Genomic DNA, 57671 nt, shown 5'->3' on the forward strand with positions numbered 1-57671 from the left:
TGCGCAGCTTTGATGCCGTATCGCAGGATCGCATCGAGGCGGCGCTGCGCGACACGGCCAATGGCATCGCGCTGGGCAGCGGCACGCAGGTGGCGGTGGATTACCGCCGCTATTACCCGGCCACCATCAACACGCCGGCCGAAGCGATGCTCGCATTGGACGCTGCACAAGCGATTGGCTTGCAGGCCGCGGAGGCACCACGCGCTGCGTTCACTTCCGAAGATTTCGCCTTCATGCTGCAGCGCAAGCCCGGTGCCTATCTCTGGCTCGGCCAAGGCCGTGCCGACGCGGGGCCCGAGGGCGAATACCCGCTGCACCACCCGTGTTATGACTTCAACGACGAGGCGTTGCCGGTGGGTGTGCGCTGGTTTTGCGAAGTCGCACATCGCGCGCTGGCCGCCGTTCCATCCGGTTCCTGAACTGCGGCCATCTTCGTCACCCTCCCGGTATTGCAGCGTTAGAAATCCGCCACCTTGCCCCAAGCCGAGTGCTTGAAGCGCGCCGGGTTGTAGGGAGCGGGGTCGAAGATCGGCTTTTCACCCGTCACCAGATCAGCGATCAGATGGCCGGCGCCGGGGCCGATACCGAACCCGTGACCCGAGAAGCCTGCGGCCAGGATGAACCCGGGGATTTCCGGGACTTCTCCGATGCCGGGCACGCCGTCCGGCGTGTTGTCGACGAAACCGGCCCAGGCGTTGGCGATGCCCGCTTGGCCCAGCACCGGCAGCAGTTCGACGGCGCGGCTGTAGGTTTGTCTGACGGCCGCGGCATCCGGCCGTGGGTCAAGTATGCGCATGCGCTCCATGGGCGTGGGCGCATCGAGCCGCCACCGCGCGAGAGTTTCGTGGCCCGCGCGAATGCCTTCCAAGCCGCCCGGGAACACATTGCGCCAGCGCTTCGCGAACATCGGCAGAAACTGCGGCGCGAAGCGCAGCAGCTGTGCCGTCGGGTCCACGCGTCCGCGCCCGCTGATGGCCAGGTTGTAGCTGCCATCGCTGCGGCGGGTGATGGACACGCGTGCGGTGTGCAAGGCGTCAGGCACTGGCTCGGTCACCCCCGTGACACGCACGATGGATTGGCGAACAGTCGCCTGCGGAAAACGAATGCCCAATTGGCGACAGAACGAGGAGGCCCAGGCACCGCCTGCAAATACCACGGTGCGGGTCTTGATGGTTCCTGCCTCTGTGACGACGCCGCTAACGCGACCGCCCTCGACTTCAATGCCTCGTGCAGCGCAGTTCTGGTGCACGGTGCCGCCGAGCTTCATGAGCGCAGCCGCTACGGACGGCGCCGCCTTGGCGGGGTCCGCCGTGCCGTCGCTCGGTGCGAACACGCCGCCCTTCCACGCGCGACCAGTGAGGCGGCCGCGCTCGGAGGCATCCCGGCTGCTCAGCATGTGTGTGGTAACGCCGGCCGTTCTCGCGAAATCGCGCCAGTTCGTCCAGCGAGCAAGTTCGTCTTCGTCGTTGCTGAGGTAGAGCAAGCCGCACCGGCGGAAACCTGTGTCTTCCCCCGTGTCTGCGGCAAACCGCTCCCATAGCTCGAGGCTTCGGGTGGCCATCGGCAGTTCACGCGCATCGCGGTTTTGCTGTCGGCACCAGCCCCAATTTCGGCTCGACTGTTCGGCCCCGATGCGGCCCTTTTCGACCACGGCCACCGAAACGCCGCGCCTGGCCAGGTAGTAGGCAGCAAAGACGCCAATGATGCCGCCGCCGATCACGACGACGTCGGCTTGCGCTGGAAGGGGAGAGGCGCTCTCGATGAGGCGCAACGGTTGAGACATGACTCGCTTTCCTCGTTCGTTCAGGCCTGGGCGTTTTGCACCACGTAGAACTTGGCGACGCGCTCCGTGCTGAGCCATCCGATGGCGGTGCCCTGCGGCACGAAGATGGCATCGCCCGCACTCACGGACAGCACGCTGCCATCCGGGCCAGCGAACTGCACACCGCCATCGAGCACGTACATGAACTCGTTGACCGGATGCGTGCGCACGATGCGGTGATAGGGCGTTGAGTCCCAGGTGCCGGCGCGGTATTGCGTTGGCTCGTCGGTGAAGACGTTGTCGCTGCGGCACTGCGGAACCGGCCCGATCAGGACTTCCGGCGCCGGGCCGCCCGAGGGTTTGAAGTCCGCATCCGCGTGCAGCGGGATGAGCGCCGGCGTGGTCGGTGTGTTGATGACAGCAGCGCAGAACACGAATCGAACGCCCGTGGCAGCCTCGATGCGCACGGCCGTGCCGGATGCGATGACCGCGCCCGCGCCCGGGCCGATCACGTGCGGTGCCGAGCCCGGCGCCGTGAGCGTCAACTCACCCTCCACGACGGTGAGCGTCTCGGTATGGGGAAAGCTCGCGACATCCCGTTCGCCGACAAAGCTCGCCCGGCCGGCGCTCATCGCGTTGGGCCCTTCCCAGGCAATCTCCCGTTCTTGCGCGAAGGGGTCGTCGGGGCCCAGGGCGGCAGGCCGGAACGCGGTTGAGATTGGGGCGCCGTCGGCGCGATGCAGCATCAGGGCGGTTGTCATGCAGGGTTGGTCCTCACCGCATCCAGCAGTGGACTCGGTTTCGAGGGCGTCAGCGTTGGTTGGGAAAGAGCCGTTCGATCGGACAGTGCGTTTTGATGAACGGCGATTTGATGACGATGTAGCTGAAATATTTGGCAATGCCGATGTTGCGCTCCAGCAGGTCTTCAATCACTTCCTGGTAGTGATTGACGCCGCGCGTGATGAAGCGCAACAGGTAGTCGTAGCCGCCGGACAGCAGGTGGCATTCGAGCACCTCGTCCACCTCACGGATGGCCGCTTCGAAACGCACGAAGGTTTCGCGGTGGTGGTCCGAGAGCGTGACCTCGGTGAAGACGGTCAGCGTATCGCCCAGCTTTTCGAGGCGGATGTGCGCGCCATAGCCAGAGATGTAACCCGCCTGCTCCAGGCGCTTGACACGGATCAGGCATGGGCTGGGCGACAAGCCCACGGCATCGGCCAGGTCCACGTTCGTCATGCGTCCGTTCTTCTGCAGTTGGGCGAGGATGCGCAGGTCCAGACGATCGATCTTGAGGGCTTCGGTCATGGCAGGGGCGAAGGCGTGGAAGATAGATCCGATTCTGCGGCAGCCAGCGTCTCTTGTGTCAGCTTGTTGCGGCGTGTTGCCACCAGTTGCATCAGGCGAGCGCGGCGCGCACGGCCGGAATGGCCAGCACGTCGTCGAGCGTCTTTTTCAGGCGCGTGAAGAGCTGCGCGAACTCGTCTTCGGTGTAGGTCAGCGCGGGCGCAAAGCCCAGGATGTTGTCGCCAAACGCCCGGAACACGAGGCCGTTGTCATAGGCAGCCGAGGCAATCAGATTGGGCAGGCCAAGCGCAGCGTCAAAGCCGCGCTTGGTGGCTTTGTCGCTTACGAGTTCCAGGGCGCCCAGCAGGCCGCGGTGGCGTGAGTCGCCCACCAGGGGGTGCGCAAGCAGTCCGTCCAGCCCCGCCGCAAAACTCGCCCCACCGCGCAGGCCATTGGCGAGGATGCCGCCTTCTTCGTACAGGCGCAGCACTTCCAGCGCCACCGCGGCGCAGACTGGGTGGGCCGAATATGTGGCACCGTGGCCGATGGGCACGCCGGCGGGCGCGCCGTCGGCAATGCCAGCGTAGATCTGGTCGGAAATCAGCGTCGCCCCCATCGGTACATAGCCCGCCGTGAGCCCCTTCGCCATCGTCATGATGTCGGGGTCGACGCCTTCGGCATCGCAGGCAAACATGGGGCCGGTGCGGCCAAAGCCGGTGATGACCTCATCGACCACGAACAGGATGTCCAGCTCGCGGGCGGCGTCGCGCATGGCTTTGAGCCAACCCTTGGGTGGCACGATCACGCCACCCGAGCCCTGGATCGGCTCGCAGAAGAAAGCCGCGACGTTGTCTGCGCCCAAGTCCCCCACCTTGGCGCGCAACGCCGCCACCGACGCCGCGATGATGCCCTGCGCATCCGCCGGGTTGGCCGCACGGTATGGGTTGGGCGAGGGGATGTAGTGCTGCGTCGGCAGCGGCAAGTCGAAATCGCGATGGAACGCCGGCAGTGCCGTCAGCCCCGCGCCCGTGGACGACGAGCCGTGGTATCCGCGCTCCAGCGAAATGAAATGCTTCTTCGTCGGCTTGCCGACAGCATTGAAGTACTGGACGATAAAACGCACCGCCGCGTCGACCGCCTCAGAGCCGCCGAGCGTGAGATAGACGTGATTGAGCGAGCGCGGCGTGATCTGCACGAGCTTGTCGGCCAGGCGGATGGCGGGCTCGCTGCTGAAATGGAAGTAGCCCGTGGCGTAGGGCAGGCGGCGCATCTGCTCGGCGGCAGCCTGTACCACGCTCTCCTGGCCATAGCCGACGTTGACGCACCAGAGGCCCGCAAAGGCATCGAGCAGTTCGTTGCCGTGCGCATCGGTCAGCCATGAACCGTGTCCGGATGTCAGCACGATCGGCCCGCGTTGCTCGTGGGTACGCCAGGATGCGACCGGGTGGATCAGGTGTGCGCGGTCGATGGCGTCAAGCGAGGCAAGCTGCGGCAGATCGGTGAGCTGGGTCATGGCAGAGTCCGTACGGGCAGTGAAGGCAATCAATGGACTCAAGAGTAGGCCGAGCACTCGCAGCCTTGGTGCTGCTTTGCAGGCAGGAAACGCAGTGTGCTGCTGTTGTTTGGGCAGCCGCAGCACATCGTGCCGAGCGTGGTTTGGAGCCTTATTTCGGCAGTCACGAACGCGATCTTGGTCTTCTCGGTGATTGAAATATCCGGGCGCTCGCTAAAAAAGAAAAGCTCGCAGACATTGCTGCCTGCGAGCCACGGCTCCCCGAGTCGGATGTGGAGCATCCTGCCTAGAAATCATGCCGGCCGGTATATATCGGCAAGGTCGGATAGATCCCAGTTTCCGCCACTCAATACAGCACACACTTTTTCATTCGCCCGGACTTTGACGGCGCCGGCCAACAAGGCTCCCACACCGATTGAGGCAGCCGGTTCGGCAATCAGTTTTGCGTCTTTGGCAAGAACACGCATGCCGGCAATGATGTGCTCGTCTTCCACCAGGACGATCTCGTCCACATATCTTTCAATAATGGGATACGGGTTTTCGCCTGGAACGCTGATCCTCAAACCATCGGCAACGGTATTTGCCAAAGGAAGCGATGTGCGTTGTTTGTTGAGCCTGCTGTGATGGTACTTGGGGGTCAAGGCAGGCTCAGCGCCCACGACACGGACCCACGGCTTCGTTTCCTTGATGGCGGTCGCGATTCCGGAAACAAGGCCGCCGCCGCCCATCGGGATGATCACAGTTTCCACGTCTTCCAGATCCTCCAGTATTTCGCAGCCGATCGTTCCCTGCCCCGCCATTACAAGAGGATCTTCAAATGCGTGGACTACCGCGTACTTCATTTCCTGGGCAATCTCATGCACTTTCTTCCACCTGGCAGCGGTGTCGCCATCGAAGAGGATGACCTCTGCGCCGAGGGCCTTCGTATTCTCGATCTTGATTTTTGGTGTGGTAACGGGAAGGACCAGAAATGCCTTCACGCCCAGCATTCTTGCGGCATAGGCGAGCCCTTGCGCATGATTGCCAGAAGATGTCGCGATGATGCCGTTGGTAATCTCTTCCCTTGACAGGGAAAAGGCCTTATTCAAGGCGCCTCGAATCTTGAACGCCCCAGTAATTTGGAGCATTTCAGGTTTGAGATAAAGCTCGCAGCCGACGGCCTTCTCAATCTTTTCCGCACGCAGTAAGGGCGTATGCCTGATGTGGGGTCTCAGCCGCTCTCGAGCTTCCAGAATGTCCTGAAGAGTAGGGTAGTTGCGCACGTGAAATGCCCTAGCCGATGAATTCAAAGAAAGTGCCGACGCTGCGTGCTATTGCGTTCTGATAGATCTTCGTCGAAGTCGTATTGTCTTGAATGGCCATGCCAGTGGAGTCGAAGATCGTTATTTCGTCATCGCGCTCCCTTCCTGGCTTCTTGCCGAGCACGATTTCGCCGATCTCTGCGCGGATGCGGTCTTTGGTCGTGATGTGTTGGCTGCTGTTGTGAGGGCACCGGTAGACATCGTGCCGCGCATGCTCTCCCGCCTCATTTCAATAGCCGCGCGAGCGATCCACCAGCCCGACCATGGGTTCACCGGCCGTGAAGCGGCGCAGGTTGTCGATGACCACTGCTGCTGCGGAAAGCGGCTGCGTCATGCTGGCAATGTGCGGCGTGATGTGGATGCGTGGGTGGTGCCAGAACGCATGGCCGGCGGGCAACGGCTCGGGGTCGGTCACGTCAAGCATGGCTTCGCTGAGCTGGCCACTATCGAGTGCTGCGATCAAGTCGTCGTTCACTAGCTGCGGACCGCGGCCAACATGCACCAGCGCGGCCCCTTGTGGGAGCTGCGCAAACAACGCTGCGTTGAGCACGCCGCGCGTGGCATCGGTCAACGGCATCAGGCAGATGAGGATGTCGGTGCGCGCCAGGAACGCCGCCAGTTCCTCCTGCCCGGCAAAGCACTGCACGCCGTCGACTGCATGGCGCGATCGGCTCCAGCCCGCGCAGTCGAAACCGAAATCCTGCAACTGCGCCAGCACGGCTTGCCCCAGCGAACCGAGCCCCAGCACACCAATGCGGCGTTCATTGGCGGGCCGCACCGGCAGCGGACGCCACTGCTCCGCCTGCTGCTGGCGGCGGTATGCAGGAATGTCGCGGTGCAGGCTCAGCACGGCATGCGTGACGTACTCGACCATGCCGCGCACGATGCCGGGCTCCACCATGCGCACCACGGGCAGCGTGGGGGGGAGCGCCGCAAAGTTGAATTGATCGACCCCGGCACCCGAGGAGAACAGCACCTCCAGGTGGGGGAAGTGCGTAGCGATATCGGCCGGCGGCTCCCAAGCCGCAAGAAAACGCACCCGCAGCGGATCACCAATGTCGGGCCAGATGCGAAAGTCGATGTCCGGTGCGCGCTGGCGGAATACCTCCGCCCATTGCCGGCCGCGAACAGGGTCGGACTTGTAGAGGAACGTGGTGGTCACGATGAGCGGTCGGCGCAATGTTCGAGGCTTAACCCATGGCCTGGGTCACGATGGCAAACAGCGCGGGCGCGCCGGGTGGTGTGGTCAGCGGCTCGCCGCGCACCATGGTAGTGGGCGCATCCACGCGCAGCAGGCCGATGCTTTCCAGCCATTCGGCCAGGCCGCTGTCGAAATCGATGTCGATGCGTGTGAAATGGCCGGCATTGACACCCGCCAGATGCGCGATCAGCGCTTTGGCGCTTTCGGCATCCGGGGCGATCACCGGGCCGATGACATGGCCGCGACCGAATCGGCGCAGCATGGCGAAGCCGCGCGCCTCGCCGTCGTCGTCCAGCACGACGCAGGCATCTGCGCTGGCGAGCAGATCGTCGATCAATGCGTCGCGCGGCATGCCCCGCGCCTGGGCGTCGAGCCGGCGCAAATCCTCAGATTCATTGAGCCCGGCGGGGCGCAGGCGCCAGCCGGCGGGCAGGGCGATCAACGGCGTGGGTTGCGCAATGCCCTGGTGCTGGCGGATCTCGCCGGTGCGCACGAAGCCCAGTCGTTCATACAAGCCACGCCCTTCGGCGGTGGCATGTAGCAGCACGGTGTGGTTGTCCAGGCCATCGAGCAGCGCGCTCATCAGCCGATGGCCGATGCGCCGGCCCTGGCATGCCGGCGTCACGATGACCAGCCCGATGCTGGCGTGCCGCGGCCCCCAGCGCCAACGTTGCGCAGTGGCGATGATCTCCCCGTCGCGCTCGGCGACGATGCCTTCGGCATGCACAAAACTCTGCGCCCAGTCGGCCGGGCGGTGCGGCCAGCGCTGCTCTTCCGACAGGGCATGTGCCTGGGGCAGATCGTCGGCAGTCATGGGGCGCAGTACCACACCGTCGTCGGCGGGAAGATTCTGGGCAGGTACGGACGAGGAAGACATGGGAGGTTCCTTCCGGCGAAGGATGAAGGTGGCACCGGCACTTATCTTGGACGACATCGCAGCGCGGAGCCAGAGCGAATTCGGGTTTGCCCGCAATTTGCAAGCATCGTCTGTCGAGGGTGTCGGTTTCGCAATTCGATGCGGTAGCGCCCGCGGTTACGAACACAAATGCCGAGCCTTCCTGCCTAGCATCAATGACCTCATCTCGATATGGGTGCCGGGCTCCGGCGCCCCCAAATTCGTGGCCACTTTCGACCCTCAGACCATCCGTGTGCCCGCTGGCCATTTCATCGGCGGCAGGCTCGTCACAGATACAGGTCGCATCACCGTGCGGCGCCCCTCCGATAACGCAGTGCATGCAGAACTGCCGCTGGCTGACGCATCCACCGTGGATGCTGCCGTGCAAGACGCCTGGCGCGCCTGGCGCACGACGGACTGGGCGCGCCGCGCCCCACGCGATCGGGCGCGTGTGCTGCGCCGCTGGGCCGATCTGATCGACGCCGACGTGGCGCACATGGCGCCGCTTGAAGCGGTGTGCTCCACCCGCCCGCTGCGCGATGCGGCGGCGTGGGACGTGCCATTCACCGCCGAAGGACTGCGTTTCTTTGCCGAATACGCCGACAAGCTCGGCGGCGACGTGGCGGCCACCCGGCACGACAACCTGGGGATGGTGGTGGCCGAACCCTATGGCGTGGTCGGCGCAATCACACCGTGGAATTTCCCGCTGGTGATGGTCTCGTGGAAGGTCGGTGCGGCGCTGGCAGCCGGCAACGCTGTCGTGCTCAAACCATCCGAGCTGACGCCGTATTCCGCCATCCGACTTGCAGAACTGGCCATCGAAGCCGGCGTGCCGCCGGGCCTGTTCAACGTGGTGCAGGGCGATGGCCGCACCACCGGCGACGCACTCACGCGCCACCCGTTGATCTCCAAGATGACCTTTACCGGCTCAACGCGCACGGGCTCCGCCATCATGGCGACCTGTGCGTCGCATGGTCCGAAGCCCGTCACGCTGGAGTTGGGCGGCAAGAGCCCGCAGCTCGTGTTTGACGATGCGCCCGATATCGACCGGCTGGCAGGCATTGTCGCGGGCGCCATCACCGGCAACGCTGGGCAAGTGTGCGTGGCTGGCTCGCGCCTGATCGTGCAGCGGCACATTGCCCAGGCATTGATCGAGCGCATTACCGCACGCTTTGCCGCTCTGCGGCCTGGCGCCACCTGGGATGACACGGCCACGCTGCCGCCGATCATCTCGCAAGCCCAGGCGGGGCGCATTCTCGACATCGTGGAGCGTGCGCGCGATGCCGGCGCGCAAGTGCGCTGCGGCGGCGGCCTGTTTGGCGACGGGCCTGGCGGGGCGTATTTCCAGCCCACGCTGCTCGAAGGCGTGCGCGCCGACAGCCCGGCCGTGCAGGAAGAAATCTTCGGCCCCGTGCTGACAGTGCAGACCTTCGACGATGAAGAGGAAGGTCTGGCACTCGCGGCGCACGAACACTACGGCCTGGCCGCCGGGGTACACACCGCAGACATCGGACGCGCGCTGCGAGCCATGCGTGGCATCGCGGCGGGCACGGTCTGGATCAACCGCTATGGGCGCAGCGCAGATTTCGTGATTCCCACGGGCGGCTATCACCAATCGGGTATCGGCAAGGATCTGGGCCGGCAAGCCGTGGAGGCCAACCTGCGCTTCAAAAGTGTGCTGATCGATTTTGCTGCGACGCACTAGCGTGCCTCGGCGGTGCGTGCGGCACGCCGGCGGTGCAGACCGCATGGCATGCCGCGAGTGCCATCGGAAACAGCAGCTTTCTCACGTGAGACGGCGCATTTCCCTACAACCGTTGCGAGTCTGCGTGCTTCAATGATTTCGTCATAACCGTGCTGCAAAGACTGCATAAATGCAGCGACCTTCAGGACCTTAGGACTTCAGACCATGACTTTCCGCCCCAAGTACATCACCTTTGACTGCTATGGCACGCTCACGCGGTTTCGCATGGGCGAGATGACGCGCGAGCTGTTTGCCGATCGCATTCCGGCCGAGCAGATGGAACAGTTCATTGCCGACTTCACGGCCTACCGCTTCGATGAGGTGCTGGGCGCCTGGCAACCATACGAGGTGGTACTGAAGAACGCCGTGCGCCGCCTGTGCAAGAAATGGAAGATCCAGTACTTCGACACCGACGGTCAGGCCTATTACGATGCCGTGCCGACTTGGGACCCGCATGCTGACGTGCCGGCAGGTCTTGCCAAGGTCGCCAAGGAAATCCCGCTGGTGATCCTGTCCAACGCAGACGACGCGCAGATCCAGAAGAACGTGGCGATGCTCGGTGCGCCGTTCCACCGCGTGTACACCGCGCAGCAGGCCCAGGCCTACAAGCCGCGCCTGAAGGCCTTTGAATACATGTTCGATTCTTTGGGCTGCAACCCGGAAGACGTGCTGCACGTGTCGTCCAGCCTGCGCTACGACCTGATGTCGGCCGATGACCTCGGCATCGTCAACAAGGTGTTCGTCAACCGCGGCCACGGCCCGGGCAATCCGGCGTACCGTTACACCGAGATTCAGGACATCAGCGGTCTACCCGGTGTTGTCGGCCTTTAAGCAGAGTCTCTATCGCCCCCACATGACCTCCATGAAACTCGACTCCTACTGGAACGACTCGGTGCCGCCGCTGGTGCTGCAGGCACACGATCTGCCGGCGCAGGCGGACGTGGTCATCGTTGGCGGAGGGTTCACGGGGTTGTCGGCGGCGCTGGCGTGGGCCCGGCGCGGCGCCAGCGTGGTCGTGCTGGAAGCGGGCGAGATGGTGGCGCCGGAGGCGTCGGGGCGCAACGGCGGCCACGTGAACAACGGCTTGGCTGTGGATTATGCGGACTTGGCCGCCAAGGTGGGCGTAGACCGCGCCCGCGCCTGGTATCACGCCTACGACGCCGCAGTCGATACGGTTGAGCGCATTGTGCGCGACGAGGGCATTGCCTGCGATTTTCAACGCAACGGCAAATTGAAACTCGCCACCAGGCCGCATCAGATGGAGGCGCTGCAGCGTAGTGCCGATCGCCTGATCGCAGACGGTGTGGATGCGGACGTGGAGGTTCTCGATGCCGCCCGCGTGCGAGACGAAGTGCAAAGCGAGCGCTTTCATGGCGGCCTGCTCTACAAGCGCAGCGGACAGATGCACATGGGCCGCTTTGCGCAAGGCGTGGCCATTGCGGCACAACGCCAGGGTGCACAAGTCCATACGCGCACCTGTGTGCAGCGTATCGAGCGCGTGCAGGGCCAGGTGCATCGCCTCCACACCACGCGCGGCACGGTCGAAGCCAAGCAGGTGTTGCTCGCGACCGGCGCGTCGCGCCATGGCGGTTATGGCACGTTCGGCTGGTTGCGCCGGCGCATCGTCCCGATTGGCAGCTTTATCGTCACCACCGAGCCGTTGGGTGCTGAGCGTGCGCACGCGTTGCTGGCAGCGCGCCGCACGTATGTGACGGTGGCGAATATTCACCACTACTTCCGGCTCACGCCGGATCACCGGCTGGTCTTCGGCGGTCGCGCGCGCTTTGCAGTGTCGAGCCCGCAGCAGGATGCGGTGAGCGGGGAGATCCTGCGCGCCGGCCTGACGGAGACCTTCCCACAGTTGCGCGACGTGCGTCTCGATTACTGCTGGGGCGGCCTCGTCGACATGACACAAGATCGCCTTCCGCACGCTGGCGAGCACGAAGGCCTGTTCTATTCCATGGGCTACAGCGGCCACGGCACGCAGATGTCCGTACACATGGGCGAGCGCATGGCCGCGGTCATGGCGGGCGACGCTGCTGCCAACCCGTGGCGCGACCGCGCGTGGGGCGCCATTCCCGGTCACTTTGGCCCGCCGTGGTTTTTGCCCGCGGTCGGCATGTACTACCAGCTCAAGGACCGATTCGCCTGAGCGGTGCCGCAAGCGCAGTCTTCCGCAGTATCCAACGATCGCAACGCTATCCATTCAGATCCATCAGGAGCCCCACCATGAGCGACAGCCATAACGAGTTCGAGAACCTTGTCGGTCCCGCCGAAAGCCTGCGCGTGATGGAGTCGCTCAAGCGAGGTGCCTCGCGACGCGACGTGTTGAAGATGCTGATGGCGGGTGGCATGCAGGCCACGCTGGCCGGCAGTTTGGCGGGCACAGCCGTCAGCGCGTATGCACAGACGCCGCGCCGCGGTGGGCGCATCCGCGTGGCGGCGGCCACGGCGGCAGCTACCGACACGCTTGACCCGGCCAAGCAGTCGAACCAGAACGACTACGTGCGCTGCAACATGGTCTACAACGGCCTGTTTGTTCTGGACGGTAGCCTGACGCCGCGCCCCGCGCTGGCCGAGTCGTACCACACGGCCGATGCCAAGACCTGGGTGCTGACCCTGCGCAAGGGCGTGACCTTCCACGATGGCAAGGCGCTGGCCCCTGCGGACGTGGTGTATTCCGTCATGCGCCACAAAGATCCGGCCACCGCCTCCAAGGCCAAGGTGCTGGCCGACCAGATCGAGAGCGTCAAAGCCACCGGCCCGAACGAAGTCACGGTGGTGCTGACTGCCCCGAACGCCGATTTGCCGGTGATCCTGGGCACTTTCCACTTCCATATCGTCAAGGACGGCACGACCGATTTCAACGCCGGCATCGGCACCGGACCGTACAAGCTCAAAGAGTTCAAGCCTGGTGTGCGTACGGTCGTCGTGCGCAACGAGGGGTACTGGAAACCGGGCAAGCCGTATCTGGACGAGATCGAGTTCGTCGGCATCGGCGACGAAAGCGCGCGCGTCAATGCGCTGCTGTCGGGCGGGATGGACCTGGTGGCCTCCGTCAACCCGCGCGCCGTGGCGCGTGTGAAGAGCACGCCAGGCTACGCGATCTTCACCACGCAATCCGGGCAGTATTCCGATCTGATCATGCGTCGCGACACGGGCCCGGGTGCGAATCCCGATTTCGTGATGGCGATGAAGTACCTGTTCGACCGCGAACAGATGAAGAAGACCATCGCGCTGGACCACGCGGTGCTGGGCAACGACCAGCCCATCGACCCGACCAACCGTTTCTATTTCAAGGAACTGCCGCAGCGCGCGTTCGACATTGACAAGGCGAAGTTCCACCTGCAGAAGTCGGGCGTGACCGGAAAGATTCCGGTGGTGGCATCGCCGGCGGCCATGTATTCCGTGGAGATTGCGCTGGTGCTGCAACAGACGGGCCAGCGTATCGGTCTGGACCTCGACATCAAGCGCATGCCAGCCGACGGTTACTGGTCCAACCATTGGCTCAACAGTCCGGTCGGCTTCGGCAACGTCAACCCGCGCCCGAGTGCCGACACCATCCTCACGCAGTTCTTCAAGTCCGATGCAGCGTGGAATGAGTCGCGCTGGAAGAACCCGAAGTTCGACCAGTTGCTCACCGCCGCCCGCGCCGAGACTGACGTTTCCAAGCGCAAGCAGATGTATGCCGACATGCAGACGATGATCCACGGAGAGGCCGGCATCGGCATTCCGCTGTTCCTGGCCAGCATCGACGGGCACACGACCAAGCTCAAGGGCCTGGCGCCGATCCCCCTGGGTGGCCTTATGGGCTATTCGTTTGCCGAAAACGTCTGGCTTGAAGCCTGACGGCGTGCCGGCGTTCTTGCACAAGGTGATGAAGGTGCTGCCATGAATCGAGTCATCCTCAAGCTGCTGATGCGGCGTGTCCTGCTGGCGCTGCTGTCGTTGCTGGCGGTGTCGGTCATCGTGTTCTCGATCACCGCCGTGCTGCCGGGCGACGCCGCGCAAGAGCAGCTGGGGCAGGACGCCACGCCCGAAGCCCTGACTGCACTGCGCGCGCAGATGGGCCTGAACGTGCCGGCACCGCAGCGCTATGTGCACTGGCTCGCCGGCATTGCGCGCGGCGACCTCGGGCAGTCCACCACCACGCAGATGCCGGTGGCCGAACTCGTCGCTAGCCGCTTGCCCAACTCGCTCCTGCTGGCCGCGGTGACGGCACTGTTCTCGGTGCCGATCGCGCTCAGCCTTGGCATTGCCTCGGCGGTGTGGCGCGGCTCGTGGTTCGACAGGCTGGCCTCCACTGCTTCTGTGGCTGTGGTGTCGGTGCCGGAGTTTCTGGTGGCAACGCTCGCGGTGCTGGTGTTTGCTGTCAAGCTGCGCTGGCTGCCCGCGCTGTCGTACGTCAACGACATCGAGTCGCTCGGCCAGATGCTCCAGGCCTTTGCCATGCCAGTGCTCAGCCTGTGCTGCGTGATCGTCGCGCAGATGATGCGGATGAGCCGCGCCGCGGTCATCGACCAGCTCGAAGCCCCGTACATCGAGATGGTCCGCCTGAAAGGCGCTTCGCCGATGCGCGTGGTGCTCGCGCATGCGTTGCCCAACGCGGTGGGGCCGATCGCCAATGCGGTGGCGCTGTCGCTGTCGTACCTGCTGGGCGGTGTGATCATCATCGAGACGATCTTCAACTACCCCGGCATCGCCAAGCTGATGGTCGACGGCGTGTCGCAGCGCGATATGCCCCTGGTGCAGGCCTGCGCCATGATCTTCTGCGCGGGCTATCTGCTGCTCGTGACCACTGCCGATGTGTTGGGCATTGTCGCCAACCCGCGTCTGCGCCATCGCTAATGCTGACCCTATGAACAAGAGCCTGACGATGGAACCCACGCCAACTTCCCCAACGTTGCCCGCCGGCACGCCTCCTGCGCCGCCCGCGCCGCGCCACGCCATACGACGCCTGCTGGACGGCTTCGGCGTCGCGGGCCTCATCGGGCTGGCCGTCCTGGTGTTCTGGTTGCTGGCGGCCGTGGTCGGGCCGGCATTGCTGCCCGCGCATCTGATCACCAGCGGGGACGGCAACGGCGACGTGTTTGGGCCCATGAGCGCGGCCCACTGGTTCGGCACCGACTACCTCGGCCGTGACATGTTCGTCCGCGTGGTGGAAGGTGCCCGCTACACGGTGGGCGTTGCGCTTGTGGCGACCGTGCTGGCCAGCGGCACGGGCACGGTGCTCGCGCTGTTTGCCGCCGCCATGGGCGGCGCGGTTGATGCCACTGTGAGCCGCGTGCTCGATACGCTGACCGCCATCCCCAGCAAGATGTTTGCGCTGCTCATGGTGGCCGGTTTCGGTTCTTCGGTGACGATGCTGGTGACGACAGCTGCGATCATTTACGTGCCGGGTGCGTATCGCATTGCGCGCTCGCTGGCGGTCAACATCAACGCGCTGGACTACGTGACCGTGGCGCGCACGCGCGGCGAGGGCACGCTGTACATCATGCTGCGCGAGATTCTGCCGAACATCCTCGGGCCCATGCTGGCCGATCTGGGGCTGCGCTTTGTGTACGTCGTACTGCTGTTGGCCAGCCTGAGCTTCCTCGGCCTCGGTATTCAGCCACCATCGGCCGACTGGGGCTCGCTCGTGCGCGAGAACATCGGCGCGCTTCCGGATGCGGGCGCTTCGGTCATCGTGCCGGCGCTGGCCATTGCAAGCCTGACCATCGCCGTCAACATCGTCATCGACAACCTGCCGGGCCGGGAGGCCCGCCAACGCGGAGGGCGTTGAACATGGGCGCGTCCGTCGTCGTGGAAGGCCTGCGCATCACCGCAGGTGATCAGACCCTCGTAGATAACCTCAGCTTTGCCATTCAGCCTGGCGAAGTGCTTGCCTTGATCGGCGAGTCGGGCTCCGGCAAGACCACCACCGCGCTGGCGCTGATGGGCTATGCGCGCCGGGGTTGTGAGATTGCATCGGGCAGCGTGCGCATTGGAGACATTGACGTGCTGCACCTGTCAGCCGCTGAACAACGTGCGTTGCGCGGGCGCACCGTCGCCTATATCGCGCAGAGTGCAGCGGCCTCGTTCAACCCGTCGCGCACCATTCTCGACCAGGTGGTGGAACCGGCACGCATTCACGGCACGATGTCCCGTGCGCAAGCCGAGGCCAAGGCCGTGGAGTTGTTCCGTGAGTTGGCATTGCCTGATCCCGAGACCATTGGCGAGCGCTATCCGCATCAGGTGTCAGGCGGGCAGTTGCAGCGGCTCATGGCCGCCATGGCGCTCATCATCGATCCGGATCTGGTAATTCTGGATGAGCCGACTACCGCGCTGGACGTAACCACGCAGATCGAAGTGCTGCGGGCGTTCCGCCGCGTGGTGCGCGAGCGCCGTGCTACCGCCGTTTATGTGAGCCATGACCTGGCCGTGGTGGCACAGATGGCCGACCACATCCTGGTGCTGCGTGACGGCCAGATGCAGGAGATCAACCCGACCGCGCGCATTCTCTCCACGCCCGATCACGACTACACCAAGAGCTTGCTGGCGGCGGCGCGTCCCAAGGCGCGCCCGGCAGAGCACTGCATGGGCGAAGGCGAATTGCTGCTCGACGTGGACGGCCTCAGCGCCGGCTATGGCCCGCTCGATGCGAAGGGCCAACCCGCCACGCGGATCCTCGACGACATCAGTTTCAAGCTCTATCGCGGGCAGGCCATCGGCGTGATCGGTGAATCGGGCTCGGGCAAGACCACGCTGGCGCGTGCCATTGCTGGGTTGATTGCGCCGTGCGAGGGCAGCATGACGTTCCACGGGAAGGCGCTCGAACCCTTGCTGGCAAAGCGCTCACACGACGCGTTGCGACGCATCCAGATCGTCTTCCAGATGGCCGACACAGCGCTCAACCCGTCACACACCATCGAGCGCATTCTGGCGCGGCCGCTGCAGTTCTATAAGGGGTTGAAGGGCGAGGCGTTGCAACGGCGGATTCGCGAGTTGCTGGATCTCGTCCGCTTGCCGCACAGCGTGGCCCAACGGCTGCCGGGCGGACTCTCGGGCGGTCAGAAGCAGCGCGTGAACCTTGCGCGTGCCCTCGCAGCCGAGCCGGATCTGATCCTCTGCGACGAGGTAACGTCCGCGCTCGACACCGTGGTCGGTGCGGCGGTGCTCAACCTCATGGCCGACCTGCGGCGCGACCTGGGCGTGTCGTATCTCTTCATCAGCCACGATCTGCACACGGTACGCGCGGTGTGCGATGAGATCGTCGTCATGCAGCACGGCCGCAAGCTCACGCAGGTGGCGCGTGCCGATTTCGATCGTGGCCCGCACCATCCGTACTACGTGCAACTTGCCAACTCGGTGCCCGAATTGCGCCAGGGCTGGCTGGATGAGCGGGACCGCACGACGGTTCAGTCCGTGGCGGTCTCCGTCTAACAAAAGAAAGGAACGACATGATTCCCGCATTCCGCATCGCGATCATCCCCGGAGACGGCATCGGCAAGGAGGTCATGCCCGAAGGCCTGCGCGTCATCCAGGCGGCGGCAGAGCGCTTCGGCTTCGAACTGGAGTGCCACGCCATCGAATGGGCAAGTTGTGATTACTACCAGCAGCACGGTCAGATGATGCCCGACGATTGGAAGGCGCAGCTCAAGGGCATGGACGCGATTTTCTTCGGCGCGGTCGGCTGGCCGGCCACGGTGCCCGATCACGTCTCGCTGTGGGGCTCGCTGCTCAAGTTCCGCCGCGAGTTTGATCAATACATCAACCTGCGCCCGGTGCGTTTGTTCGAAGGCGTGCCGTGCCCGCTGGCCAACCGCAAGCCCGGCGACATCGATTACTACGTCGTGCGCGAGAACACCGAGGGCGAATACACGTCGCTCGGCGGCATCATGTACGAAGGCACCGACCGCGAGATCGTCATCCAGGAATCGGTCTACTCGCGCAAGGGTGCAGAGCGCCTGCTCAAGTTCGCGTTCGACCTTGCACAAAGCCGCCCGCGCAAGCACGTGACGCTTGCCACCAAGAGCAACGGCATCGCCATCAGCATGCCGTGGTGGGACAAGCGCGCGGATGAAGTCGCACAAAACTATCCCGACGTCACGCTCGACAAGCAGCACATCGACATCCTGACCGCGCGCTTCGTGCTGCAGCCGGGTCGCTTCGATGTGGTGGCCGCCACCAACCTGTTCGGCGACATCCTGTCTGATCTCGGGCCCGCCACCACCGGCACGATCGGCCTGGCGCCTTCCGCCAACCTGAACCCCGATCGCACGTTCCCATCGCTGTTCGAGCCGGTGCACGGCTCGGCGCCGGACATCTACGGCAAGAACATCGCCAACCCGATTGCGATGATCTGGTCGGGTGCGCTGATGCTCGATTTTCTGACGCAGGGGCAGGGTGCCGGACGCGCCGCGCACGACGCCATTGTCGCGGCCATCGAGACCGTGTTGAAGGAAGGCCCCCGCACGCCAGACCTGGGCGGCACGGCCAACACCACGCAAGTGGGCGAGGCAATTGCCTCTTTGGTTGCTGCTGCCTGATCGCCGACATTCCATCTATCTGAACCATGTCTCTCACACTGACCCGCACCGACCTGATCCGCAATGCCAACTACATCGCCGGCGAATGGACCGCTGCAGCCGGGCCGCTGCTGGATGTGACCGATCCCGCCACGGGCAACGTCATCGCCCGCGTGCCAGATTCGGGAGCAACCGAGGCGCGTGCTGCATTGGATGCAGCGCATGCTGCTTTTCCGGCCTGGCGCAAAGTACCCGCCAAACAGCGCGCGCAGATCATCAAGCGATGGAACGATCTGGTGCTCGCGCATCAGGATGATCTGGGCAAGCTGATCTCGCTGGAGCAGGGCAAGCCGCTTGCCGAAAGCAAGGGCGAAGTGGCCTACGCCGCGAGCTACATCGAATGGTTTGGCGAAGAAGCCACGCGCATGAATGGCGAGATCATTCCTGCGCCGGTGCCGGGCCGGCGCATGTTTGCGCTCAAGGAGCCGGTGGGCGTGGTGGCGGCCATCACGCCGTGGAATTTCCCGGCGGCGATGATCGCGCGCAAGATCGCCCCGGCGCTCGCGGTGGGTTGCACCGTCGTCTGTAAGCCCGCCGAAGACACGCCGCTGACATCGCTCGCCCTCGTGCGTCTGGCACAGGAAGCCGGCGTTCCGCCGGGCGTGCTCAATATCGTGACCGCCTCGCGCGAGCGAACGCCCGAAGTTGCAGATGTTTGGCTGGACGATGCCCGCGTGCGCAAGATCACGTTCACGGGTTCCACGCCGGTCGGCAAGCATCTGGCGCGCCGCAGTGCTGACACGCTCAAGAAGCTCTCGCTCGAACTTGGCGGCAATGCACCCTTTATCGTGTTCGAAGATGCTGACATCGATGCCGCTGTCGAAGGCTTCATGGCGGCCAAGTTCCGCAACGGCGGGCAGACCTGCGTGTCCCCCAACCGCGTGTTCGTGCACGACGCCGTGCACGATGCGTTTGCCGCCAAGTTGGCCGCACGCGTTGCAGCGCTCAGCGTCGGGCCGGCCACAGACCCGACTTCGCAAATCGGCCCGATGATCAACGCGCGCGCGGTCGACAAGATTGACCGACACATGCAGGACGCCATCGCCAAGGGCGCCAAGGTGTTGACCGGCGGTGCGCGCCTGACCCAGCTCGGCGCCAACTACTACGCACCCACGGTGCTGATCGACGCCGATGCCACCATGGCTTGCGCCTGCGAAGAAACCTTCGGCCCCGTCGCGCCGCTCACGCGGTTCACCACCGAAGATGAGGTGATTGCCGCTGCCAACGACACGCCGTTTGGGCTGGCCGCCTACTTCTACAGCCAGGACGTCCGCCGCATTTGGCGCGTGGCTGAAGCGCTGCAGACCGGCATCGTCGGCATCAACGAAGGCGCGCTGGCCGCGGAGGCCGCACCGTTTGGCGGCGTGAAGGAATCCGGCTACGGCCGGGAAGGCTCCGTTCACGGGCTGGACGATTACCTTCACACCAAGTACGTCTGCCAGGGCCAGCTCGACTGAGCTGAGCGGGGCGCGTTGCAGGCCACCACGATTGGCGGTACGTTCACGCGTATCCCAATCGCGCTCCGGAGGCCCCATGGCCGACAACATGGCCCCATCCTCATCTTCAACGCCGGAAAGTCCCGCTGAAGGCACCGTGAACGCCTGCCCGTCCACACGCGCACTCGAACTGGTTGCCGGCAAATGGGCGCTGCGCATTTTTCCGGCGCTGGAAAACGGCCCCGTGCGCAACAACGAACTCCTGCGCCGCGTGGGCGACGGCGTCTCGCAAAAAATGCTCACGCAGACGCTGCGCGAGCTGGAAGCCAACGGCCTCATCCTGCGCACCATCTACGACAGCGTCCCCCCGCACGTCGAATATCGTCTCAGCCCGCTCGGGGAATCGCTCAACCGCACGCTCGTCGGCCTGGACGACTGGGTGCGCGTGCATTGGCCTGAAATGGAACGGATTCGCAAAAGTCAGGTCGATTCCGATTGACATTCTGGCGATCTGCCCGACGTTGTGTGCAGATGCAGCATTTTTCCGATAGTATTCGGGGCCCATGTTTGTGACGAATCTTTCCTCCGCCTTGCCGACGTTGTCTCGCGCCGCCGCGCGGGGCGTGCTGTCGCGTGCGCGCGGCGTGCGGTGGATCGTCACGATCTGGTGCCTGTTGTTCACGGTTTCGGTGTTCTCGGCCACGCATTTTCCCGATGGCCAGGCTGCCGACGACGCGCTGGAAGCCATCGAAGCCGTGGTCGACGACATGCCCGGTGATGCTCCGCCGGTTGCCAAGCCGAGCAAGGGTTTCGAGCGCGCCATCAAGGTCGCGCTCGGCAAGGCGGTCAAGCAGCCCGGCCAGTGTTTCAGCGTCGAACATTGGGTTGCGCACGCGCCCGATGCGCCCGATGCGCCCGACGCGCCCACGACCAGCGCCGCCGCCCCCGATCACCCCAGCGACGCGCCGGAACTCTGGCTACCGCCGCCTCCCATGGCGCTGACGCCCGGCCTGCGTGTCGCGCGTGTCCGTGTTTCGCTTCCTCCGTTCCAGGCTGGCCCCACGCCGGCCCCCATGCTGCGCCCGCCCGCACGCGCCTGATCTCCGGCGTTCGCCGGAAACCATCCCCTTGAGTTGCTAGTGCTGCGCCAACCGGCCCGTTGACCGGCTGGGCGTTCGCGCTTGCCTGTTCTTCTTTTTCAGGATGATTTCGGATGTTGTCCAATCAGGATGCGGCCAACCCGCGCCCCGCAGCAGGCGCGCGCGCGTCGCGGCGTGCTGTTCTTTCCGCTGTGCTGGCCGCGATGGCCGTTCACGCCAATGCAGCGCCCCCGACTCCGTCGCCACGTGGTGCCCAGACCGCCACCGCCCGTGCCGACGAGGCGCTCCCGCAGCCGCGCTACACCTTGCAGCAGTTGCTGGAACTGGCCCGCGCCAACCACCCGGCGCTCGCCGCTTCACAGGCGCAGGTGCAGGCTGCGCAGGCGGGCATCGTCACCGCACGCGCCTGGCCCAACCCCGAGGTGGAAGCCATGGCCGGCCGCCAGCGTGCCCGCATGCCGGGTGCGGCGGAAGGCCGCACCAATAGCGTGTCGATCACGCAAAAGCTCGATTTGCCGTGGCAGCGCGCCGCCCGTACGCAGGCCGCCGATGCCGCGTACGAAGCGTCGCAGGCGACCGCCCGATCGCAGGCACGCGACGTGGAAGCCGATCTCAAGCTGCGCTTTTACGACGTGGTGCGCCGCGAGGCCGAGCAGCGCAACGCGCGCGAAGACGTGACGCTGGTCGAGCAGATCCGCCGTGGCGTGGCCGTGCGGGTGGAAACCGGCGAGGCCCCGCGCTACGAACTCATCCGTGGCGACGCGGAGTTGCTCAACGCGCAGCGCAACGAGCAGGCCGCCGCACTGCGCGTGCAGCAGGCGCTGGCTGAACTGCGCCGCGCCGTGGGCGCCGATCTGCCGCTGACGTTCGATGTCGATGCCGGAGCGGAGACGCCTTCTGTCGCGCATTTGCCGCCCTTGGCCGATCTGGTCAGCACGGTCCTCGCCACGCATCCGGAGTTGGAAGCCGACCGCGCCGCCGTGCGCGAGGCCGAAGCGCGTCTCGCACACGAGCGCAGCCAGCGTTGGCCGTCGCTCGCGTTGCGCGGGTCGGTCGACCGCCAACCCGATCTGCAGGACAGCCGCGTGGGCCTGGTGATGTCGATTCCGCTGTTCGACCGCCGCGATGGTCCCGTCGGTGAAGCCGTCGCTGCCCGCGAACGTGCCCGCGCCCTGTTGCGCGACCGCGAACTGCGCACGCGCCAGGCGGTGGAATCCGCCTATCGCCAATACGAGATTGCGGAGTCGCAAGTCAGCGCGCTCGAATCCGGTGTCATCAAACAAGCCGAATCGGCGCTGCGCGTGGCCGAAGCCGCATACCGCCACGGCGAGCGCGGGATTCTCGATTACCTCGATGCCCAGCGCGTCTTCCGCCAGGCGCGTAACGACCTCATTGCCGCACGCGCAGACCTGCGCACCGCCGCCGTTGAACTTGACCGCCTGCGCCCGGAGGCCCAATGAAACGCCCGAGCCATCGCGTTGCCTCCCGAATTCACGAATCCAGCCTGACCATGAACGCACCTTCTTCTCTTTCTTCTTCGATCCGGCTGGCCGGCGTTGCCTTGGCGGCGATGCTGTTGCTGGGCGCATGCGGCAAAGATGCCGCTAACGATGCCAAGGCCGCGCAACAGGCCGTCGACCCAAACCTCGTCGTTGCCCAGCCCACGCTGGTGCAGCGTCTGAAAGTGGCGCCGGTGGGCAAGCAGCCGATTGCCGAGCGCCTGCGGGTGCCGGGGCAGATTGCGTTTGACGAACAGCGCGTTGCCCGCATCGGCGCCACCGTCACGGGTCGTGTGACGGAGCTGGTTGCCACGCCGGGCCAGAGCGTCAAGGCAGGCGACATCCTGGCGCAACTGCACAGCACCGAGCTGGGCGCCGCGCAGCTCGCCTATCAGAAGGCCGCCGCGCAGCGAGACTTGCAGGCACGTGCGCTGGAACGCGCCAAGCTGCTCCTGGCCGCCGACGTGATCGGCTCGGCCGAACTCCAGAAGCGCCAGAGCGAACTGGCAATGGCGGACGCCGAAGTGCGCGCAGCCGTCGACCAATTGCGCGTGATGGGTGTGTCGCCGGGGACGCTGGCGAAGATGCGCACAGGCGGCATGTCGTCGATCTCGCCCGTGGTGGCCAGCATCAGCGGCACGGTGGTGGAGCGCAAGGTGACGCGCGGCCAAGTGGTGCAGCCGGCCGACGAGCTGTTCACCGTGGCCGATCTGTCGCGCGTGTGGGTGGTGGGTGAAGTGCCCGAGAACGCCGCTGCCGGCGTGCGGGCAGGCCAGGCCGTCGAGATCGACACCGGCGCGGGCGAGCGCATTGTCGGCAAGCTGATCTGGGTGTCGGACATTGTTGACCCGCAAACGCGTACGGTCACGGTGCGTACTGAAGTCGACAACGCAGAGCGCGCGCTCAAACCGTCGATGCTGGCCACGCTGATCATCCAGTCGCGCCCGGAAGAACGCGTGGTGGTGCCGACCTCCGCCGTGGTGCGCGAAGACAACCGCGACTACGTGTTCGTGCGCACCAGCGATACGAACTACCAGCTCACGCCGGTCAAGCTGGGCGATGAGTCGAACGGCGTGCGTCCGGTCTTTTCCGGCGTGCAGGCCGGCCAGCCCATCGTCGTTGAAGGGGGCTTCCATCTGAACAACGAGCGCAAGCGCGCCGAGATGGAGGGCGCATGATCGACGCATTGATTCGCGGCGCGCTCAAGCAGCGGCTCGTGGTGGCGGTGATCGCTGCCGTGCTGCTGTTCTTCGGGTTGGACGCCGCACGCAAGCTGTCGCTTGACGCGTTTCCGGACGTGACCAATGTGCAGGTGCAGATCGCCACGGAAGCGCCGGGGCGCTCGCCAGAGGAGGTCGAGCGCTTTGTGACTGTGCCGGTGGAAATGGCGATGACGGGTCTGCCGGCGCTGACAGAGATGCGCTCGCTCAACAAGCCGGGCCTGTCGCTCATCACGCTCGTTTTTACCGATGAGACCGACGTGTACTTCGCGCGCCAGCTTGTGATGGAGCGGCTGATCGAGGTGCAGTCGCGCATGCCCGCAGGCGTGACGCCGGTACTCGGCCCCGTATCGACGGGCCTGGGCGAGGTGTATCAGTACACGCTCGACAAACCGGATGACGGCGACAAGGAGCTTTCGGTGGAGGAACTCACCCAGCGCCGTATCGCACAGGACTGGGTGGTGCGGCCGCTGCTGCGTTCGATTCCGGGCGTGGCCGAGATCAACTCGCAGGGCGGTTACGAGAAGCAGTATCAGGTGCTCGTCAACCCGGAGCGCCTGCGCCACCACAACGTGACGGTCAAGCAGGTGTTCGAGGCGCTGGCCGCCAACAACGCCAACTCGGGTGGCGGTGTGCTGCCGCACTTCGCGGAGCAATACCTGATCCGCGGTGTGGGCCTCGTGCGTGACACCAACGATATCGGCGCGATCGTGCTCAAGGAGGTTAACGGCACGCCGCTGACGATCCGCGATGTGGCCGAGGTGAAGATCGGTACGGCGGTGCGCGCGGGGGCGGTGGTCAAGAACGGAGTGACGGAATCCGTCGGCGGCGTCGTGATGATGATGCGCGGGGGCAACGCCAAGGAAGTCGTCGCCCGCATCCAGGAGCGCGTCAAGGCCATCAACAACGACGGCATGCTGCCTGACGGCCTGAAGATCGTGCCGTACTACGAGCGTTCCGATCTGGTGGATTCGGCCTTGCAGACCGTCATCAAGGTGCTGGCCGAAGGCGTGGTGCTGGTGGTGATCGTGCTGCTGCTGTTCCTCGGCGACATACGTTCATCGCTCATCGTGGTCGGCACGCTGATCCTCACGCCGTTGCTGACCTTTATGGCGATGAACAAGCTCGGCATCTCGGCCAATTTGATGTCACTCGGCGGGTTGGCGATCGCCATCGGCTTGATGGTCGATGGCTCCGTGGTGGTGGTGGAAAACGCGTTTGCGCACCTGGCCAAGCCGCGCGACCCGAACGAGAGCCGCGCGCGCATCATCCTGCATGCCGTGACGGAAGTGGCGACGCCCGTGATCTTTGGCGTGGGCATCATCATCCTGGTGTTCCTGCCGCTGATGACGCTGGAGGGCATGGAAGGCAAGATGTTTGCGCCGCTGGCCTTCACGATTGCCATTGCGCTGTTCTTCTCGCTGGTGCTGTCGCTGACGCTGACGCCGGTGCTGTCGTCGTATCTGCTCAAGCCCAAGGCGCACAAGCATGTGGAAAGCGAACACAGTGACGACCCACACGCCGAGCACGATGCACACGATACGTGGCTGATTCGGAAGATGAAGAAGCCGTATCTGCGCTTGCTGGAGCTGAGCCTGAACAACGGGCGGAAGACCGTCATCGTGGCTGTGGCGGTGTTTCTCGCCACCGGTGCGCTGATGCCATTCCTGGGCACGGCGTTCATTCCGGAGATGAAGGAAGGCTCGGTGGTACCCGGCATAAATCGCGCGCCGAACATCTCGCTGGAAGAGTCGATCCGCATGGAGATGGAAGCCATGCGCCTGGTGATGCAGGTGCCGGGTGTGAAGTCGGCGGTTTCGGGTGTGGGCCGTGGTGAATCGCCGGCCGATCCGCAGGGCCAGAATGAATCGACGCCGATCGTGTCATTGAAACCTCGCGACGAGTGGCCCAAGGGCTGGAACCAGGACGACATTGCCGAGGCGATGCGCAAGGCGCTGCAGGTGCTGCCCGGCGTGCAGATCGTCATGGCGCAGCCGATCTCCGACCGCGTGGACGAGATGGTGACCGGCGTGCGTTCGGACGTGGCCATCAAGGTGTTTGGCGACGACCTGAACACGCTGCGCGAAAAGGCCGAGGCGATCGCCAAGGTGGCACAGGGCATCCAAGGCGCGCAGGACATGCGCGTGGAGCGGATCACCGGTCAGCAGTATCTGCAGATCGCGATCGACCGCCAGGCCATTGCGCGTCATGGCCTGAATGCGGCGGACGTGCACAACGTGATCGAAACCGCCATCGGCGGCAAGGAAGCCACGGAAATCTTCGAAGGCGAGCGCCGCTTCAGCGCGGTGGTGCGTCTGCCGGACGCATATCGCGGCAGCGTGGAGGCCATCCGCAACCTGATCGTGGCCGCACCCAACGGCGCACAAGTGCCGTTGGAAAGCATCGCCCGAATCGATGTGACCGACGGCCCCGCGCAGATCAGCCGCGAGCTGGGCAAGCGCCGGGTGGTGGTTGGCGTGAATGTGCGTGACCGCGATCTGGGCGGCTTCGTGGCCGAGTTGCAGGCCGCCGTGGCGCAGAAGGTCAAGCTGCCCGAGGGCTATTACCTGGAGTGGGGCGGCCAGTTCCAGAACATGGAACGCGCCATGGGCCACCTGAAGGTGATCGTGCCGATTACGGTGGCCGCCATCTTCTTCCTGCTGTTCTTGTTGTTCAACTCGGTGCGCTACGCCACGCTGATCATCCTGGTGCTGCCGTTTGCCTCGGTGGGCGGAATCATCGGGCTGTTCGTCACGGGTGAATACCTGTCCGTTCCGGCATCGGTCGGCTTCGTGGCGCTATGGGGCATCGCGGTGCTCAACGGCGTGGTGCTGGTCAGCACGATCCGCAGCTTGCGCGAGCAGGGCATGTCGGTGGAGGAATCCGTGCGGCTGGGCTCGCGCATGCGCTTCCGCCCTGTGATGATGACGGCCACGGTGGCCATGCTGGGTTTGATCCCGTTCCTGTTTGCCACAGGGCCGGGCTCGGAAGTGCAACGGCCGCTGGCCATCGTGGTGATCGGCGGTCTGCTGACTTGCACGCTGCTTACGCTGGTGATGCTGCCCACGCTGTACAAATGGTTTGATGAGGAGTCGAAGGCATGAAGGAAATCCGCATCGTAGTGCGCCCGCAACTGCTGGAACGCATGCATGAAGCGCTGCGCAGTTGCCCGGGCTTTCCGGGCATGACGGTGGGCGAGGTGAGCGCCTATCCTCCGGCGGCTTCCCAGGCCGGCGCGCATTCCATCAAGGAAGACCTGACGGAGTTCGTGCCGCGCGTGCGCATCGAGATCGTCGTTTCCGATGCGCTGGCCAGCGTGCTGTTTGAGAGTGCTGTCAAGGTGCTGGAGCATGGCCAGACCGGCGAAAGCGCTATCTGGATGACTGACGTAATTCAGGCCACCTTCCTGCATCGGACCGGTTGAGGATCGTCTGACGCGCGCATGAAAAACGGCGGACCGTGTCCGCCGAAAATCAGGAGCCAACCTGGCAGCGGGCCGCATCGTAAGACGCGGCCCGTTTGCTTTGGCGCTTACCGCTTGATGTCGGTCAGATGCTTCATGAGACCTTCGTAGCGGAACTTGTGGATCGGGCGATCCATCGACTGCATTTGCTGCAGCTGCACCGCTTGCGGACGCAGCGAGCCCGTCGGCGTCACAGCCTGTGCACGCAGCGTTGCGACGGCCGGCTGCATGTTCTGGATGCCGACGATCTGGTCATACAGCGCTTTGTCGATGATCTGCGCGTTGTACAACTGCGTCGCATCGCCGGCGATGTTGGTCGTCGTCGCCTTGTTGGTGATGGTACCGGCCTGCGCCAGCAGCGCGCTCCACAGCGTCGGGCTGTAGTTGGTCACGTAGTAGTCCAGGCCCGTCGGGTTCGCCAGCACGGCCGAGCACGTCGGCAGGGTGACCTGTGCGGTCTGCTGGTCCAGCACCACCGTTTGCGTCTGCGCCAACCCATCGCCGTAGGCAATCGTGAGCGGCACATTCCACTGATAGCCGGAATAGACGTTCTTGTTCGGGAACGCCTTCTGCGTGATCGTCAGCACGTTCTGGTTGGTGGCCGGGTTGCACTGCGCATCGATGCTGACCAGCGGCACGCCGGTCTGGCGCACAAAGCTGTCGCCCACCTTGCCGACTGGCTTGCCGCTTGCCGCTTCCAGCTCCGCCCACAGGCGCGGCGGCGTGCCATTGCCGAACTTGTACTTGTTCAGGTAGCTCTGCAGCCCCTTGCGCATGGCGTCCTTGCCGACGTAATTCTCGAGCATCTGCAGCACATGGCCGCCCTTGTTGTAGGCAAAGCGGTCGAGGAAGTCCATCGAGCCGGCATCGCTCAGGTTGTGCTGCACCGGCACCGAGGTGGGTTGCAGGTCGAGCGTGAAGACGCGCTGCTTGACGGCCGCATAGTCGGCCCAGGTGTTGCCCTGGAACTCGGGATGCAGCGCGATCTTGGTGACGTTCTCGAACCAGTTGGCGAAGGACTCGTTCAACCAGATGTCGTCCCACCAGTCCAGCGTGACGAGGTCACCAAACCACTGGTGTGCCAGTTCATGCGACACTACAACGAACGAGCGCGCCTTGCCCATCGAGTGGACGGTGGTCGGTGCGCCATCGGGCGGCACCAGCACCTGGTCGGCAAACTCGAAGATGGCGCCCCAGTTCTCCATGCCGCCAAAGCCGGCATTCTTGTTGTCGTAGCTGTCGTTGGCGACGATGGTGTCCATCTTGTCGAACGGCAGCGGGATCTGGAAGTAGTTGTAGTAGTGGTTCAGCGCTTCCTTCGTGAACTGCATGCCGGCCACCGCAGAGTGCGCCTCGCCAGGCGGCACCCACCAGCGCAGGCGCATGCTGCTGCCATCGAGCGGGTTGGTGAACTGGTCTTCCAGGATGTCGAACTTACCGCCGCCGAAGAACAGCAGGTATGCCGGCATCGACGGCGTCTTGGCAAACGACACCTGCTGATAGCCATCCGGCAGTTTGGTCGCGCCGGTCTGCCGGCCGTTGGCCACGGCCTTCCAGTCGCCCGGAATTTCCGCCGTCACCTCGAAGGTGTTGCGGAAGGCTGGCTCATCCCAGCTCGGGAACCATTCGCGCGCGAAGTTGGATTCGCCTTGCGTGACGATGGCGTCAGAGCTCTCACCCGTTGCGGCCTGCAAGCCCAGCTTGAAGATGCCCTCGGCCTTGGTGAAGTTGATCGTGCCCGTCCATTCCATGTGCAGCACGTAGTTGCCGGGCTTGATGTCTCCGGTCGGGTCGCGCAGGTCATAGAAGGCGCCTTGCGATTGCGGAATCGGTACCAGCACGCGCGATGCGCCGTTGCCCGAGGTGGGCGTGAGCGTCAGGCGCGAGGCGTCGAGCTTCAGGTCACGCACGGCCAACGTCACGGCGCCGGTCTGCTTGGTGACCTTGATCTCCACATCGGCACGGCCCGAGAAGCTGTTCAGGTCTGCGCTCGGGCGGAACCACAGTTTGTAGTTGACCGGCCTGATGTAGTCCGGAAGTTCCACCGGCGGCACCGTTGCGTCGACGGCCGGTGCCTGCGCGTTGGTGTTGCCGGTATTGGTATTGCCCTGCTGCTGCGAGCCGTTTGCGTCCAGCTTGCCGCCGGCCGGGGTAAGCCCGTCATCTCCGCCGCCGCCGCACGCGGCCAGAATCAGCGCGGCCGCAGCGTGGGCCACAAGTGCCAGCTTGAACGAGCGACGTGTCCGGGCGTTGTACTTGTGCCCGGTGTCTGTCGTGGCCGTACGACGGTGGGTTGTCGAATCCCGCATTGCATTTCTCCTGAGATGGAAACGAATCGGCGGCCCAGGGCTCAAAAGAAAATGGGGGGCAGGCCGCAGAATCGGGACAAGGAATTACCCGCTTCTTGCGCGGTGCAAATCACAGCCCGCGCACGGGATGCACGGATTCTGGAGGAAACGGCTTGCGAATCGAGACGAAGTTTTTTAAATCATGTGCGAGGGAACATGTCGCGGAATTTGCAGTTTTTGGTATGCGCATCCGCAAAGCTGCGGGCGACTTCCCGGGAAACGGGCGACTTCTGCAAAGCGCGTTGAAAAAATGAAATGCATATCCCGCTTCGTGAAAATATCTTAAAAATCGAAGTGGCTATTTTTACAACGCCAGATAAAGAAAAACTAAATACGGCGCGGCGCCGGAAAATCCCGCGGGGGAACTTTCCCGGCATTCGACGAGGTATTGCGCTGCAGTAGCTGACCGCGCATCGTCTGCATGGGGGTAATCCTTCCGGATGAGCGAGGCGCTGTGCGCGGTCTTACACAAAACCGGTACGCTCGCAACGTTTGCGAAGTGTTTTTGTTCCCGTAGAGCGATTCATGCAATCCGCGTCCGATAGCGTCAGCAGCCCGGCGGCTGTGGGTGTCAACCTGATCGACTTCTTCGATGTCACCCCCACGTCATTGTGGCTGGAGGACTACAGCGATCTGCACCGCCTCTTTGCCCAATGGCGGGCGGCCGGCGTGACCGACCTGCAGCGCTTTCTGGAAGAGGACGTATCACGCGTGGCGGCGTGTTCCGCCTGCATCAAGGTGCTGCGCGTGAACCGGCGCACGCTGTCCATGTACGCCGCCCCGGATGCCGAAACCCTGACCGCGCGGCTGGCAGACGTTCTGCGCGACGACATGCTCGAGGCCCACGTGGGTGAACTCGTGCAGCTCTGGTCCGGCGAGCCGTCGTTCGAGAGTCGCAGTGTCAACTACACGCTCGACGGCCGCCGTCTCGACATCCTGCTCAAGGGCGTGGTCCTGCCCGACCACGATCAGCCGTGGGACCGCGTGCTGGTGGCCGTGGACGACATCACCGAACTCGAAGACGCCCGCCGCCGTGCCGCGGCCAGCCAACTCTATGCGCGCGGCGTGTTCGAGCATGCACCAGTGTCGCTGTGGGTGGAAAACTTCAGCACCATCAAGATGCTGCTGGACGAAGTGCGCATGCAGGGCATCACCGATTTCCGAACCTTTACCGACGTGCACCCGGAGTTTGTCGAACGCTGCATGCAGGAGATCCAGGTGCTTGACGTCAACGGCTTCACGCTGGAGATGTTCAAGGCGCGCAACCGCAACGACTTGCTTGGCCGCTTGCCGGAAGTCTTTCGCGACGACATGCGCTCCCACTTTCGCGAGCAGTTGATCGACCTGTGGGATGGCAAGCTTTTCCAGCAGCGCGAGGTCGTCAATTACGGGCTCGATGGCAACCCGCTGAACATCCACCTGCAGTTCTCCGTGTTCCCGGGCCGCGAGAAGGATTGGGACATGGTGCTGCTGGCGCTGACCGACATCACCGCGCGCAAGAAGGCCGAGTCGTATCTTGAATATCTCGGCAAGCACGACGTGCTGACCAAGCTGAAGAACCGCTCGTTCTACGTAGACGAGATCAACCGGCTGGAGCGCAAGGGCCCGTTCCCGGTCACGGTCATCATGATCGACCTGAACGACTTGAAGCGCGTGAATGACCAGCTCGGCCACGCCGCGGGCGACGCGCTGCTGCGGCGCGCCGGCGAGGTGCTCGGCAAGGCTGTCGACAAGCCTGCTCACGCCGCGCGCATTGGCGGCGACGAGTTTGCCGTGCTGCTGCCCGGCGCCGACGCACAGGCTGGTGCAGCGCTGGTGGAAAGTCTGCGCAAGCTGGTGGAACTCAACAACCAGTTCTATCCGGGCGCGGAGCTTGGGTTTTCCATGGGCTGCGCCACCTGCCACGAGGGTGGGCGTCTGGAAGAAACGCTACGTGAAGCCGATGTCGCCATGTACGAAGACAAGCGGGTCCAGCACGAAGGCGGACGTTCAACGTAACCGCTGCGATCTGTGCGCGCCCTGCACAGATTCTGTGGCCCGAGCGATCTGACTCGGGCGCTGACGCACTGGCAGACTGCGCTGCTGCTTCAGAGGTCAGTTGGCGCGAAAAAACGTTCGTGTAGTTCCCCGAGCCCAAGCGTGCTGATCACCTCGTTCAGTCGCTCGGTCGGGCGGCGGCGCGGCAGGTCTTTGTACTGCGCAATGATCAACTCGTTCTTCATCGAGTGCTCCCACCCCACGAGTTCCGTCACGCTGACCTGATAGCCGTGCGCTTCAAGCTGCAGGCAGCGCAGCACGTTGGTGACCTGGCTGCCGAATTCGCGCGTGTGCAACGGGTGACGCCAGATTTCCGTGAGCGCATTGCCGAGCGACTTGCCCTTGTTCTTGCGCAGCACGCCGGCCACCTCCGCCTGGCAGCACGGTACGAGCACGATGTACTGCGCATGCTTTTCTAGCGCAAAGCGGATCGCGTCGTCTGTGGCGGTATTGCACGCATGCAGTGCAGTGACGATGTCGATCGTGGCCGGCAGTCGGTCAGACGTGATCGATTCCGCCACCGACAGGTTCAGGAACGACATCCCCTTGAAGCCGAGCCGCGCGGCCAGTTCGGTCGATTTGGTGACCAGCTCTTCGCGCGTTTCAATGCCGTAAATGTGCGAGGTTCCATCGCCCGGCTGTTCCTTGCAGAACAGGTCGTACAGGATGAAGCCGAGGTACGACTTGCCTGCGCCGTGGTCGACCAGCGTGACGTGCCCCTTGGCTTGTTGCACGTCAGCCATCAGCGGCTCGATGAACTGGAACAGGTGATAGACCTGCTTGAGCTTGCGGCGGCTGTCCTGGTTCATCTTGCCGTCGCGCGTCAGGATGTGCAGTTCCTTGAGCAGCTCGATCGACTGGTTGGGGCGGATTTCGTGGGTCTTGTTGGACATCGTCAGGACAGCCTGGGCGACATGTCGCACGGAATGGGACCGGTGCGGCGGCGCGGAGAAAAACGGAAAAGAGAGCGCCAGTTTACCGAAAAGCGGGGTGGGCGACGGCAAGCGCACCCCAAGCGGCGTCATGCGCGACCTCGTTTGCCCGCGCCCGGTGGGGATGTGACAATAGCGCCCCGCTGGTCTGCCCCCGTGATTCGATCCGTTCCTCCCCGCATGTCCGAAACATCCAACGCCCCTCTCGTTGCCGTCATCGGCGCCGGCCCTGCCGGGCTCATGGCTGCTGAAGTCCTGTCGCGCAGCGGCGTGCGTGTGGAGGTGTTCGACGCCATGCCTTCGGCCGGGCGCAAGTTCCTGCTGGCGGGCATCGGCGGGATGAATATCACGCATTCGGAGCCGATCGACGCATTTCTCGGCCGCTATCGCACGCGGCGCGAGGCACTGGCGCCGTTCATTGGCCGCTTCAGCCCCGATGCGCTGCGCGCGTGGATTCATGGGCTGGGCATCGACACGTTTGTCGGCAGTTCGGGGCGTGTCTTTCCGACTGAGATGAAGGCCGCGCCCTTGCTGCGCGCATGGCTGCACCGGCTGCGCGAGACGGGCGTGCAGTTGCATATGCGACATCGCTGGGTGGGGTGGGCAGAACCGTCGGACCGCGCGCAGGTGCTGCGCTTTGAAACCACCGATGTTGAACGGCTGGTGCAAGCCGATGCGGTGGTGCTTGCCATGGGCGGCGGCAGTTGGCCGCGCCTGGGCTCCGACGGTGCCTGGGTGCCGTTGCTGGAGGCGCGCGGCGTGCAGGTGCAGCCATTGCAGCCCGCCAACTGCGGGTTCGACGCCGATTGGAGCGCGTATTTCCAGGAGCGCTTTTCGGGGCAGCCAGTCAAGTCGGTCGCCATCGGCTTGCCGTCGGGCGCTGACGGGGCGCTGCAATTCCGCCAGGGCGAGTTCGTTGTCACGCAGACCGGCATTGAAGGCAGCTTGGTCTATGCGTTGTCGGCGCCCATTCGCGATGCGCTGGCCGCAGAGGGTGGCGCGACGATCTGGCTTGACCTTGCGCCAGGCTGGAGTGCGCAACGTGTGACGGATGAACTGATGCGCCCGCGCGGCGCGCGTTCAATGTCGAGCCATCTGCAAAGCAAGCTGAACATCACGGGCGTGAAGCTCGGCTTGCTGCGCGAGTGCCTGAGCAAGGACGCGTTTGCCGATCTTGCCCAGTTGGCCAAAGCCATCAAGGCGCTGCCGTTACGGCTCACGCGCACCCGCCCCATTGACGAGGCGATCAGCACCGCAGGCGGCGTCGCGTTTGAAGCGTTGGATGCGAAGCTGATGATCGAGCGTCTGCCGGGCGTATTTTGCGCCGGCGAGATGCTCGACTGGGAAGCGCCGACGGGCGGCTATCTGCTGACGGCGTGTTTTGCGAGCGGCGCCGCTGCGGGGCAGGGCGCTCTCGACTACTTGGCGACTATGGCGCGCTGATTCAACGGTTTATTGGCGCGCCTTCAGGCGCCACAACGACGTCACTTCGGCAACGCGGGCCCGATAGAGCGGGTCGTTTTCATCGCTCGCCTTCGGGTGCTTCGGCTTGATGTCTTCACGGCCCACGACCTGCAGGCCGGCCGCGTCGATCATCGCCAGTAGCGCATCGCGCGTGCGCAGGCCCAGGTGCTCGGCAAAGTCCGACAGGATCAACCAGCCCTCGCCGTTGGGCTCCAGGTGTGCTGCCAGCCCGTCCAGAAAGCCGCGCAGCATGCGGCTGTCGGGGTCGTAAACGGCGCGCTCGATAGGCGAACTGGGCCGTGCCGGCAGCCACGGCGGGTTGCACACGATCAGCGGCGCACGCCCTTCGGGAAACAGATCTGCATCGACAACGTCCACCCGCGCTTGCAGACCGAGACGCGCCAGATTGTCGCGCGCACAGGCCAGCGCACGCGGGTCCTGATCGGTGCCGATGACGTGCTTCACGCCGCGTTTGGCCAGCACCGCTGCCAGCACGCCCGTGCCTGTGCCGATATCGAACGCCAGGGTTTTCGAAGGCAACGGCGCATTCGCCACCAGATCGATGTATTCGCCGCGCACCGGCGAGAACACGCCGTAGTGCGGGTGAATGCGCTCACCACCGAGCGCGGGAATCTCGACCCCCTTCTTGCGCCACTCATGCGCGCCGATCAAACCAAGCAGCTCGCGCAGCGAAACGACGGAAGCGGCATGGCTCGTGCCGTAAGCTTCCGTGCAGGCTTCGCGCATGTCGGGCGCGCGGCGCAGCGGGATGCCGTAGTCCGCATCCAGCGGGATCAGCAGCATGCCGAGCGTGCGGGCGCGCTGCGATTGCGCCTGTCGGTGCAGGTTGAACGCATTGATGGCCGAGGTGGCTTCCTTGCGCGTCTTGCCGGGTTTGCGATCAGTGCGGCGGGACATGGCCTGCAGCAGTTGGCGCGCGTTCTGGAAATCGCCCTGCCAAAGCAATGCCGTGCCTTCGCAGGCGAGGCGGTAGGCCGCATCGGCGGTGGTGCGATCGTCCGCAACGACCACGCGCTTGGGCGGCGCGTTGCCGGCTTCGGAGCGCCAGAGGACGGTATGGACGGCGTCGTTGCTGGCGTCTGGGCGGTCGTCGGTCCAGGTAAGGGTGGGGTGATCGGTCACGGGGAAATGGCAGGAAAGCGGGGAGGGTGCGGTAGTGGGCGACACAATACCGCTGTCGGCCTGATCGCACAAATGCGGATGGGCGACCCGGATGCCCTCCGCGGCAGCGCTGGAGTGACTCTGTTTCGGCGAAGACCCTCGCCATTAAAGGCCCAATGCCCCGCTATGCACTGGAGGATGCAGCCCTATATCGCAGGCGAGCCGATTGATCGCCTTGATTCTTCTTGGGAAGTGATTCTTTTGCCACTCGAAGACGCAGGTCCGACCCGGCAGGCAGTGTAAACTCCAGCCTTTTTTCGGCACTCGTAGCATGGCGCACGTCCAGCAACGCAGGGCGCTCAGCGGCCCTGCGCTGATCCGCATTCTTGCTCGCCTGACGGACGTCGACGTTTCCGCATCCGCGCAGCCCCTTTCAGATCAGTTGAGCCAATGGCTCAGCTGGACGGATGCCATCACGCTTTCATCGGCACTAAGCGCGGCGCCGCCCGCCATTGCCTCCAGCACGCTGGCGGCCGGTCCGGACGCAGAGACGATCGGGGGCCGTGTTCGGGCAGCGTTGGCGAAATCCATCGCGTCCAGCTGTGCGCCTGAAGCCAGGACGGGCCCACGCGCGCCGATCCAGAGCCCCTCGGCGCCGCTAGTGGTCGACTATGCCGACTTTCGGCAGCGCTACGTGCTGATGCAGCAGACGATGGAGCTGGAAATTGGCGACCTGCGTGGCCGCCTGCGACGCCTGCTGGCTGCCAGGACGCCCGACCTCGCGCGACTTGCGGTATTGGACGCCAGCATGGAGCAGGCGCTCGCAGGCCGCGAACGTTCGTTGCTGGGGACCATTCCGTCGATGCTTGGGCCGTACTTCGAGCGCCTGCGCGCGGCCGAGCAGCAGCGGCAGGCCGAGTTGCCCGCAGAGGGCCAGGCCACCCAATCCACATCCCGCGCCTGGCTGGACGCGTTCCGCAAGGATATGCAGAGCGTCCTCCTGGCCGAGCTCGATGTTCGTTTTCAACCGGTCGACGGGTTGCTTGCAGCCCTTGGCCCCCGCTAAGCGGGACAGACACCATTCATGTCCAGACTTCACCTGAATCTCATCGTTTTCTCTGTCGGGCTGGCGGCCTTGGGGTGGATTGCCATCGGCTACCTCGTTGGCGGAAATCTGCTGGCGCTGGCCGTCACGCTCGTGATTGGTGCTGCCTACGTGGCCGGCGCCTTGGAACTGCGCCGCTATCGCCAAGCCACGAACACCGTTACGCAGGCCGTTGCGGGGCTTACCGAGCCGCCGCCCAAGCTGTCCGCTTGGCTGGAACAACTGCACCCCGGCCTGCGCAACGCCGTGCGCCTGCGTGTGGAAGGCGAACGTGTGGCACTGCCTGCGCCCGCGTTGACGCCGTATCTGGTGGGCCTGCTGGTGCTGCTCGGCATGCTGGGCACGCTGCTCGGCATGGTGGTAACGCTCAAGGGCACAGGCGCGGCGCTGGAGAGCGCGACGGACTTGCAGGCGATCCGCGCATCGCTTGCCGCCCCGATCAAGGGGTTGGGGTTCTCGTTCGGGACCTCGATTGCCGGTGTGGCGACGTCCGCCATGCTGGGGTTGCTCTCGGCGCTGTGCCGGCGCGAGCGGTTGCAGGCAGTCCAGGCGCTCGACGCAAAGATCGCGACCACGCTGCGCATCTATTCGCACGCGCATCAGCGTGAAGAGACATTCAAGCTTCTGCAGCGGCAAGCCGATGTTATGCCCGCATTGGTGGACCGGCTGCAGGCGATGATGGTGTCGCTGGAGCAGCAGGGCGCGGCCAGCAGCGAGAGGCAGATCGCCGCCCAGCAGGCATTTCTCGACAAGACGGAAGCTGCCTACAGCCAGCTTGCTTCTTCGGTGGGTCAGTCGTTGAAGGACAGCGCAGCGGAGAGCGCACGCGTTGCCAACGCCGCGCTGCAGCCTGTGGTGGAAACGACGATGGCTGGGCTCGCGCGTGAATCGGCTGCGCTGCAGGAGACGGTAACCCATGCGGTGCAGCGTCAGCTCGACGGCCTGTCGACCCGTTTTGAAGCCACGGCCGAGACGGTTTCCGGCATTTGGAACAACGCCTTGTCGGCGCATCAACGTTCCAGCGAAGCCCTGGTTGGCCAAGTCGGCACCTCGCTCGACCGGTTTGCTGAAACATTCGAGCAACGCTCGGCGCGGTTGCTTGACGGCGTTGCCGAGCGCCTTGATGCCACAGCAGGCGGCTTGTCCGCTGCCTGGCGCGATGCGCTTGCCCGCCAGGAACACGCGCACGCCGAAGTGGCCGCTCAGAACCAGCGCGCGCTGGAGGCCGCCGCCGCCACGTTCGAGCAGCACGCCGTATCGTTGCAAGACGCGTCGCGCCAGTCGCATACGGCGCTGCAAGCTGCGTTGGAAGCACGAGACGCGCAACGTCTCGCGGCCTGGACCGAGGCGCTCAGCGCCACGGGCGAAAAGCTGAGCCAGGCGTGGGAGAAAGCGGGCGCCGATACGGCAAATCGTCAGCAAGACATCTGCAATGCGCTGGCGCAGACCGCGCGCGATATCGCTTCGCAGCAGGATGCGTCGCGCCAGTCGCATGCCACGCTGCAAGCCGCGCTGGAAGCGCGAGACGCGCAACGTCTGGCGGCCTGGACTGATGCACTCGGCACGATGGCCGCCAAGCTGAGCGAGGCGTGGGAGAAAACAGGCACCGATACCGCGAGCCGTCAGCAACAGATTTGCGATGCGCTCGCGCAAACCGCGCGCGACATTTCTGCGCAAACGCAGGCGCACGCCAACAACACGATCAGCGAGATTTCTCGCCTGGTGCAGGCCGCATCGGAAGCGCCCAAGGCTGCGGCCGAAGTGGTGGCCGAGCTGCGCCAGAAGCTGTCCGACAGCATGGTGCGCGATACCGCCATGCTGGACGAGCGTGCGCGCCTGCTGGGCACGCTGGAAACGCTGCTCGACGCCGTCAACCATGCATCGACCGAGCAGCGCACGGCGGTGGATGCGCTGGTGGCAACGTCGGCGGATCTGCTCGAGCGCGTGGGCGTGCGATTTACCGATCGGGTGGAAGCCGAGACCGGCAAGCTCGGCGCGGTGGCCGCCCAGGTAACTGGCAGCGCGATCGAGGTGGCGAGCCTGGGCGAGGCCTTTGGTGCGGCCGTGCAGCTGTTCGGCGAGTCGAACGACAAGCTTGCAGCCCAGCTGCAGCGCATTGAAACCGCGCTCGACAAGTCGCTCACGCGCAGCGACGAGCAGCTTGCCTACTACGTGGCGCAGGCGCGCGAGGTGATCGACCTGAGCATGCTGTCCCAAAAACAGATCCTGGAAGACCTGCAACGGTTGGGTGACCAGCGCGCACTGGCCGGGGCTGACGCGGCATGAGCGACGAGATTGACGGTGGCATCGACGACACAGCGCCAGTCTGGGCCGCGTTTGGCGACCTGATGTCGGTGTTGCTGGGCGCGTTCGTGCTGATTCTGGTGGGCGTGATCGGCGTGCAGCTGGAGCTGTCGTCCAAGCTGGAGAGCGAGGTCAAGCAGCGCGAGGCCGAGGCGCAGCGCCGCAAGACGCTGGAGCAGGCGCTTGCTGGCCCGCTGGCGGCGGGGCGCGTGACGCTCGTCAACGGGCGCATCGGCATCAATGGCAATGTGCTGTTCGCGATCAATTCCGATCAGTTGCAACCCGAGGGCCGCGCGCTGATGAAGAGCCTGGCAGGGCCGCTGGCCGCGTATCTCACGTCGCGTGAAGAGATCCTGATGGTGAGCGGGTTCTCTGACGACCAGCAGGTGCGTGCCGGCAACCGCCTGTTTGCAGATAACTGGGAGCTGTCCGCCAAGCGCGCCTTGACCGTCACGCGCGCCCTGATTGACGAAGGCATTCCCGCGTCCAGTGTGTTTGCGGCAGCGTTTGGCTCGCAGCAGCCAGTGAGTTCCAATGCGGACGACGTCGGCCGTGCGAAGAACCGGCGTGTGGAGATCGCGCCGGTTCCAAGGCAGGCCGCTTCCAACGGTGGACGCCGTGAGCCACATTGATTTGTCTACGCAGGCCACGCTCGACGGTTGGCGCGCAACCGGCGCGGATCGGCTGAACCGCGTGCGCTTTCGCTTTATTGAGGCGCTGCATCGACGCACAGCCAATCAAACCGGCGAGGCGCGACGCATGCTCGAAGCGCGGCTGGGCACGCTGATCGCGGCTTATGCAGAAGACGTTGACCGCGCGCCGGCGACGTCCGATGCGACCGACGCAGACGCGCCTTCCGGTAGCGCGTTGGCCGAACTACTGCGAGACATTGCCAGCCGTGAACGCACGAATGTCGGCTGCATTGCAGAAGGTGGTTCCGTACGTCATCTGCAAGCATTGCCGGAGCTGAAGATTCTTGAAGACCTGCGGGACACGTGGTCCCGCGTGAGCGCCGAGAAACAGCTGCGCGACGCCTTGGATAAGGTGCCGGTGAATGCCGGTCCGCTGAATTCGAGCAGTCTTGTGCATCGGTCACTGCTATTGATGCGCGAGGTCTCCCCCGATTATCTGCGGCAATTTTTGTCGTATGTCGATGCGCTTTCCTGGCTGGAACGCATGAGCGGGGATGGGGCCGCCGGTGGCCACGAGGCTGCTCGCAGTGGCGGAAAGGCGCGGGGCAAGGCGCGCTAGGAATTCCAGCGATCCATCAGTCGGCAATGTGACATGGATATCACCGCCGGTTCTTTTTGACCGGCAGGCACGCAAAAAAGGGAGCCGAGGCTCCCTTTTTCTTTGCGGCGGCTATTAGCTGTTGACCGCTGCGTCCTTGACCTTCTTCAGGGCACGGACCTTGACACGCACAGTTGCCGGTTTGGCTTCGAACCACTGGTCGACGCCGGTAAAGGGGTTCTTGCCGAAGCGGCGCTTGGTTGCCGGAACCTTGACCGACGTCACCTTGAAGAGGCCGGGCAGCGTGAATTCACCGGCGCCCTTCTTGTGCAGCGAAGCCACGATGGTGTTCTCCAGATGGAGCAGCACCGCCTTCACCGCCTTGGCGTCGACGGCAGCTTGTTCAGCCAGATGGCTCACCAGGCTCGCCTTGGTGAACGTGTCCTTCAAAGGCTTGAGGGTCGGCGTCGTTGCGGCAGGCTTCTTAGCCGGAGCGGCCTTCTTAGCCGGCGAGGCCTTCTTTGCAGCGGTCTTGGCAGCGGTCTTGGTTTTGGTGGCCATAGTGAGAATAGATGGTTGAGTAAAGTTGACCATTCAATGGAAGCAGCGCTGTACAGCGCGCTTCGAGCAAGCATAGCAAAGGTTCAGCACCGTGGAGGCGTTATCTAGCCTGTTTGGGGGCCAGGGAACGCTTATTGCATGCGGTTTGGTCGTTTATCAACCAGTTGAGACACTCCAAGTCGGCACAAGCATGGCCCAACCAAAATCGTCGCGGAGCGTGGTGAGCCCCGAAAATCGCGCGCCCGTGCTAGCCCGGCTACGTCAATCCAAGATGACGCGCTCGACCCATGCGTACGTTCGCGGCAGCACCGTGAAGTTTTATGAGTGGCTGAGCGAGGTGCAGCCTCACGCTTTCCCGGAGGGGCCCGTCATCTGGATTTGCGGCGATTGCCATGTGGGTAATCTCGGCCCTATTGGCGACGCCTCCGGCGCCACGCGCATACAAATCCGGGATCTGGATCAGACGGTGCTTGGCAATCCTGCGCACGACCTGATTCGGCTTGGCGTGTCGCTGGCGACGGCCGCTCGCGGTTCGGACCTCCCGGGCATCGTGACCGCACGAATGGTGGAAGCGCTGATGTCGGGCTACTTGCACGGCATCCATCCGGATGCTGCGGTGCACCTGCCGCCGCGCCCCGCATCCGTGCGCACTGCCATGAAGGCGGCGACTGCGCGCACCTGGAAGCAGCTGGCCCAGGAGCGGCTCGATGGCGCGTCCCCCTCCATTCCTCTGGGGCGTCATTTCTGGCCCCTCTCACGAGAAGAACAGCGCGAACTGAAACAACTCGTGAGCCAGCGCGGGGTGGTTGCCCTGGTGGCATGTCTTTACGAAATGCCCGGCGAAGCCTCTGTCCGCATTGTGGACGCGGCGTACTGGGTCAAAGGGTGCAGCTCACTTGGGCAGCGGCGCTATGCCGTCTTGCTTGCGGTCGACCAGGATCGCGGGCCGCGGTATCGGCTGATTGACGTCAAGGAAGCGGGGAAGGCCGCTGCACCCAGTGCCTCTGCGGGCGAGATGCCCCGGATCAACGGCGAGCGCGTGGTCACCGGCGCGCGGTGTCTCTCTCCCGACCTCGGAAACCGAATGGCATGGGGGCGCATGCTGGGCAGCAGCTTTTTCATGCGTGAGCTGCAACCGCAAGATCTCAAGTTGTCTGTCGACAAGCTGGAGCACAAGGACGCCACGGTATTGGCCGCCTACCTGGGGAACATCGTCGGCCTTGCACATGGCAGCCAGATGCCTAGGGATGTCGCGATGGCGTGGCACCGCGAGTTGAAGGCGCGTCACGGCCGATCCATCAATGCGCCGTTCTGGCTCTGGTCTTCGATCGTCGACCTGCTTGGGTTGCACGAACGCCAGTATCTCGAACACTGTCGCGCCTGGGCCGGCTGATCTGCTGCGCCGCATCCATCTACGGGCACAAACGCTGCTATCAACGCTTCCAGGCCATCGTGAGTCAATCAACGATTGCGGATGGCGCTCGGCTGCGCAGGTGCGCAGCCCAGACATCAAGGAGGAGGCGCGATGTATGTAGTGATGGGTGCAACCGGACATGTGGGGGCCGCAGTTGCAGAAACGCTGCTGGCAAGCGGAGAAGACGTGACGATCCTGACCCGGCGGCCGGAACGCGCGGGGCGCTGGCGCGACAAAGGCGCATCGGTTGCGATGGCCGACGTGGAGGACGTCGATTCGCTAAGGGCGGCATTCCGGCGCGGGCAGCGCGCATTTCTGCTTAACCCACCTGCGGATGTTGCCGGCGACACCGACGCGACGGAGCGCCGGACGATCGCCAACATTCTCGCCGCGCTGGAGGATTCAGGGCTGGAGAAAGTGGTGGCCGCGTCAACCTATGGCGCGCGGCCCGGGCAGGGCATCGGCGATCTGACCACGCTGTGGGAGTTGGAGGAGGGCTTGCGTCGCCAGCCAATCCCGGCCGCAATCAATCGTGGCGCCTACTACATGACCAACTGGGCCGGCTTGCTGGAGATGGTTGCGCAAACAGGCAAGCTGCCGAGCATGTATCCCGCCGACATGCCCATGCCGATGGTGGCACCGGTCGACCTTGGCGAGGCGGCAGCGGCGCGGCTTCTGACACCGCTTGACGACGTGGCCGTGCGCTACGTGGAAGGCCCGCAGCGCTACACACCGCGGGATGTTGCGCAGGCGATGTCGCGCACGCTCGGTTGCGAGGTAGCGGTTGAAGTTGCGCCGCGAGACCGCTGGGAGGCCATCTACAAGGGGCTCGGTTTCTCCGATGAAGCTGCCCGCGCCTATACACGGATGACGGCCGTAAGCCTGGACGAGGGTTTCGACAAGTCGGGTGACATTGTGCGCGGCCACGTCTCGCTGTCGGATTTCATTGCAGCGGCGGCAGTGCGCGCGGCGCATGCGTGATACCCCCAACAATGAACGCCGTCGCACATTGCTACGCGGCGAGATGGACGAGAAGTGCACCGTTCAACCCGGCCACCAGCACGGCCCCCACCGTGGCCAGCACAATCAGGCACTGACTTGCGGCGTGCTGTCCCATCAAATCGGGCCGGCGCGCCAACCAGATCAGTGCCGCCATGGGAAACGGCACCACCATGCTCAGAATGACCTGGCTGAGAACAAGGGCGCGTGTGACATCCATACCCGCCCCGATGACGATGAACGCAGGCACCATGGTGATCAGCCGGCGCATCCAGACCGGCAAACGCACACGCAGGAAACCCTGCAGCACCATCTGCCCCGCCAGTGTGCCAACCACCGAGCTGGACAACCCGGAGGCGATCAGTCCAACCAGAAACACCAGCCCGGCCGATGCCCCGAACAGCGGCGCCAACGTGACGTAGGCATCCTCAATGCCGGCCACCTCTACATGTGTGCCGTGAAACGCGCCCGCTGACACCATCACCATGGCTAGGTTGATGCAGCCGGCAGCGGCCAGCGCGGCCACCACCTCGCGGTTGGAATACCGAAGCAGTTGCGACGTCTCCGATGCGCTGCGCGGGCGCACACGCGCATTGACCAGACCCGAGTGCAGAAAGAGCGCGTGAGGCATCACCGTCGCCCCGACAATGCCTGCCGCCAACATGAACGCGTCGGGCGGCAGCGCAGTAGGCACCAGGGTCTGCCGGAGCGCGGCCGCCCACGAAACGGGCAAGATCCACACTTGGATGATGTAAGAGATACCGATCACGGCCACCAGCGCGCCAATCATCAGCTCGATATGGCGGAACCCGCGCGCCTGCAGCGTCAGCAGCAGATAGGTCAGCACACCGGCGACGACCATGGCGTGCAGCAACGGCATTCCTGTCAGGAGCGCGATGCCCACGGCGGCACCCACGAACTCCGCAAGGTCGGTCGCCATGGCCGCAAGCTCGGCGATCAGCCACATGCCAATCCCGGCCGGCGCGGGCAGATGCGTGCGACAGAGCTGCGCGAGATTCTGGCCCGTCACAATGCCCACCCGTGCTGAGAGCATCTGGAACAGCATCGCCACCAGGCTGGATGCGAGCACGACCCAGAGCAACTGATACCCGTATCGCGCACCGGCTTCAATGCCGGTGGCGATGTTGCCCGGATCGGTATACGCCACCGAAACCACCACGGCCGGCCCGACAAACGGGATGAACGTGCGCCAACCACGTCGCCGGCCTTCCAACGCTTCGCGCGCGTGGGCAACGACGCATCGCGATGCAGAGGAGGTGTCGTTTTCAAGCGCGAGACTGTCGTCCATGGAATCTCCGGAATGGATGGCGCAGGCCCCCTCCGCAACGCTCGTACCTGATCGCTCGCAGGGCAGGCGTGCGGCGTGCGATGGAACGGGTGTTGCGGAGGAGGGTGGCGCCATGAAGGCGCTCACCCATTCCCGGAGAACCCCCATGTTCATGCACAACAAGCGATTGCAGTACACCGTTCGGGTCAGCGAAACCAATCCCGGCTTGGCCAACCTGCTGCTGGAGCAGTTCGGTGGCCCGCAAGGCGAGCTTGCTGCCGCCATGCGCTACTTCACGCAAGCCGTCGCCGAAGAAGATGCAGGCCGCAAGGACATGCTCTACGACATCGCGACGGAGGAGCTGAGTCACCTGGAGATCATCGGCACCATCGTCGCCATGCTCAATCGCGGCGCCAAGGGGGAATTGGCGGAAGCAGTGGATGAGCAGGCGGAGCTGTATCGCAAGCTCAATGGCGCCGGTAACGACAGCCATGTGACGCAGGTGCTTTACGGCGGCGGCCCGTCGTTGACGAACTCGGCGGGCGTTCCGTGGACGGCGGCCTACATCGATTCGCTGGGCGAGCCGACGGCAGACTTGCGCTCGAACATTGCGGCCGAAGCACGCGCCAAGATCATCTATGAACGGCTGATCAATGTGAGCGATGACCCCGGTGTGCGCGACGCGCTGGGCTTTCTCATGACGCGCGAAGTGTCGCACCAGAAGTCGTTCGAGAAAGCGCTGTATGCCATCAACGGCAACTTCCCCCCGGGCAAGCGGCCACCGGTGCCTGAGTTCAGCGACGCGTATTTCAAGATGTCGCGCGGTGGCCCCATCGTGCAGGCGCCGTGGAATAGCGGCACGGGCCTCGAGCTGGTCTCGGACCCACCCGTGCCCGTCGACGGCGGGGACGGCAACGCATCAGTCAACCTGACCGACGCCGAACTGGAAGCGCTTGAGGCCATGAAGACGCGCCTGGCGTCGGATCCGGCTGTCGATCCGACTACCGGCGCGGAGCTTGGTGAAGCGAAGGCGTAACGTCCACGTAACGACCGCACCCAGGCCCGGGTGCTGCGCCGCTCGGGCCTGGACATTGCGTCTACGCCAGGCACTGGCTGTTTCAAGCTCGAACAGACATGGAGACGCTCATGCATATGCAAGAACTGCTTGCGATCGCGGCGCTCACTCTTGCCGTGATTGCCATGTATTCCCTCGCCCGCGGCTTGCCCGCCGGGGTGTTCGAGGCGGGCGCGCAACCTCTCGCGTCGATGTACCCAGGACTCAACCCGTCGCCCCCCTTCTTGAACGGAAGGCGATGATGGCGAGCGATGCAACGCACGAAGGCGAGGTGCGGTTCGAGTGTGCCGGCCATACCGTCACTGTCAGCGCGGAGCAAGACGCACAAGGCGTCTGGGTGCCGCGCATCTCTGTTGTAAACGGTGAGCGCCAGTTCCAAATCCGGGAAATATCCCAGACGTGGCGCGGCTGGCATACCGAAGGCGAGGCCATTCGCGACGGCATGGAACAGGCTCGCCTGCTGCTCACGCATGAGCGGCCTTGAGCTCGGTGCTCTAAGCGATGGGCCTACGGCTGAAGCGGCCAGACGCGGTCGTCAATCACTCCATAGAGCGCTTCGCCCGGCGCAACGGGTGCCGTCCACAACCCTGTGAACTCGCCGAATGCGGGTAGCAGCGCTCCGCGTTGCCCGAAGCGGAAGCACGGCAGCCGGAGCCGGTCTTTTCCGCGTCCGCTGATGACAATGCCTGGGTGCACGTGGCCCGCGATGACGTAGCGATCGGGCACCACCTGCGGCTCATGGCATAGCGCGAAGGGGCCGATTGCCCACGGTTCTTCCACCACGTTGAATCGCAGGGCCGCAGGCGGGTCGCCCGCATGGCGGTCGTGGTTGCCGCGGATCAGCGTGCAGGCTACCTCTGCGTGTCGGGTGCGCCAGGCGGCGAGCGCGTCGATGGCCGCGTGCGCCTCGCGTGCGTGCAGCAGGTCGCCCAGCCACGCGATATGTTCGACGGGCAGCCGATCCAGCATGGCATCCAACCGGGCAATGGCCTGGACGGTGCTTCCGGCAGGCACCGGAACGCCGCGCGCGCGGAACGTCGCCGCCTTGCCGAAGTGCGCATCGGCCACCATCAGCATGCGTTGCGCGGGCCACCAGAGCGCGCGTTCGGGCAGCAGCCAGACGGTCTCGCCCGCGCACTGGATGACGAGGTCTTGGGCGGAGGTCATAGCAGTGGCAGCGGTTTCGATATCTTGCGAGGCCGGCGGGTGCGGCGGCTGGACTTGCCTGCGGCGTCGGGCGACTCGGTCAGGCGCAAGGCGGCCTGCACGTCTGCATCGATCACCGGCCTTGTTGCAGCATCCGGATCGGTCGGCTCGGGGCCTGCCGCGCGCTCAGCTTCGGCCAGCATGCGGGCGATCCGATCGGCGAGTTTCTCGGTCGAGAGCTGCTCGCGAAAACGCTCCACCATCAACGGAAAGCCGAACGGCGAAGGCCGGGTCAGCGCGCACAGTTCTAGCCGCAAACCACGCATGCGGATGAGGGCGGATTCAATGCGGTCCAGGTCCAGCTCCTGGCGCAGCACTTCCGTTTCTGCTTGCGAGAGCAGCAGGTTGCCGGGGTCGTGGCGCCGGAACACTTCATAGAACAAGCCGGACGACGCCTGCAACTGGCGCGCGCTCTTGTGTGCGCCGGGGTAGCCCTGGAACACCAGCCCCGATACGCGTGCGATCTCGCGAAAGCGGCGTTGCGCCAGTTCTCCGGCGTTGAGGCTGGCCAGCACATCCTGCATGAGCGTGTGCGTGGCAAAGAGTTCGCCGCTGGCAAGCAGCGCGGGCCAGTCGATAGGCGTGGCCGACAGGAGTTCGAGGCCGTAGTCGTTGAACGCCAGGGAGAACGTGGCCGGCGTGCGATTGGCTGCGCGCCAGCCCAGCAAGCTTGCCAGCCCCAGGTGCGCATGCCGCCCGGCAAACGGGTAGAGAAACAGATGCCAGCCCTCGCGGGAGTGCAGGGTCTCGGCCACCAGCGTTGCCGTGGTTGGCAATGCAGACCAGCGCCCTTGCAGCTCCAGCAGCGGACGTGCGGCTTCCATTTCGGGGCTGTCGAACCGCGCATGTGCCGCCGCATCAAGCTGCGCGACCACCGCGTGCGCCAGCTCGGTAGAAAGTGGCATGCGACCGCCGTTCCAGCGTGGCACGGCAGCGCGTTTGCCGGTGGCACGCCGCACATAGGCCGTCATGTCCTGCACGCGCACCAGCTCCAGCAGGCGGCCAGCAAACAGGAAGTTGTCGCCGGGGCGAAGCCTGGCAATGAACCCTTCCTCAATCGAGCCCAGGGCACCGCCGCCGGCTGCGCGCCACCAGCGCACGGTCATCGTTGCATCGCTGACGATGGTGCCGATGCTCATGCGGTGCCGCCGTGCGAGCCGTGCATCGGGCACGCGCCAGATGCCGTGTTCATCTGGCGTGACGCGGTGGTAGTCGGGATATGCGGTGAGCGAGTGGCCGCCCTGCCGCACGAAGTCGAGCGCCCATTGCCATTCGTCGTCGCGCAAATCCCGGTAGGCCCATGCGCGGCGCACTTCCTGCAACAGCGCGTCGGGCACGAAGCCGCCGCCCAGTGCCACCGTCACCAGATGCTGGACAAGCACATCGAGCGGCTTGTGCGGCGAGGTGCGGGCTTCCACGTGGCCCGACACGGCGGCTGCGCGTGCGGCCGCGCCTTCCACGAGCTCAAGGCTATGCGTGGGCACCACCGTCACGCGAGAAGGCCGGCCCGGCGCGTGGCCCGATCGCCCTGCACGCTGCAAGAGCCGCGCCACGCCCTTGGGCGAGCCGATCTGCAATACGCGTTCCACCGGCAGAAAATCGACGCCCAAATCCAGGCTTGATGTACAGAACACCGCCTTGAGCATGCCTTGCTTGAGCCCGGTCTCGACCCAGTCGCGCGTTGAGCGGTCCAGCGAACCGTGATGCAACGCAATCAGCCCGGCCCATTCCGGCCGCGCGTTGATGACGGCCTGATACCACAGCTCCGCTTGCGAGCGCGTGTTGAGAAACACCAGCGCGGTGGTGGCACTTTCCAGTTCTTCCAGCACATGCGGCAGCATCGCCATGCCCAGATGCCCGGCCCACGGAAACCGGCCTACGCCATCGGGGAGCAGCGTATCGATCTCCAGGCGCTTGGGCAGGTGGCCTTGCACCAGCGTGCCGGCGGTGGGCGTCGTCGCATCGCCCAGCGCGTCCATGGCTTCCGGCAGGTTGCCCAGCGTGGCTGAGAGGCCCCACACGACCAGCCCCGGTGACCACGTGCGCAGCCGTGCCAGCGCCAACTGCACCTGCACGCCGCGTTTGTTGCCCACCAGTTCGTGCCATTCGTCGACGACGACCACGCGCACAGAGCCCAGGGCTTCACGCGCATCGGCGCGCGCGAGCAGCAACGACAGGCTTTCGGGCGTTGTCACCAGGGCGGTGGGCAAACGGCGCGATTGCGCGGCGCGCTCGGCATTGCCGGTGTCGCCGGTGCGCTGCCCGAGGGTCCAGTGCGGCGCCAATGCCTGTGCGGCGTCGGTCAATGCGCGCGTGGTGTCGGCCGCCAGCGCGCGCATGGGAGTAAGCCACAGCACCGACAACGGCGGCGCGCCGCCGCGCCCGCGCACTTGCGCCAACCGTTGCAGCGCACCGAGCCAGACCGCATAGGTTTTCCCCGCACCCGTGGTGGCGTGCAGCAGGCCTGATTCGCCGCGTGCCATGGCCGACCACACGGCGCGCTGGAACGGCATTGGCTCCCAGCCGCGCGCGGCAAACCATGCATCAAGATCGGGCAGCGCGGCTTCGTTCATGACGGCGGCAGCAGGCTTTCCAGCGTCTGCAGGGTATCGGCTTCGGCAACGGGCTTGTCGTGGCGCCAGCGCAGCATACGCGGAAACCGCACCGCGATGCCGCTCTTGTGGCGCGCGCTGCGTGCAATGCCTTCAAAGCCGAGTTCGAACACCAGGGTGGGCGCTACGCTGCGCACGGGGCCGAAGCTCTCCACCGTGGTTTTGCGGATCAACGCGTCGACCTGGCGGATCTCTGCGTCGTTCAGGCCGGAGTACGCCTTGGCAAAGGGCACCAGCTTGCGCTCCGGCACGTCGGGCGGTGCATCCCATACGGCGAAGGTGTAGTCGGTGTACAGGCTCGCGCGCCGGCCGTGGCCACGCTGCGCATAGATCAGGACGGCATCGACCGAGAACGGATCGATCTTCCACTTCCACCACACGCCCACATCCTTGGTGCGCCCCACGCCGTAGCGTGCGTCGCGCCGCTTGAGCATCAGCCCTTCAACGCCCAGCTCGCGCGAGGCCTCGCGCTGGTGCGCAAGATGCTGCCAGTCGTCGCCTTGAAGCAGCGGAGACAGCTCCAGCGCCGGATGGATGCATTCGGCAATCACACGTTCGAGTTGCGCGCGCCGTTCGCTTTGCGTGCGCTCGCGCAAATCCTGCCCTTGCCATTCGAGCAGGTCATACGCCAGCAGCACGGCTGGCGCCTCTCGCAGCACGCGCGCGTTCAGCGTTTTGCGGCCGATGCGTTGCTGAAGCAGCGCAAACGGCTGGACGCGGCCTGCTTGCCACACCACGATCTCGCCATCGAGCACGGTGCCCGGCGGCAGCACCTCCGCCATGGCGGACAGCTCGGGAAAACGATCGGTGATGAGTTCCTCGCCGCGCGACCACAGCCATGCGCTGTCGGCCCGGCGCACGAGTTGCGCGCGAATGCCATCCCACTTCCATTCGATTTGCCATTCAGCAGGCGCGCCGAGCAGGGTGTCGAAAGCGTCCACTTCGGCCTGCAGCGGATGCGCGAGAAAGAACGGATACGGGTGGCCGGTATCGAGCGCGTGGCCGTCGACGCTGGCATCGGCCAGCAGCGCCCGATAACGCTCGGCTGTGGGCGCCTGCCCGATGTCGGTATAGCCCATCAGCCGTTGCGCGACGTGCTTGGGGTCGGTGCCGCCCACCTCCGCCAGCGCGCGCGTGACCAGCAGTTTTGACACCCCCACGCGAAACGCGCCGGTCATCAACTTCATCAACACCAGCCGCGCTTGCAGCGGAAGGCCTCGGCACAGTTCCGCAAGGCGAGGCAGTACCAGCTCGGGCGGCTGACCGCGCAACGGCAGCAAACGCGTTTCCATCCACTCGGCCAGGGTGGCGTCGTCTGCGTGATCCGCATTGGGCAGGACGAGGGCGATGGTCTCAGCCAAGTCGCCCACAGCTTGGTAGCACTCCTCAAACAGCCAATCCGGCAAGCCGGAGGTGGTCTGCGCAAAGCTGGCGAGCACGCGCACCGGCACCAGCTGGCGCGGCTTGCCCCCGGCCAGGAAGTAGACCGCCCAGGCGGCGTCGGCATCGGGCGCGGTGCGCAGATATGCCACCAGTGCGGCCAGCTTGCCGTTGTTCGACGTGGTGGCGTCGAGCTGCGCGTACAGATCGGCAAAGGTTCTCATGGCGCGGGCTGATCCACTGGCGCGGACGTGTCGCGTGCTTCGGCTGCATCGCCTTCTTCGCCGTCGTCGCCATACTCGGTGGCGAAGGCGCGCGCATCCAGGCCACGCTCGCACAGCCAGCGCACCATCGGGGCCACTTGCCCGTGCGTGACATAGACACGCGTGGCACCTGTGGCGTCAATGGCCTGTAGCAAGCCGGGCCAGTCGGCATGATCTGACAGCACGATGCCGCGATCGACGCCGCGCCGCCGACGCGCCCCGCGAAGCTGCATCCAGCCGCTGGCAAACGCATCGGCATAGTCACCAAAACGGCGCATCCACGGCGTGCGTTGTGCGGACGGCGGGGCCAGCACGAGCGCGCGTCGCAAGTCTGCACGCGGCACATCGGTCACAACTTGCGTGGGTGGGAGCGCAACGCCCGCGTGCCGATAGGCGGCGTCTAACTGCAGCATGGCGCCGTGCGAAACAATCGGCCCAATGCCGGTATCGAGCCCCGAGAGAATGCGCTGTGCCTTGCCGAACGCGTAGCAGAACACAACGCTTGCGCGGCCCGCCTCGGCATTGCCGCGCCACCAAGCGTTGAGCTGCGCAAAGATCTCGGTCTGCGGGCGCCAGTGGTAGATCGGCAGTCCGAAAGTGGATTCGGTGATGAAGGTATTGCATCGCACGGGCTCGAACGGTGTGCAGGTGCTGTCCGCCTCGACCTTGTAGTCGCCGGACACGACCCACACGTCACCGCCATATTCCAGCCGCACCTGCGCAGACCCCAGTACATGCCCCGCCGGATGAAAGCTCAACCGGACCCCGTGATGGACGATGGATTCACCGTATGGCAGCGTCTGCAGGGGGATGTCGGCCCCCAGCCGCGCGCGCAGCACGCCCGCCCCCGGAGCGGCAGCCAGATAATGCTGGTGCCCGACGCGGGCATGGTCACTGTGAGCGTGCGTGATGACGGCACGGTCAACCGGTCGCCATGGGTCAATGTAGAAGTCGCCTGCCGGGCAGTACAGGCCGCTGGGCGTTGTCACGATCAGGTCTGCCGCGCTGGTCATCGTTCGCTCTCATTGGTTGCCCTTATCTGACGCCTGCGCCAGCGTTAACGCAATGGCTGCTTGCGCACGGGCTCGCCGCGCATGTCGGCCGGGCCGCCGGGGCCTGCTGCGGCATTGGTGCCCGAAGGATCATGGCTGCCGCCAGGCTCGCGCGATCCTACGGGCGTGTCCGTAGCCAGTGGGTCAGACGATTTTGGCGCAGATGCCGGCATGGTGTCCGGATACCGTGACAAGGAGTGTTTTGCCGTCTTAGGTTGAGCCGCTGGTACGGCGTCTGGCGATGCCGGATGCGGGGCAGCGGGCTGTGCGAGCGAAAGCGCGCTGCCAGTCGTCGATACCAGGAAGAACAGCCAACCCCCTGCTGTTCGCTCTGTCACTCGTAATGCGTGATGCATGCGTGGCCTCCGTTGCGCTCCCGTGGCGGAAGCAGCCGGCATGCCCGGTCTGGTGATCGGTGGGTGCGGTGCAGTTAGCTTCGCGGCCCGCGGCGGCGGTTTGCCATGTCTTCAATGGCGGGAAAAAGGGACGGTCGGCAGCCTCGGGGCAGTTCAGAAGTTGATCTGTATCAGCCAGCGAAGGCCAGCATCGGCGTACCGTGAAGCCTATTAGAAAGAGCCATCCAATAGGCTAAAACGGGGAAACGTCATGCTTGAACATCAACCGGACGAGGTGGTCGCCGCCACCCTTTGGGAACTGGAGTCCTCTGTGTCCCATGCGCTACCCAGAGGCGCGCTCGTCAGCTCTGCTCGTACCAATTGCGGCGGCTACGACGTCGCAGCGAAGTGGACGATGTCGACACTCCGTGGCAATCGGCAGGAATGTACGTTGGCAGTGCATTTCAGCTTGGCCGAGGCGAAGGCGTACTGCCGATTGAACCATCCGAGACGGGAAGAGATTCGCCGGCGGGTGGGCGAATGGCTGTGCGTCCAGTTGGAGTTCCGGGGCTCGGAGCCGTGCGCAGACACAGGCTACGACTTGGCGCTCACCGTGCCCAACGCATTCTTCGTCGACGAGAGAGACGCCATCCGCGTAGGCCGTGAAGACCGGGAACACGATTTTTCGCTCCATCGGGGCGCATCACGGCCGCCATTGACGTGAGGGCCGCCGATTGGCGCTCTAAACGCCGGTTCGTTGTGCGCCGTCAACGCATGGAGTTACACAGCAGCTACCTTCGAATGGCGGCCCGTCAATGTGGGCACGCGGGAATACGGAGGCCTTATGCGCGAGCGGATCAACGAAGTCGAAAGGACTGGTCTACGTGAACTCCAAGATGCGCTCACAGAGACGCTGCCCCGTCGCGCCGTCTTGCGGCTTGAAGGGGATGAACTGGACGGAATAGATGTGCACGCGTGGTGGATCGTGGAAGGCCCGCAAGGCGACAAGCAGGTCAATTCGATTTCATTCCACCTGACGGAGTTGATGTTGCAAAGCTACTTTCACCAGTCCGTCGACGCCCGTGCAAGTACATGCCGACGATTGAAGGATTGGGCGAGCTGGGCGCTCGAAGGCGCAGAAGAGACAGACGACAACGAGATGGGCTTCGATATCTGCGCGGTTGTACCCGGAGGCATTTTTCATCCAAGCGTCGACGCACAACGGCCCTGACATCCCGGTCGCGGGGTGGTGTCGGCTTGCGTCGGTGTTCAGGATGTAAGCGTTGGATGACTGCGTTATGCAGCGCTTCCCCCACGCTGAGCGTTGTGGGGAGGCGGGACAGGCCAATCGACAGGCGATTGAGAACAGACGTTGCGGCAGGCGAAAATCGCCCGCAAAGGCTCGTAGTACAGGGATTCTTGAGTTCTGTGCCGTTAGGAGATTCGTGGCCGGAAAATAAGCCATAAGCTGACCACAACACGGGGATTTCTTTCGACGTGCCGATAGACAGATAAAGCATAAGTTGTGGGTTACGTGGTCAAGCGCGAGAGCGCGAGCATTACCGTGCGTCGGTGCTGCTCGCGCCACAGCTTTCCAATTAGAACGTGATGGCGACTGGCGTCGTGTGGTCGTTTCCGACATAGGCCGGTGCAAGGCAATTTTGGCCGTCGCACTCCGCGGACTTCACGTTCCCTTGAACTTGTGTCTGCCACGAACCTGCCTGGATCTCATGGCGCCACTGCAGCGTGCCACCAGAGCTGAGGTTCCACATGACGTTCTTCCAAGCGTTCGTACAGTCGGATCCGAAGGCGTTACTGTCGGTGATATTGAAGTACCCCGGTACACCGTTCCTGACGGTGTAAGAAGCGGGGCCGGCATCGTGCATGCAGTGGCTCGCTGTCTTCGTCATGGTGATGTCTGAACCGGTGTTATTCAACAAGATGAGCGTGTAGGTAGCAGACTTGTTGATGGGGCCTCTCTTCTTACTCTTCTCGGCCAGTGCTTGGCCTCCGACGCCAAGAAGGGCCGCGACCATAACGGTAGCAACGACTTTCAAATGGGCTGCTTTCATTTCACGAACCTCGCGCTTGGTGGTGAGTTTTCTATGCGGCGGATGACGCTGTGAGAGCGGTGTGCGCACGTCACGCCCGCCTCAAGCAGCAGACTAGGAAACTTCTGATCCGGCGCCCCGTGAAAGATTTTTAGTTCTGATGTTGAGCGTTGCGAGCGCGCGAGCACAACGAGAAAGAAGGAAACAAAAAGCGTTTACCTTCTCGCAACACTTCCTTGGTCTTCAAGACTGTTCGGCTGAATATCGAACTCCACCGAGGTAGTGAACCCGCTGTCATTCACGTTGTGAACGACGCGTTCCATCGACCAACCCGTGCTGTCGATCTGCAGCTTCCACCCGCTCACCTTTGCATGTAGCGACGGAAACAACTCAGCCCGCCCACGCGCCAGCGTGATGTTGAGCGTCGCCACCCCACGTTGAATCTTCTGCCACTCGGCCCGCGCTGCACGCTCGGCGTTGGACTTTGAAGCGTACGTGTGCCGCGGCACCTTCACGTTGTCGGGGTTCGGGGCGGCCTGCACCGTCTCCTGCTTCTTTGTCCCTTGGGTGGTCCGTTGCTCTTTCGTCGCCACGGCGTTGGAAGCATCGATGACAACCTCGCCGCGCACGCCGGCGCGTGTCCTGATAGTGCGCCTTCGCACCGTTGTAGTTCTCCCGATCGGTAACGCTGAATGTATGCGCACCGCCCGACGCGCGGGTGATGTCGACGGTTGACAGCAGCAGGCGCGAACCGCTGGCCGGCTCGCCGGCGGGGATGAAAAGCAGCGTGCCGTTTTTGACGGTCGCAATGGCGTCGAACTCTTTCTCCAGGCGAGAGAGAAAGTTGGCGTCTGACTCGCCGGTCTGGTCGACGTGAACAATGACCTAGCCAGCGAGCTTCTTGCCCACCAGTCAGGTGAACTTGTTGCGCTTTTCTTTCTCGTCGATCCGATCTTTGAGATGCCACCACTTGCCGCCAGAGGGCGACACTTCGAGGTAGAGGCCGTTGCCATCGAACAGGCGTTGTAGCTTGTCGGCCGGCCTGGCATTTCGGATTGCGATATCAGTTAGTGACATTTGGGGGCAACTCATTTTCGGGGACCAAAGTTGCCCCCAATGTTGCCCGCAGAATTGTCGCGCTGCCAACGAATGGCAATGGACGACAGTAGGCGAAAATCGCCCGAAAAGCTTGGTAATACCGCGATTCTTGAGTTTTGTTGTTCCTCAATAAATCATCAGATGGTGGGGCGTACAGGATTTGAACCTGCCTGCCTGCGCCGGTAAACCGCCGCCGCTCGACCCATGAGCTACCGCCCCGCCTTCACTATATCGACCCTTCCTGAGGAAACCCGAGTCGGGACATCTCCCTAGCCGGATCGGCCAGTGCGCCGCTGCGGCGCAGGCATCCGGATGCTCTACCCCGGAATGATTCTGCGCTGGCGTAAGTCGTCGAAGATGCGCACGAACATCGCTTCTGTCTCCACGTATTCGTGAAAACCAAAGCGGCGTGCCTTGGAGCCGTCACCGAACATGTCGTAGTCCCACGAGAAGACGAAGTCGGCAAAGCGCCACGAAGACACATCGCGGTAGGGCGTGTTCGCCAAATCATGTTTGGCGATCATGCTTTGCCAGAGCGGCGCCTTGTCGGCCATGACGGTGTCGAGCGACAAAGGCAGTGGCGGGGCGACTTCCAACGCAAAGTAACCGGCGATCTTGGGCCACATTTCGCTCCAGCGGAACAGGTCTCCGTTGTTGACGTTGAAAGCCTGGTTGGCGCAGCGCGGGTCGGTGGCGGCCCACACGGTGGCGCGGGCAAGCACACCGGCATCGGTCATCTCCAGCAGGTGATCATATGCGCCGGGTTTGCCGGGAAAGCGCAGCGGCAGGCCCAACTCTTTCGAGATCGACGCATACACGGCAATGGCCACCGCCAGATTCATCGGGTTGCCCAGCGCGAAGCCGCCCACCACCGACGGGCGGATGGCCGACCACGTCCACGCCTTGCCCTGCTGGCGCGCTTCCAGAAAGGTCTGCTGATCGAACATGAATTCAGGCGGCATGAAGTGCGCATCGATTTCGCGCGCCGGCGTTTTGAAAGGCCCGAGGTGACCGCCGTAGACCTTGTAACCCTGCATCAGGCTGATGTGCGCGAGGTGGGGCGACGCGGCTTCGATGGCGTCGACCACGTTGGTCAGCATGGCGAGGTTGGGCGGCACCAGCTCGGCCCAGGTCGGACGGTCTTGGTACGCGGCGTAGAAGACGTGGGTGACGTTGCCCAGTGCGCCGAGCTTGATGCGCGTGTCAGCCGCGTCGAGCAGGTCGACGGCGATGTGCCGGATGTGCTCTGTCGATTCACCGCCGCGACGCGACAGGCCCACGATGCGCCAGTCGTCCAATGTGGCGAGGTGCTCGATCAGGTTGCGGCCGATCACGCCCTGTGCGCCCACGACGAGCGCGACTTTGTTCTGTGCAGTCATGTTGGTGTTGGGATTGAGCCCGGAGCATCAATGGCAAGGGCAATGGCAACGAGTATGAGAACGATCGAATCTGTGCGATAGACTGCCTACAAGCACAACATCTATGAATTGAAATCACAATGTCGCGGCTTGATGTCAATCGCTTTGGCGAGATGGAAGTTTTCGTGCGGGTCGTGGAAGAGAGCGGCTTCTCTGCCGCGGCGCGCGCCTGCCGGATGACGCCGTCGGCGGTGAGCAAACTGGTGGCACGGCTGGAAGCCAGACTGGGCGCGAGACTGGTGAACCGTTCCACGCGGCGCTTTCGGCTCACGCCCGAGGGCATGGCGTTCTATGAACGCAGCGTGACGGTACTGGCCGATCTGGACGAGGCCGAGCGTGAGGCTTCCGCCGGGGCGCAGCCTTCAGGGCGCTTGCACATCAATTCCAATGTGCCGGTCGGCACGCATCTGCTGCTGCCGATCGTGCCGGCGTTTCTGGCATGCCATCCGGAGGTTTCGCTCGACATTGCGCTCACGGATCGCGTGGTCGACCTGCTGGAAGACCGCACCGATGTTGCGCTGCGTAGCGGCCCGCTGAAGAGTTCTCGGCTGGTGGCGCGCAAGCTGGGGCAGACGCGCTTGATGGTGGTGGCATCGCCCGCCTATCTGGCCCGCGCCGGCACGCCGCGCACGCCGGCCGATTTGGCAAGCCACAACTGCCTGACGTTCAGCTATGTGCGGGTCGCCAACGCCTGGCCCTTTATCAAGCGGGGTCGCCGCACAGAATTCACCCCACACGGCAACACGCAGATCAGCGATGGCGAGGCGCTGCGCGCCGTGGCGGTCGCCGGGCTGGGTTTGGCGCGTCTGGCCGAGTTTCAGGTGCGCGCCGATCTGGATGCGGGCCGTCTCGTCCCTGTGCTGGAGGATTACAACCCGGGCGAGACCGAAGACATCCACGCCGTCTATGTCGGTCAAGGGGCACATCTGCCGGCGCGCGTTCGAGCGTTTCTGGATTTCCTGGTCGCCCACGTAAAGGTTGCCTAGGCTTTTGTTTCCCCACGCTGGAAGGGCATGGCCTTCACATTCGCGAAACCCTTCAAGTTGCCAAATGCCGTGCCGTTTACCGCCACATAACGTGTGCTTGAACGGGGGAAGACAATGTCGCAGCACGAAGTCGATGAACGGACCAATCTGACGAACAACAACCGCTTTGAACTGTTGTTGTTTCGCCTGGGCGAATCTGCGCGCTCCAATCAGCGCGAGATGTTCGGCATTAACGTGTTCAAGGTGCGCGAGATCATGGTCATGCCGCCTGTGACGCATGTGGCGGATGCCGGCGCCCATATCCTGGGCGCGGTCAATGTGCGCGGCCAGATCATTCCCGTGATTGACCTCGCCAGCGTGATCGGCACCAAAAACGGCAATGCCAACATCCTGCTGATTACCGAAT

Annotated in this window: 51 protein-coding genes, 1 tRNA gene and 1 pseudogene (2 of these 53 only partly in view); 31 read left to right on the forward strand and 22 right to left on the reverse strand. The window is 64.4% G+C overall.

Annotation, left to right across the window (positions count from 1 at the left end):
* A protein-coding gene (locus tag BM136_RS07010; protein WP_092971163.1) for a M20 aminoacylase family protein crosses the window boundary here: on the forward strand, positions 1–419 show its 3' portion. It extends 775 nt beyond the left edge of the window; 419 of the gene's 1194 nt are visible here — the last part of the coding sequence; its start codon lies beyond the left edge, outside the window; its stop codon occupies positions 417–419.
* A gap of 38 nt (positions 420–457) precedes the next feature.
* On the opposite strand, the gene BM136_RS07015 is transcribed toward BM136_RS07010, so the two are convergent.
* The 8 genes from BM136_RS07015 to BM136_RS07055 form a co-directional block, all read right to left on the reverse strand.
* The gene (locus tag BM136_RS07015; RefSeq protein WP_092971164.1) at positions 458–1783 is read right to left on the reverse strand and encodes an NAD(P)/FAD-dependent oxidoreductase; all 1326 of its coding nucleotides are present in this window, start codon (positions 1781–1783) and stop codon (positions 458–460) included.
* Between the two features lie 20 nt (positions 1784–1803).
* Positions 1804–2523 (reverse strand): cupin domain-containing protein, encoded by a 720-nt coding sequence (locus BM136_RS07020; RefSeq protein ID WP_092971165.1) that lies wholly within the window; start codon positions 2521–2523, stop codon positions 1804–1806.
* A 49-nt stretch (positions 2524–2572) separates the two neighbouring features.
* Positions 2573–3067, reverse strand: coding sequence for an Lrp/AsnC family transcriptional regulator (locus BM136_RS07025; RefSeq protein ID WP_039599256.1), 495 nt, complete (start codon positions 3065–3067; stop codon positions 2573–2575).
* Between the two features lie 91 nt (positions 3068–3158).
* A complete protein-coding gene (locus BM136_RS07030) occupies positions 3159–4559 on the reverse strand; it encodes an aspartate aminotransferase family protein (protein ID WP_092971356.1) in 1401 nt (466 codons plus the stop codon).
* Between the two features lie 293 nt (positions 4560–4852).
* Entirely contained in the window at positions 4853–5821 is a 969-nt protein-coding gene (locus BM136_RS07040) for a threonine/serine dehydratase family protein (protein WP_092971167.1), read from the reverse strand.
* A 10-nt stretch (positions 5822–5831) separates the two neighbouring features.
* Positions 5832–6026, reverse strand: coding sequence for a hypothetical protein (locus tag BM136_RS07045; RefSeq protein ID WP_217649352.1), 195 nt, complete (start codon positions 6024–6026; stop codon positions 5832–5834).
* Between the two features lie 63 nt (positions 6027–6089).
* Positions 6090–7022: a 2-hydroxyacid dehydrogenase gene (locus BM136_RS07050; RefSeq protein ID WP_092971357.1), complete on the reverse strand. Its 933-nt coding sequence runs from the start codon at positions 7020–7022 to the stop codon at positions 6090–6092.
* Between the two features lie 28 nt (positions 7023–7050).
* The gene (locus BM136_RS07055) at positions 7051–7938 is read right to left on the reverse strand and encodes a GNAT family N-acetyltransferase (RefSeq protein WP_092971168.1); all 888 of its coding nucleotides are present in this window, start codon (positions 7936–7938) and stop codon (positions 7051–7053) included.
* Between the two features lie 241 nt (positions 7939–8179).
* Here BM136_RS07055 and BM136_RS07060 point away from each other — a divergent pair, with 241 nt between their 5' ends.
* From BM136_RS07060 to BM136_RS07130, 15 genes are all read left to right on the forward strand, one after another.
* Positions 8180–9661 (forward strand): aldehyde dehydrogenase family protein, encoded by a 1482-nt coding sequence (locus BM136_RS07060; protein WP_092971358.1) that lies wholly within the window; start codon positions 8180–8182, stop codon positions 9659–9661.
* Between the two features lie 204 nt (positions 9662–9865).
* Complete coding sequence (locus BM136_RS07065; RefSeq protein WP_092971169.1) at positions 9866–10531, forward strand: haloacid dehalogenase type II; 666 nt, start codon at positions 9866–9868, stop codon at positions 10529–10531.
* 31 nt (positions 10532–10562) lie between these two features.
* Positions 10563–11852 (forward strand): NAD(P)/FAD-dependent oxidoreductase, encoded by a 1290-nt coding sequence (locus BM136_RS07070; protein WP_092971359.1) that lies wholly within the window; start codon positions 10563–10565, stop codon positions 11850–11852.
* A gap of 77 nt (positions 11853–11929) precedes the next feature.
* Positions 11930–13549, forward strand: coding sequence for an ABC transporter substrate-binding protein (locus BM136_RS07075; protein ID WP_092971170.1), 1620 nt, complete (start codon positions 11930–11932; stop codon positions 13547–13549).
* Positions 13550–13591: 42 nt separating this feature from the next.
* Complete coding sequence (locus BM136_RS07080; protein ID WP_092971171.1) at positions 13592–14548, forward strand: ABC transporter permease; 957 nt, start codon at positions 13592–13594, stop codon at positions 14546–14548.
* A 28-nt stretch (positions 14549–14576) separates the two neighbouring features.
* Positions 14577–15482 carry an ABC transporter permease gene (locus BM136_RS07085; RefSeq protein WP_092971360.1) on the forward strand — a complete coding sequence of 302 codons (906 nt, stop codon included), beginning with the start codon at positions 14577–14579 and terminating at the stop codon, positions 15480–15482.
* A gap of 2 nt (positions 15483–15484) precedes the next feature.
* A complete protein-coding gene (locus BM136_RS07090; RefSeq protein WP_092971172.1) occupies positions 15485–17122 on the forward strand; it encodes an ABC transporter ATP-binding protein in 1638 nt (545 codons plus the stop codon).
* Positions 17123–17139: 17 nt separating this feature from the next.
* Positions 17140–18228, forward strand: a complete 1089-nt coding sequence (locus BM136_RS07095) for a tartrate dehydrogenase (RefSeq protein WP_092971173.1) — start codon at positions 17140–17142, stop codon at positions 18226–18228.
* A gap of 26 nt (positions 18229–18254) precedes the next feature.
* Entirely contained in the window at positions 18255–19724 is a 1470-nt protein-coding gene (locus tag BM136_RS07100) for an NAD-dependent succinate-semialdehyde dehydrogenase (RefSeq protein WP_092971174.1), read from the forward strand.
* 76 nt (positions 19725–19800) lie between these two features.
* Positions 19801–20202, forward strand: a complete 402-nt coding sequence (locus BM136_RS07105) for a winged helix-turn-helix transcriptional regulator (RefSeq protein WP_092971175.1) — start codon at positions 19801–19803, stop codon at positions 20200–20202.
* Positions 20203–20266: 64 nt separating this feature from the next.
* Positions 20267–20803 (forward strand): hypothetical protein, encoded by a 537-nt coding sequence (locus BM136_RS07110; RefSeq protein WP_092971176.1) that lies wholly within the window; start codon positions 20267–20269, stop codon positions 20801–20803.
* Positions 20804–20916: 113 nt separating this feature from the next.
* Positions 20917–22263, forward strand: a complete 1347-nt coding sequence (locus BM136_RS07115) for a TolC family protein (protein ID WP_092971177.1) — start codon at positions 20917–20919, stop codon at positions 22261–22263.
* A complete protein-coding gene (locus BM136_RS07120) occupies positions 22260–23480 on the forward strand; it encodes an efflux RND transporter periplasmic adaptor subunit (RefSeq protein ID WP_092971178.1) in 1221 nt (406 codons plus the stop codon). Before BM136_RS07115 ends, BM136_RS07120 begins: the two co-directional genes overlap by 4 nt.
* On the forward strand, positions 23477–26626 hold the full coding sequence (locus tag BM136_RS07125; protein WP_092971179.1) for an efflux RND transporter permease subunit: 3150 nt from the start codon (positions 23477–23479) through the stop codon (positions 26624–26626). Before BM136_RS07120 ends, BM136_RS07125 begins: the two co-directional genes overlap by 4 nt.
* Complete coding sequence (locus BM136_RS07130; protein WP_092971180.1) at positions 26623–26946, forward strand: P-II family nitrogen regulator; 324 nt, start codon at positions 26623–26625, stop codon at positions 26944–26946. The genes BM136_RS07125 and BM136_RS07130 overlap by 4 nt, the downstream gene beginning before the upstream one ends.
* Before the next feature lie 107 nt (positions 26947–27053).
* On the opposite strand, the gene BM136_RS07135 is transcribed toward BM136_RS07130, so the two are convergent.
* A complete protein-coding gene (locus BM136_RS07135) occupies positions 27054–29294 on the reverse strand; it encodes a M1 family metallopeptidase (RefSeq protein WP_092971181.1) in 2241 nt (746 codons plus the stop codon).
* A 564-nt stretch (positions 29295–29858) separates the two neighbouring features.
* On the opposite strand from BM136_RS07135, the gene BM136_RS07140 reads away from it, so the two are divergent.
* Positions 29859–31331: a sensor domain-containing diguanylate cyclase gene (locus tag BM136_RS07140; protein ID WP_092971182.1), complete on the forward strand. Its 1473-nt coding sequence runs from the start codon at positions 29859–29861 to the stop codon at positions 31329–31331.
* 89 nt (positions 31332–31420) lie between these two features.
* Here the strand turns inward: BM136_RS07140 and BM136_RS07145 are convergent, their stop codons facing one another.
* Positions 31421–32263 (reverse strand): class I SAM-dependent methyltransferase, encoded by an 843-nt coding sequence (locus tag BM136_RS07145; RefSeq protein WP_092971183.1) that lies wholly within the window; start codon positions 32261–32263, stop codon positions 31421–31423.
* 219 nt (positions 32264–32482) lie between these two features.
* Between BM136_RS07145 and BM136_RS07150 the strand changes: the two genes are divergently transcribed.
* Entirely contained in the window at positions 32483–33745 is a 1263-nt protein-coding gene (locus tag BM136_RS07150) for a TIGR03862 family flavoprotein (RefSeq protein WP_092971184.1), read from the forward strand.
* Positions 33746–33754: 9 nt separating this feature from the next.
* Here BM136_RS07150 and BM136_RS07155 read toward each other — a convergent pair whose 3' ends face one another.
* Positions 33755–34909, reverse strand: coding sequence for a methyltransferase (locus BM136_RS07155; RefSeq protein ID WP_092971185.1), 1155 nt, complete (start codon positions 34907–34909; stop codon positions 33755–33757).
* Positions 34910–35219: 310 nt separating this feature from the next.
* Here BM136_RS07155 and BM136_RS07160 point away from each other — a divergent pair, with 310 nt between their 5' ends.
* The 4 genes from BM136_RS07160 to BM136_RS07175 are packed head-to-tail and all read left to right on the forward strand — an operon-like array spanning position 35220 to position 39548.
* Entirely contained in the window at positions 35220–35954 is a 735-nt protein-coding gene (locus BM136_RS07160) for a DUF3348 domain-containing protein (RefSeq protein WP_092971186.1), read from the forward strand.
* A gap of 18 nt (positions 35955–35972) precedes the next feature.
* A complete protein-coding gene (locus BM136_RS07165; RefSeq protein ID WP_092971187.1) occupies positions 35973–38279 on the forward strand; it encodes a DUF802 domain-containing protein in 2307 nt (768 codons plus the stop codon).
* The gene (locus tag BM136_RS07170; RefSeq protein WP_092971188.1) at positions 38276–38929 is read left to right on the forward strand and encodes an OmpA family protein; all 654 of its coding nucleotides are present in this window, start codon (positions 38276–38278) and stop codon (positions 38927–38929) included. Before BM136_RS07165 ends, BM136_RS07170 begins: the two co-directional genes overlap by 4 nt.
* Positions 38907–39548, forward strand: a complete 642-nt coding sequence (locus BM136_RS07175; RefSeq protein WP_254775643.1) for a DUF2894 domain-containing protein — start codon at positions 38907–38909, stop codon at positions 39546–39548. The genes BM136_RS07170 and BM136_RS07175 overlap by 23 nt, the downstream gene beginning before the upstream one ends.
* A 114-nt stretch (positions 39549–39662) precedes the next feature.
* On the opposite strand, the gene BM136_RS07180 is transcribed toward BM136_RS07175, so the two are convergent.
* Positions 39663–40088, reverse strand: coding sequence for an HU family DNA-binding protein (locus BM136_RS07180; protein ID WP_004631552.1), 426 nt, complete (start codon positions 40086–40088; stop codon positions 39663–39665).
* A 190-nt stretch (positions 40089–40278) separates the two neighbouring features.
* Between BM136_RS07180 and BM136_RS07185 the strand changes: the two genes are divergently transcribed.
* Positions 40279–41481 carry a DUF2252 family protein gene (locus BM136_RS07185; protein WP_092971190.1) on the forward strand — a complete coding sequence of 401 codons (1203 nt, stop codon included), beginning with the start codon at positions 40279–40281 and terminating at the stop codon, positions 41479–41481.
* Positions 41482–41625: 144 nt separating this feature from the next.
* Positions 41626–42483, forward strand: coding sequence for an NmrA family NAD(P)-binding protein (locus tag BM136_RS07190; protein ID WP_254775644.1), 858 nt, complete (start codon positions 41626–41628; stop codon positions 42481–42483).
* Between the two features lie 31 nt (positions 42484–42514).
* On the opposite strand, the gene BM136_RS07195 is transcribed toward BM136_RS07190, so the two are convergent.
* Complete coding sequence (locus BM136_RS07195; protein ID WP_092971192.1) at positions 42515–43810, reverse strand: Nramp family divalent metal transporter; 1296 nt, start codon at positions 43808–43810, stop codon at positions 42515–42517.
* Between the two features lie 145 nt (positions 43811–43955).
* Between BM136_RS07195 and BM136_RS07200 the strand changes: the two genes are divergently transcribed.
* The 3 genes from BM136_RS07200 (at position 43956) to BM136_RS07205 (ending at position 45348) form a co-directional block, all read left to right on the forward strand.
* The gene (locus tag BM136_RS07200) at positions 43956–44825 is read left to right on the forward strand and encodes a manganese catalase family protein (RefSeq protein WP_092971193.1); all 870 of its coding nucleotides are present in this window, start codon (positions 43956–43958) and stop codon (positions 44823–44825) included.
* Positions 44826–44935: 110 nt separating this feature from the next.
* Entirely contained in the window at positions 44936–45106 is a 171-nt protein-coding gene (locus tag BM136_RS25370; protein ID WP_175537097.1) for a hypothetical protein, read from the forward strand.
* Positions 45103–45348 carry a DUF6566 family protein gene (locus BM136_RS07205; protein ID WP_139219355.1) on the forward strand — a complete coding sequence of 82 codons (246 nt, stop codon included), beginning with the start codon at positions 45103–45105 and terminating at the stop codon, positions 45346–45348. The genes BM136_RS25370 and BM136_RS07205 overlap by 4 nt, the downstream gene beginning before the upstream one ends.
* 23 nt (positions 45349–45371) lie before the next feature.
* Here BM136_RS07205 and pdeM read toward each other — a convergent pair whose 3' ends face one another.
* The 4 genes from pdeM to BM136_RS07225 are packed head-to-tail and all read right to left on the reverse strand — an operon-like array spanning position 45372 to position 51338.
* The gene (pdeM, locus tag BM136_RS07210; RefSeq protein WP_092971195.1) at positions 45372–46031 is read right to left on the reverse strand and encodes a ligase-associated DNA damage response endonuclease PdeM; all 660 of its coding nucleotides are present in this window, start codon (positions 46029–46031) and stop codon (positions 45372–45374) included.
* Entirely contained in the window at positions 46028–48643 is a 2616-nt protein-coding gene (locus BM136_RS07215) for a ligase-associated DNA damage response DEXH box helicase (protein ID WP_092971196.1), read from the reverse strand. The genes pdeM and BM136_RS07215 overlap by 4 nt, the downstream gene beginning before the upstream one ends.
* Positions 48640–50286, reverse strand: coding sequence for an ATP-dependent DNA ligase (locus tag BM136_RS07220; protein WP_092971197.1), 1647 nt, complete (start codon positions 50284–50286; stop codon positions 48640–48642). Before BM136_RS07220 ends, BM136_RS07215 begins: the two co-directional genes overlap by 4 nt.
* Positions 50283–51338, reverse strand: a complete 1056-nt coding sequence (locus tag BM136_RS07225; RefSeq protein ID WP_092971198.1) for a ligase-associated DNA damage response exonuclease — start codon at positions 51336–51338, stop codon at positions 50283–50285. The genes BM136_RS07220 and BM136_RS07225 overlap by 4 nt, the downstream gene beginning before the upstream one ends.
* A gap of 645 nt (positions 51339–51983) precedes the next feature.
* Here BM136_RS07225 and BM136_RS07230 point away from each other — a divergent pair.
* Together BM136_RS07230 and BM136_RS07235 are read left to right on the forward strand one after the other, a co-directional pair.
* Positions 51984–52436 carry a hypothetical protein gene (locus BM136_RS07230; RefSeq protein WP_092971199.1) on the forward strand — a complete coding sequence of 151 codons (453 nt, stop codon included), beginning with the start codon at positions 51984–51986 and terminating at the stop codon, positions 52434–52436.
* Between the two features lie 120 nt (positions 52437–52556).
* Positions 52557–52943: a hypothetical protein gene (locus tag BM136_RS07235; protein ID WP_092971200.1), complete on the forward strand. Its 387-nt coding sequence runs from the start codon at positions 52557–52559 to the stop codon at positions 52941–52943.
* Positions 52944–53310: 367 nt separating this feature from the next.
* On the opposite strand, the gene BM136_RS07240 is transcribed toward BM136_RS07235, so the two are convergent.
* From BM136_RS07240 to BM136_RS07255, 5 genes and pseudogenes are all read right to left on the reverse strand, one after another.
* A complete protein-coding gene (locus BM136_RS07240) occupies positions 53311–53853 on the reverse strand; it encodes a hypothetical protein (RefSeq protein WP_139219356.1) in 543 nt (180 codons plus the stop codon).
* 125 nt (positions 53854–53978) lie between these two features.
* On the reverse strand, positions 53979–54392 hold the full coding sequence (locus BM136_RS25590) for a hypothetical protein (protein ID WP_254775630.1): 414 nt from the start codon (positions 54390–54392) through the stop codon (positions 53979–53981).
* Positions 54393–54690: 298 nt separating this feature from the next.
* Positions 54691–54840 (reverse strand): annotated as a pseudogene (locus BM136_RS25135) (Arm DNA-binding domain-containing protein); the annotation flags it as partial.
* Between the two features lie 163 nt (positions 54841–55003).
* Positions 55004–55080: transfer RNA gene (locus BM136_RS07250), tRNA-OTHER, on the reverse strand.
* Positions 55081–55178: 98 nt separating this feature from the next.
* Positions 55179–56240 (reverse strand): SDR family oxidoreductase, encoded by a 1062-nt coding sequence (locus tag BM136_RS07255; RefSeq protein ID WP_092971202.1) that lies wholly within the window; start codon positions 56238–56240, stop codon positions 55179–55181.
* Between the two features lie 119 nt (positions 56241–56359).
* Here BM136_RS07255 and BM136_RS07260 point away from each other — a divergent pair, with 119 nt between their 5' ends.
* Both BM136_RS07260 and BM136_RS07265 read left to right on the forward strand, forming a co-directional pair.
* Complete coding sequence (locus BM136_RS07260; protein WP_092971203.1) at positions 56360–57265, forward strand: LysR family transcriptional regulator; 906 nt, start codon at positions 56360–56362, stop codon at positions 57263–57265.
* A gap of 114 nt (positions 57266–57379) precedes the next feature.
* A protein-coding gene (locus BM136_RS07265; protein ID WP_092971204.1) for a chemotaxis protein crosses the window boundary here: on the forward strand, positions 57380–57671 show its beginning. The gene runs 653 nt beyond the window's last position; 292 of the gene's 945 nt are visible here — the first part of the coding sequence; it begins with the start codon at positions 57380–57382; the stop codon falls past the right edge of the window.

The sequence above is a fragment of the Ralstonia sp. NFACC01 genome (genome assembly GCF_900115545.1).
Taxonomy (GTDB): domain Bacteria; phylum Pseudomonadota; class Gammaproteobacteria; order Burkholderiales; family Burkholderiaceae; genus Ralstonia; species Ralstonia mojiangensis.

Coding starts and splice junctions, on each gene's coding strand:
- BM136_RS07015 (WP_092971164.1), bottom strand. CDS start 1,783: ATGTCTCAACCGTTGCGCCTCATCGAGAGCGCCTCTCCCCTTCCAGCG.
- BM136_RS07020 (WP_092971165.1), bottom strand. CDS start 2,523: ATGACAACCGCCCTGATGCTGCATCGCGCCGACGGCGCCCCAATCTCA.
- BM136_RS07025 (WP_039599256.1), bottom strand. CDS start 3,067: ATGACCGAAGCCCTCAAGATCGATCGTCTGGACCTGCGCATCCTCGCC.
- BM136_RS07030 (WP_092971356.1), bottom strand. CDS start 4,559: ATGACCCAGCTCACCGATCTGCCGCAGCTTGCCTCGCTTGACGCCATC.
- BM136_RS07055 (WP_092971168.1), bottom strand. CDS start 7,938: ATGTCTTCCTCGTCCGTACCTGCCCAGAATCTTCCCGCCGACGACGGT.
- BM136_RS07065 (WP_092971169.1), top strand. CDS start 9,866: ATGACTTTCCGCCCCAAGTACATCACCTTTGACTGCTATGGCACGCTC.
- BM136_RS07070 (WP_092971359.1), top strand. CDS start 10,563: ATGAAACTCGACTCCTACTGGAACGACTCGGTGCCGCCGCTGGTGCTG.
- BM136_RS07075 (WP_092971170.1), top strand. CDS start 11,930: ATGAGCGACAGCCATAACGAGTTCGAGAACCTTGTCGGTCCCGCCGAA.
- BM136_RS07080 (WP_092971171.1), top strand. CDS start 13,592: ATGAATCGAGTCATCCTCAAGCTGCTGATGCGGCGTGTCCTGCTGGCG.
- BM136_RS07085 (WP_092971360.1), top strand. CDS start 14,577: ATGGAACCCACGCCAACTTCCCCAACGTTGCCCGCCGGCACGCCTCCT.
- BM136_RS07090 (WP_092971172.1), top strand. CDS start 15,485: ATGGGCGCGTCCGTCGTCGTGGAAGGCCTGCGCATCACCGCAGGTGAT.
- BM136_RS07095 (WP_092971173.1), top strand. CDS start 17,140: ATGATTCCCGCATTCCGCATCGCGATCATCCCCGGAGACGGCATCGGC.
- BM136_RS07100 (WP_092971174.1), top strand. CDS start 18,255: ATGTCTCTCACACTGACCCGCACCGACCTGATCCGCAATGCCAACTAC.
- BM136_RS07105 (WP_092971175.1), top strand. CDS start 19,801: ATGGCCGACAACATGGCCCCATCCTCATCTTCAACGCCGGAAAGTCCC.
- BM136_RS07110 (WP_092971176.1), top strand. CDS start 20,267: ATGTTTGTGACGAATCTTTCCTCCGCCTTGCCGACGTTGTCTCGCGCC.
- BM136_RS07115 (WP_092971177.1), top strand. CDS start 20,917: ATGTTGTCCAATCAGGATGCGGCCAACCCGCGCCCCGCAGCAGGCGCG.
- BM136_RS07120 (WP_092971178.1), top strand. CDS start 22,260: ATGAAACGCCCGAGCCATCGCGTTGCCTCCCGAATTCACGAATCCAGC.
- BM136_RS07125 (WP_092971179.1), top strand. CDS start 23,477: ATGATCGACGCATTGATTCGCGGCGCGCTCAAGCAGCGGCTCGTGGTG.
- BM136_RS07130 (WP_092971180.1), top strand. CDS start 26,623: ATGAAGGAAATCCGCATCGTAGTGCGCCCGCAACTGCTGGAACGCATG.
- BM136_RS07135 (WP_092971181.1), bottom strand. CDS start 29,294: ATGCGGGATTCGACAACCCACCGTCGTACGGCCACGACAGACACCGGG.
- BM136_RS07140 (WP_092971182.1), top strand. CDS start 29,859: ATGCAATCCGCGTCCGATAGCGTCAGCAGCCCGGCGGCTGTGGGTGTC.
- BM136_RS07145 (WP_092971183.1), bottom strand. CDS start 32,263: ATGTCCAACAAGACCCACGAAATCCGCCCCAACCAGTCGATCGAGCTG.
- BM136_RS07150 (WP_092971184.1), top strand. CDS start 32,483: ATGTCCGAAACATCCAACGCCCCTCTCGTTGCCGTCATCGGCGCCGGC.
- BM136_RS07160 (WP_092971186.1), top strand. CDS start 35,220: ATGGCGCACGTCCAGCAACGCAGGGCGCTCAGCGGCCCTGCGCTGATC.
- BM136_RS07165 (WP_092971187.1), top strand. CDS start 35,973: ATGTCCAGACTTCACCTGAATCTCATCGTTTTCTCTGTCGGGCTGGCG.
- BM136_RS07170 (WP_092971188.1), top strand. CDS start 38,276: ATGAGCGACGAGATTGACGGTGGCATCGACGACACAGCGCCAGTCTGG.
- BM136_RS07180 (WP_004631552.1), bottom strand. CDS start 40,088: ATGGCCACCAAAACCAAGACCGCTGCCAAGACCGCTGCAAAGAAGGCC.
- BM136_RS07185 (WP_092971190.1), top strand. CDS start 40,279: ATGGCCCAACCAAAATCGTCGCGGAGCGTGGTGAGCCCCGAAAATCGC.
- BM136_RS07190 (WP_254775644.1), top strand. CDS start 41,626: ATGGGTGCAACCGGACATGTGGGGGCCGCAGTTGCAGAAACGCTGCTG.
- BM136_RS07195 (WP_092971192.1), bottom strand. CDS start 43,810: ATGGACGACAGTCTCGCGCTTGAAAACGACACCTCCTCTGCATCGCGA.
- BM136_RS07200 (WP_092971193.1), top strand. CDS start 43,956: ATGTTCATGCACAACAAGCGATTGCAGTACACCGTTCGGGTCAGCGAA.
- BM136_RS25370 (WP_175537097.1), top strand. CDS start 44,936: ATGCATATGCAAGAACTGCTTGCGATCGCGGCGCTCACTCTTGCCGTG.
- BM136_RS07205 (WP_139219355.1), top strand. CDS start 45,103: ATGATGGCGAGCGATGCAACGCACGAAGGCGAGGTGCGGTTCGAGTGT.
- pdeM (WP_092971195.1), bottom strand. CDS start 46,031: ATGACCTCCGCCCAAGACCTCGTCATCCAGTGCGCGGGCGAGACCGTC.
- BM136_RS07215 (WP_092971196.1), bottom strand. CDS start 48,643: ATGAACGAAGCCGCGCTGCCCGATCTTGATGCATGGTTTGCCGCGCGC.
- BM136_RS07220 (WP_092971197.1), bottom strand. CDS start 50,286: ATGAGAACCTTTGCCGATCTGTACGCGCAGCTCGACGCCACCACGTCG.
- BM136_RS07225 (WP_092971198.1), bottom strand. CDS start 51,338: ATGACCAGCGCGGCAGACCTGATCGTGACAACGCCCAGCGGCCTGTAC.
- BM136_RS07230 (WP_092971199.1), top strand. CDS start 51,984: ATGCTTGAACATCAACCGGACGAGGTGGTCGCCGCCACCCTTTGGGAA.
- BM136_RS07235 (WP_092971200.1), top strand. CDS start 52,557: ATGCGCGAGCGGATCAACGAAGTCGAAAGGACTGGTCTACGTGAACTC.
- BM136_RS07255 (WP_092971202.1), bottom strand. CDS start 56,240: ATGACTGCACAGAACAAAGTCGCGCTCGTCGTGGGCGCACAGGGCGTG.
- BM136_RS07260 (WP_092971203.1), top strand. CDS start 56,360: ATGTCGCGGCTTGATGTCAATCGCTTTGGCGAGATGGAAGTTTTCGTG.